The following is a 55,438-nucleotide window of genomic DNA, read 5'->3' as shown; positions in this document are numbered from 1 at the left end:
AATCCGTTTTAACGATGTTAATCAAAAAGGAGTGAGCAAAATGGACAATCAGCTAATTGCCAAAATTACTGAATTGGTATTGGAAAAACTTACGCAGGCCACTCAATCTGATCAAACACATCAAACATTGACAAATGAAGAGTTGCAGGAATGGCAATCATTTCAGTTGATGCAGAATCATGGTCAGAAGCAGCAACCAAAAACCGATGTGTATGAGGCGCTTTCTGCACATGAATTACACCATTGGCAAAGTTTGCACGAGCAACAGCTATTTACTACAACTGATACGAACGACTTAATCGCGCTAAAAAAATTTACATGACCGGGGGGCGTCATATGGTGAAAGACCAAGATTTGCTTTCCATACAGGAAGCTAGGGATGGGGTAGCAGCTGCTGCTCTTGCACAAAAAAAGTACACTAGCTTTACGCAAGAGCAAGTAGACCTTATTATCGAAGCCATTGCCCATGAAGCTTATAAACAAGCAGAAAACCTTGCGATACGAGCTGTTACGGAAACAAAGATGGGAATCATTGAACACAAAAAAATGAAAAATGAATTAGCTTCTCAAGGCGTCTTTGAATCTATTCGACAAGAAAAAACAGTTGGTATTATTCAAGATGATAGGGTGACAAAGCAGGTAGAAATAGTTTATCCATTCGGTGTCATTGCAGCAGTTACACCTGTAACAAATCCAACTGCAACAGCCATTTATAAAACATTAATTGCATTAAAGGCCCAAAACGCCATTGTTTTTAGTCCACATCCATCCGCAGTGAACTGTACCATTGAGGCATTGAAAATATGTCAACAGGCAGCTATTCGTGCAGGTGCCCCTGATGGCTTAATTCAATGGATTACCCATCCAACCTTAAAAGGTACAGAGGAATTAATGCGCCATCGTGATGTACAGCTTATTTTAGCAACTGGTGGTTCGGGACTTGTCAAAGCAGCCTATAGCTCAGGCAAACCCGCCTATGGTGTTGGCCCTGGAAATGTCCCTGTTTATATAGATCGTACAGCAGATGTTAAAGAGGCGATGAAACGAATTATTGATAGTAAATCATTCGATAATAGCACCATCTGTGCCACGGAGCAAGCCATTGTCGTGCATCAGGAGGTAAAAGCTCAGGTGATGGCAGCATTAGCAGAGAATGGGGCGATCCTGCTAAGTGGACAGGATAAAGAAAAATTGGCCAAGGTAATATCGCCAATTGCTCGTACTTTAAATAGTCAGATTGTCGGGAAGCCAGCAACTTTGATCGCCAACATGGCTAGCATTAATGTACCTTCCCATACACGGGTACTTGTAGCGGAGGAACATGCAATTGGTAAGGAATATCCGTTTTCAATAGAAAAGCTTTCTCCCATCTTAGGTCTCTATACGGCATATTCACGGGAGGAAGCGGCAAAGATTTGTCGCCAATTGCTTGATGTGGGAGGGAGAGGGCATAGCTTAGCAATTCATGCCCAGGACGAAGATTTTGTTAAAGCGTTTGCTGCTCAAATGCCGGTATCCCGAATTTTAGTAAATACTTTAGCATCTGTTGGAGCAGCGGGCGGTACGACAAGTTTAACTCCTTCCTTTACATTAGGATGCGGGGCATACGGAGGGAATATTACGAGCGATAATATTTCTGCTCGTCATTTATTAAATAAAAAAAGAGTCGCATATGGCGTGAAGGAACTAACCATTCCTCAGCCACAACACCCTCAAAACATACAGGCTACATCGATTCAAGCAAAAGCAGACGTGCCGCTCGATAGGATAACCATTGAAAAGATCATAGAGGAAGTACTAACAAAGTTAAATAACTAGAGGAGGAAATTAAAATGAGTGTAGAGATAAATGGAGCTTTAGGCATGATCGAAACAAGAGGTCTAATAGGGTCAATTGAAGCTGCAGATGCCATGGTGAAAGCAGCTAACGTCAATATCGTAGGGAAAGTGCATGTCGGGGGAGGTATTGTGACAGTGCTTGTGACAGGGGATGTCGGTGCAGTAAAGGCAGCTACGGATGCAGGATCTGAAGCGGCACGCCGTGTAGGTGAACTGCTTTCAGTACATGTCATCCCACGCCCTCATTCAGAATTATACGCAATCTTACCTAAGTGAATAGGGGAGGGTGATGATGTCAAATCAAGTTCATGACCTTGATGTAACGAATGCAAATATCCCAATTGCGATTTCTGCTCGCCATTGCCATATAAATGAGGAGGATTTCTATCATTTATTTGGTAGAAAGGCTGTTTTACAAAAATGGAAGGCCCTTTCCCTACCTGGTCAGTTTGCCTCACAGCAAGTTTTGACGATAAAAGGACCTAGAGGCCATATTGATAATGTTCGGGTTTTAGGACCTTTTCGTACTGAAACACAAGTTGAAATCAGTCAAACTGATGCCATAAAGCTTGGTGTGGCACCACCGATTCGGATGTCGGGTGACTTAGCAGACTCTGAATCCATCACATTGATTGGGACCAATGGTATTCGCCATAAAAAGCAAGGATTGATTATAGCACAAGCACATATTCATATGGCGGTGTCTGATGCAGCTGCCTTTCATGTCAAAGACAAGGACATCGTGACAGTCGAGATATCCGGAAAGGTACGGCAGCTACACCTAATGAACGTTGTGGTCCGTGTCTCACCAGATTTCATCCTTGAAATGCATGTAGATACAGATGAAGCAAATGCCGCTGCCATTCATACTCATTCAATTGGCAAGCTCATTAAAATGGAGTGAGACGTATGGATGTAAAAGAATTACAGATGATGATCGAAGAGGTAGTCAGCTCTCTGATGAATACGCAGCATAAGAGGTTATTGGTTGTCCATCCACATACAACTGTTTCTAAAAAACAGCTGAAAGTCTTAAGCGGCTATTTTCAGATTGAAGAGTGGTATATGAATGAGACTACTAGCTCCTCCCAACTATTTTATGATGCAACCGTTTTTCTGGAAGTGGATCAGGCATTTATGGTTAGTAGTGCACAAGGTTTGCCCAATTCTTCGACATCCTTGTATCTGTCAGAGTTACTGATCAACAATCAAACAGCTATATTAGTTCCTGATGAAAAGCTGTCTGCCGTTATATCAGCAAAAGAACCGAATGCATATATGGGGATGCTGCTGCAACATATTGAACGATTAAAGACGTTTGGTTGTGAAATACAGTTATTTACACAGCTTATTCCCTTTTTAAAGCTACAAGAGGAATCTCCTCGTTCGGATATAGTGGCCAACTATTTAACGGCTGATATGCTTCAATCGTTTAAGGGGCAACAGCTTAAACTGCCTGCCCATACAAAACTTACACCACTTGCACAGGAAATCATTCAGGAAAAAGGAATTACGATACAAAGACAATAGCAGGAGTGTTGTTACATGACGAAATCGATTGGGATAGTGGAAACTAGAGGGCTTGCGATTTCGATCCTCATCGCAGATGCCATGCTAAAAGCTGCGGATATTCGAATACTTCGGCAAGAAACCATTGATTTGGCCCTTGTAACAATTGCTATAGAAGGGGATACAACAGCCATTCAAGAAGCAATAGCTATTGGTACACAAATAGCCATAGCAGCAGATCAATGGTTTGCTTCTACGACGATTTTACGACCAGATAGTACCGTGAATGGCTTAGTGATAGAAATAGCAAAAAAACCAAGTGCTTAAAACAAAAGGAAAGGTGGAGGTACTAGTTGAAGGTCGATTTAACGGGTAAAGTTGTCGTAGTAACTGGCGGTAGTAAAGGAATTGGGAAAGGTATTGCCACTGTGTTTGCTCAACAGGGTGCTCATGTGGTAATTGCTGCAAGAGGGGGCGAAGCTGCCACAAATGTAGCAAATGAATTACAAGCTCAAGGTTTGTCAGCTTCAGCAGCCACGGTGGATGTTGAAAACTATGAATCTGTTGAAAATATGGCTGAAGAGGTTGCTCGCACGTATGGCTCCATAGATATTTTATGCTCCAATGCTGGTATTTTCCCCTCTGTGAAAATAGAGGAGATGACGCCAGTACAATGGGATCAAGTGTTAAATGTGAATGCCAGAGGAACAATGTTTGCTGTAAAAGCGTGCATGCCGTATTTAAAGAAAGCAACCTATGGTAGGGTCATTATTACGTCGTCCATTACTGGTCCAGTGACTGGCTATGCGGGATGGACTCATTATGCGGCAAGTAAGGCGGCGCAATTAGGGTTTATGAGGACCGCAGCTCTTGAATTAGCCCCCTATAATATTACAGTTAATGCTGTGCTACCAGGAAATATTGCAACAGAAGGCTTAGGTGGACTAGGTGAAACATATTTACAGAAGATGGCGAAGGCGATTCCATTTGGTAGTCTCGGTCGTGTAGAAGATATTGCCTATGCTGCATTGTTCCTAAGTAGTAAGGAAGCCGCTTTTATTACGGGTCAATCCATTATTATTGATGGTGGTCAAACATTACCAGAGGATGCAGAAGCATTTTAAGAGGAGGCGTGACAAAGTATGAATTTAGGAGCATTAGGGATGATTGAAACAAAAGGATTAGTTGGCTCTATTGAAGCAGCGGATGCGATGGTGAAGGCCGCTAATGTCAATATTGTTGGTAAAGTCCATGTAGGTGGCGGAATTGTCACGGTGCTTGTTCGCGGAGATGTAGGGGCGGTAAAAGCAGCAACAGATGCTGGGGCAGCAGCAGCACAACGTGTTGGGGAGCTTTTATCCGTTCATGTTATTCCAAGACCACATGCAGAGCTAGAAGCCATCTTAAATGGACAATAATGAGTGAGGTGGTGCTTAATGAATGAACAGGCGATCATGCAAATTGTGGATGATGTTATAGCCGAATTACTACCCAAAAAACAGGCAGCACTGAGGCACAATGAAATCCCTATCGGCATCTCTGCTAGACATATTCATTTGAAACAGGAGCATGTTGAGCATCTCTTTGGCAAGGGGGCAACGCTAACCGTTCAAAAATGGTTAACTCAACCAGGGCAGTTTGCAGCAAATGAAACGTTACAGATGGTGGGACCAAAAGGTAGCGTGACAAATGTACGTGTATTAGGACCAGCTCGCATGCTAACACAAGTTGAAATCAGTCATACTGATGCCGTTGCATTAGGGATTCAACCACCTCTACGAGAATCTGGCGAGATTCAGGGCTCAGCAAGTTGTACGTTGGTGGGACCCAAAGGTAGTTTAGTGTTACAGGAAGGGGTCATTATCGCACAGGCACATATTCATATGTCACCCACTGATGCACAGCATTTTGGAATTCAAAACGGACAATATGTCTCCGTAAGGGTACGGAGCCCACGACCTATTACCTTTGAGCAAGTAAAAATCCGCGTAGCAGATCACTATCAATTAGAGATGCATATAGATACAGATGAAGCAAATGCTGGCTTAATTCAACAAGGTGTAACGGGTACATTAATAACAGATAAGATAGAGGAAAAGTCATTGGATAAACGCCCTAGTACAGCAATTGAAATAAATAAGAAAATTATTACAGAAAACGATTTAAGTCTGTATCAAGGGAGGACCGTGGTAATCCCCAAAAATGCTAGATTAACTGCACTTGCGACAGAGACCGTGACCAAATTAGGAATAGAACTTCAGTTTCATGAAAAAGGATGAGATGCATGCGGATAGGAACAGTAGTCGGAAATATATGGGCGACACGGAAAGAGGAAGGGCTACAAGGACTAAAATTACTTATTATCCAACCGAAAAATGTGGACGGTCAATTTAGTAATGAGCAAATTGTTGCAGCAGATCGTATAGGTGCAGGCGTAGGCGATGAAGTCATTTTAACAATGGGTAGTGCAGCCGTACGAAGTTTTTCCACGACAACGATTTGTCCGATTGATGCGATTGTTGTCGGAATTATTGATGGCACAGACGAAGTGAGGGGTGAGCATAGTGAAGGAAGCGATAGGCATGATTGAAACGTATGGCATGATTGGCTCTATTGAGGCGGCTGACGCGATGTTAAAAGCTTCGAATGTACAATTAGTGAAACATGAACTCGTGGACGGAGGTATTGTAACTGTTATTGTAGAGGGTGATGTAGGAGCAGTACAAGCTGCTGTTGAGGCTGGCAAAGAGGCGGCAGCGCGAACGAGTAAGCTGTTAAGTGCACATGTAATCCCTAGAGCCGCAAATGAAGTTTTTACCTCAATGATTGGTGAAAAACAGCTGACAAAAACAATTGCTGGCGGAGTCAAAAAAACGAGCACCCGACAGAAGTCTAAAGAACCAGGACAACAGCCTAAAGAGGATGTTCAAGCAGACATGTAGTTGCCATGTCATTACTATTGAATTGATGACGTTAGGAGTGTGAAGCAAATGAGCTTTAGGCGACCCAGAATTGCCATCATTGGCGCTGGTCATACAGGTGCAACCATCGCATTGATGGTCGCACAAAAAGAGATGGGTGATATTGTACTTGTCGATGTACCAGAATTAGAAGATACAGCGAAAGGAAAGGCTCTAGATATTCTCCAAGCTGGACCGATAGAAAAATCCAATGTACAGGTGACAGCTACTTCACGCTATGAGGAAATTGCCCATGCTGATATTGTGGTCATCACGGCGGGCATTGCAAGAAAACCTGGGATGACAAGAGAGGATTTAATTCATACAAATGCCTCTATCATCCGAACAGTCAGTGAACAAATCAAATATTATGCACCAGCTAGTTACATTATTGTATTGAGTAATCCTGTCGATGCTATGACCTATGTGTGTCTCGAAACAACAGGTTTTCCAAAAAATCGTGTCATGGGACAATCGGGTATTTTAGATACAGCACGCTTTAATACCTTTATCGCGCAGGCTCTTCAGCTAGCTGTAGAGGATATTTCAAGTTTTGTATTGGGCGGTCATGGAGATGAGATGGTACCACTTGTTCGCTATACGTATGTTGGTGGTATCCCAGTAGAAAAATTGCTTCCGCAGACACAGATTGAACAATTAGTGGAGCGAACGCGAAAGGGTGGAGGCGTAATTATAGAACTTCTGGGTAATGGTAGTGCTTACTATGCTCCGGCAGCCGCCATTGTCCGAATGATGGAGGCAATTGTGAAGGATCAGCGCAAAGTGATGCCAATTATTACCTATTTGCAAGGTGAATATCAAGTCAACAATGCCTGCATTGGTGTACCTGTCGTATTGGGCGGCAATGGTATTGAAAGTGTGATTGAATTGAATCTAAATGAAGAGGAACAAAAGGCATTTAACCATTCCGTTCACCAAGTTTATCGAACATTGTCCTATATTAAATAAAATAAGGCATGACACCATCTAATTGTGGCGTGTATTAGATGGTTACCTACATAGTTACACCTCAACATTTTATCTTGTTGAGGTGCTTTTTTATCAAAACTTTCTTTTAATGGAAGTTATTTTTCTGTACAATAAATAAGTTAATATGGAAGCAAAAGGAGAATTCTATGAAACGAGCATTGATCATTATCGATATACAAGAGGCTTTCTTTTTAGAAGGACAACCACATCTTTGGAATAATGAAGTCCTTATCAAACATATCAATACACTTATTACATGGGCACGTCATAACGCTGTACCTATAATTTTTATACAGCACACGGATGCCGATAAAGACGATGATTTCGCCTTCGGTCAGCCAGGGTGGGAGCTGTATCATGGACTTTCTAGACAAGCAGAGGATAAAGTGATTCAAAAAACAACGTGGGATGCTTTTTATCAAACTGAGCTCGGCATCTATTTACAGCAACAGTCCATTGAGCAATTGATTTTTGCTGGTGCTCAAACAGAGTTCTGTCTTGATACAACGATCCGCAGTGCATTTAGTCATGGCTATCATCGTAATCTTTTAATAGCGGATGCCCATAGCACTTTAGACGGTTCGGTATTAACAGCGCCACAAATCATCCAGCATCATGAATCCATTTGGCATCATCGCTTTGTAGAAATTCAACCGATTATCGAGTTCCAAAATGCTGATTGATGACAAGGAGTTTCATAGAAAAGAGTTGTCCTATACTATCCGCAGTGCTCGATTTAAAGGATACACAAGCCTTATCTGAGCTACGCTGGCAATTAGACGGTGAAACAGAAAATTTTGACCGAGAACAAGGTGAGGTGTTTATCGATCAGGCTGGCTTTGAGCGGCTCATTAAAGAGGATACAGAAAGTCCCAAAAATCTATGCTTAGTAGCGATCGTTGGTGACCGAATTGTAGGGTTCTCCAGATGTCAGGGCTCTAGTCTAAAGAGACTTGCTCATAAAGTAACATTTGGGGTAGGAGTCAGTAAGGTATTTTGGGGCTATGGCATTGGAAAAGCCCTGCTTCAAGTATCCATTGATTGGGCAGATGCCAATGGAATAAAGAAGATGGCACCTGAGGTGTTAGAAACAAATAACAAAGCCATTCAGCTCTATCAACAAGTAGGCTTTTCAGTGGAAGGTATTTTGAACAATGAGAAGTGTCTTACTGATGATCAGTACTATCACACGATCATGATGGGAAGATGGCAACTGTAACGAAGAAGGAAACATGTATGACGAATTTTATGTATATTTTTTGTTTAATTGTCTGGGGACTGAATTTTATTGCAGTCAAAATTCAAGGAACGCCAGTCAGTTTAGAATTATCTTTAACGTATCGTTTAGTGATAACAGCTCTGTTATTTTTAATGCTTGCTTGGTTCATGAAACCACAGGGTAAGCCACAACAGCAAGATATCCCTTATATCATCGTTTTTGGTGTTTGTAATTTTGCATTTAGTTATTTAGCACTTTACTATGCTACAATGTGGAGCTCAGCTGCAATCGTAACGTTAATATTTTCATTAAAAGTCATCTTAACGCCCATTGCCCTACGGATTTTTCTGAAAGAACCATTACATCGACGTGTTTTAATTGGTGGTATTTTAGGGGTCATGGGTGTTGGGGTTTTAATCTATCCAACTCTACATAGTTTTTCAGGCTTGGCAGATTTAAAAGGTGTCCTGATTGCTTTATTAGGTACGGTACTGACAGCTATTGGGGATGCTAGCTCTGCAAGAAATGCAAAGCAGCATATAAACCCTATTTACGCCAATGCCATTGGTTTCGCTGTTGGAAGTGCCGTGATGTGTGGCATTGTCTGGATGCAGGGGCAAACCATCATGATACCAACATCCATCACCTATTTATCGGCTCTACTGTATTTAACCATCGTCGCATCCTTTCTGGCCTGGTTATTTTATTTAAAACTGGTGGAAAGAATTGGTGGGGCAAAGAGTGGCTATATGGTTGCTTTATTTCCCGTGATTGGCGGTATTGCCTCTGTGGTCATTGGGGAATCAACGGTTAGTATGTATTTAGTGATAGGCTGTCTCTCTAGCTGTATCGGTGCTGCGATTGCCTTAGGTTTTAAATTAAAACCAATCTTACGATGAACGAAAACCCATCATCTTTCATAAACTAGATAAGAACGTGTGAAAAGGGTGAGGGACAATATGTCATTCGTTCAATCGAGTGCATTAGCAAGAAACAGAGAAAAAGATGAGGACCATTGGGACATTGATCGTTGGGAAAATGACGGTGGAAGAAGTCTAGAGGCATAAGGGAGGCAAAAATTTGTCTCCCTTCAAAAATAATGAAACCTTTTTTTATGTTGGTCGTATGATAAGTAGACAAGTTTTATTTAAAAAAGGGAGAAATGATTTTTTGAACTATTGAACAAAACGATTACTATTCATTATTTACTTGATTGTTATTGCGGACGCGTATTACACAACGCTCTATATTGAACCAAAAAATCCGCCGCAATACCAAACGATTAAAGCATCAGCCATTACAGTGGACCAACTGCGGTAGCAAGCCTTATAAAAGGAAGCGGACAACCCGTCGCTTGAAGCCCCGTTCCATTCCGCATTTTTTGCTGAAGGTGTTCAATGAAATGGTGAAGCCAGCAAGTGAAGTAGACATTTCATCACATATGCGTCTCTTTTTACGCTATCAACAGCTACGTTGCTGACGCCCTGTACATTTACAGGGTGTTTTTTTATTTAGGAGGATCAAGAAAATGAGCATGGTAACCTATATAGGACTCAATTTTCCAGTTGAAATAAATGACGACTATACAGAAGAAGACGTTAACATTACTTATGTTTTCTCTGAAAGTGAAGATCGCCAAATAGTAAAGAATCAACATTTTACAACACTATTTGTCTATGAACTGGAAACAAAAGGAGATCACATTTGGGACATGCATAATGATAAGAAAATCCTTTCCCCTCATAACTTTTCAAAAGGCGATTATTGCGAAATCTATATTTGCTGGAACGGGGAAGAAGCGGAGGATAGTAAGAAAAAATTAGATCTTAAGTTAGCGCAACTTCCTGTGGAACAGGTTGAAATATATGAGAAGTGTTTGATCACATTGAAAAACTAAGGCCTAATGAAAGTAAAAGATTGATGCGATAAGCCTCAATCTTTTTTATGATTGTTAGGTAGCTGATGTCTAATGGAGTTTTACATTCATTTCAGAGGTTATTTTTATTCTTGGAGATTCTAATATTGTTATCAAAAATGGTTTTTATGGTAAAATATATAAAATATTTTTGGATATAGGGGTCATATAATGAAACAAATTAAAATAGTTTTAACAGGACTAATGCTTAGTGGCTTATTAATGGGGTGTACGGAAGAAGAAAAGAAAGTTGAGCAAGTAAAAGCAAAAGAAGCTGAAAATGAAATTGTAACAATTGAGACTAAAACTGAAGTCAACTCCTCAAAGGTTTGGAAGGACGTTTCAAAACCCGATGGATTTAACGATTATGGAATCGAACCAACATTGAAGGCATGGATTGCCTATCATGCCGAAGATATTACTAAAACAACCGATGTGAACGAATATTATTCAAGGGCAAATCGTCTTACTAAGGAATTGTCATATTTTCGAGTACAAGGGGAAGATCTTGAAAAGGATTTTGAAAATTTAAATGTACTTCAAACTTTCATGGGCCATCTTGATTATGTGATATCGGTAGAAGAAGAGCAAGGAATTGACACGGTTGAAGCATATGAAGAATTAAAAGTCAGTTTCAAGTATTTCACTGAATTACTTCAAGACCTCAATAGTATTATAAATGACAATAGCCAAGGTGAAACATTCGGGCTCACACACCAATTAGACGGAAATAGGGTTGACGAACTCGAAAAGTTCCTTTATTCAGAGGCAGTAGAAATTGGAAAGTAAATATTACGAATAAGAATAAACAGTAATCATTGTTTAAAGGAAAGTTAGGCATATTAAAGCTTCTACTATCTGAGTTCACTGGACTCAGATATTTTAATTTTGGAGATTCTAGCCTTGTTATGAATGGCGGTGTCTAAGCAGTAATTCCTCACTATGCGCATTCAAACGGTAATATAAAACAATTAATTAAATTTACCGTAATCTTCCTGTCTATCCTTTATAGGATGGATATTTTTTTCGGTCGTATTTAGCAAATATTATAAAACCATCTAGTACCTATTTTTCTAGTTTAGCTACTTTCATAATAGGAGGGGTTATATAGACAATTGGCTTAAATGCTAGGTAGATGAATACAGATTGATAGAAAAATTTATGATTAAAAGGCGCTAGTCCTTCAATTTCCCAGTCAAGTCGCTTCCTTGAGAATATATTATTACTAGAAAATAAAAAGGAGGTGAATAGATTGGAACAGCATAATCATGCTCATCAACAAAAACAAACAGAAAAATTTTGTGGTTGTGTAGGTCCGATAAAATGTCAAGAACTTGCAAATATTATTGGTGGGGTAGTTATAACTGCAACACCAGTTTGTGTTGTTCAGCGCCTTCGTGACATTAAAGCTACTATTCTTGGACGAACTACTCGATCTCCACTTGCCCTTCCATTCGCTCTTTCGTTTGAAGGAATTGGCGCTAACACACTAAACCTTGGTGAATCGGTGGTGCTTCAAGAGGAAATTAATCCATTTTTAACAGAACTTCGTAAGAGAGGACTTACTGTTACGGCGGTGCACAACCATTGGCTATTCGATAATCCTAGATTAATGTATATGCATTGGGAGAATGTCGGGAATCCAACCCAATTTGCAAAAAATAGTTTCGATGCAGCAGTTGCAGCAGGCTTGTTCAAAAAAGGTAAGTAAAGATAATCATATAACGTGATTTAAATAGGAGCCATCTATTGTTGCAATCGTCTCAGATGGCTAATTCAAAGATGAATCATCATGAAAATGCACAGAACGAGGCACAACGAACAAACTGTGGCTTTTTATTCTCTTTCATGATTACTTCTATCCCATTTGTCCCATGATAGGGATAGATGGGGGGTGTTGGTTAATGGATTATGAATATACGGTGAAATTTTACTTTGGCGAAAGTCGAGAAGAGGAATATAAAATCAAGACGAATATTGGACAAGAATCATTTGCCGAAGAAATTACTAATGGGTTCAATGAGAAGTCATGGTATTCATTTACTGAAACGGAACATTATCAGACGATATTACTCAATACGAAAGATGTTTATAAGGTATCGGTAGTGCAAAAAACTGTGGAATTTGATTAAAATGGATATGTAAAGTTTCATCTAATTTAGTGAACCCCAAAGGTTAGAATTTCGATCTAACATTTGGGGTTCTGTGTATTTAAGCAACTTTTATCCAAGAGGGGTAGACTGCAATAAGTGCACAAGAAATTTTTGAAGAAGAAAAATACTTGGAACACTATAAATAAGGAATGATAATTGAAGTTTGTATGTTAAATGGAAAAAGACCACTCCATGAGGTGCAGGACCTGATGGGTGGTCTATATTTTTAGAGGGATTTAATTCTACTGATTGTTTTTATTTCACATTTGGATAAATCATTGTTGCTGGGTCTACATATTCATCGAATTGTTCTTCTGTTAGTAGACCACTGGCGATGGCTGCTTCTTTTAAGGTTGTGCCTTCTTTGTGAGCTTTTTTCGCTATTTTTGCTGCGTTTTCGTAACCGATATATGGATTTAATGCCGTTACAAGCATTAAAGAATTTCTTAAATTATGATCGAGCACTTCTTTATTCGGTTCAATCCCTACAGCACAATGGTCGTTAAATGATTGCATTGTATCAGCTAATAGGCGAGTTGATTGTAAGAAGTTGTAAATGATTACTGGTTTAAAGACGTTAAGCTCAAAGTTACCTTGGGAAGCGGCGAACGCAATGGTTGCATCATTTCCAACTACTTGAGTGACAACCATTGTCATAGCTTCACTTTGTGTAGGGTTTACTTTACCAGGCATAATCGATGAGCCTGGCTCGTTTTCTGGGATGGTGATTTCGCCAATACCAGAACGAGGGCCACTAGCAAGCCAGCGAACGTCATTGGCAATTTTCATTAAATCGGCCGCTAATGCTTTTAGTGCACCGTGTGCGACAACGGCTTCATCATGACTTGTTAAAGCGTGGAATTTATTCGCTGCTGAAGTGAATTGTTTACCTGTTAGTTCACTTATTTCCGCAGCAACACGATCACCAAATTCAGGGTGAGCGTTAATACCAGTACCTACCGCTGTTCCACCAATCGCAAGTTCCTTCATATAATCAATATTTTGGATAATCATCCGCTCCGATTTTGCCAGCATAGCTGCCCAGCCGCTAATTTCTTGACCTAATGTTAGAGGTGTTGCATCCTGTAAATGTGTACGTCCAATTTTTATAATATCTTTAAATTGAGCTGCTTTATCTTCTAGTGTTGACTTTAATAGTCGTAGACGTGGTAATAAATAATCTTCCACTTTTAACACAGCTGCAATATGCAATGCCGTTGGGAAGGTATCATTCGAGCTTTGTGATTTATTGACATCATCATTCGGATGAATGCGATCAGTCTCACTAGCATCCTGTAATAGTTGGTTCGCGCGGTGAGCAATTACTTCGTTAACGTTCATGTTTGATTGTGTACCACTACCTGTTTGCCATACAACGAGTGGGAATTGATCGTCCCATTGCCCATTTAAAATTTCATCAGCTGCCTGTACAATCACATTCGTCTTAAGATCAGAAAGCTTGCCTAGTTTGTTGTTGGCAATTGCTGCACTTTTTTTTAAGATAGCCATGGCCTGCACAAGCTCAATTGGCATTTGCTCCGTACCAATTTGGAAATTCTCTTTACTGCGCTGTGTTTGCGCACCCCAAATTTTATCAGCAGGTACTTTAATTTCACCCATAGTGTCTTTTTCAATACGGTAATCCATGTCAAAACAGCTCCTTTATTATGTAAATTTCTCCATTTATATAGATAAAAACGGATACTCTTAGTCTGATGTAAGAATATCCGTTTGATACATGCTTATTCAAAAAAGAGGGGGATTCTGAATAAAGCAATTTGGAGAAAGAAATAATCTAGTGATAATGATAATTGTTATCAATTAAAAAGTCAATATTTTTGCTTAAGGAATTTTAAAGGTGAGAATCATTCGCAATCGTATTATTGATATTCCCGATTGTAAAGGAAATAAACCTATTGTGAAGTATTATCTCTTTTTCTTTCCAAGTTCTTTAACAGGTTGCTTTTTAGGAATTTTTTCGAAAATAATCTTCACATGAAAATTGTTATCATCAACCTGAAGCACCTCAACTACCTTTGCCTTGCGCCCTTTAATCCGAATATCCTCTTCCGCAGCAGGGAGTTTGACGAGCAACTGACTTAAAACGGACGTCTTGTTTTCATAAAAATGAGTCACAAACATCACGATTCTCCTTCTAACATTTGATTGTTACTCACTTTATGAACGACGGAGTGGATATAGAACTTTTGTTAAGGAGGTTAAATGAGATCACCGCTGGAATAGCGGGCCAGGTTAATCATAAGCTGAGGGAATCCGTTTGCAATGGAGGCCACGGAGATCAAAAAGTGAGGGAACTCGCTCGAACAGGGAGTCGAAGTGATCATAAAGTGGGAGAACCCTCGCACAGGGAGTCAAAGTGATCATAAAGTGAGAGAACCCGCTCGAAAAGGAGGTCAAGGTGATCCTAAAGTGAAGGTAACCGCTCGAACAGGAGGCCAAGGTGATCACAAAGTGAAGGTAACCGCTCGAACAGAAGGCCAAGGTGATCACAAAGTGAAGGAATCCGCTCGAACAGGAGGTCAAGGTGCTCATAAAGTGAGGGAACCCGCTTGAACAGGAGGTCAAGGTGCTCATAAAGTGAGAGAACCCGCTCGAACAGGAGGCCAAGGTGATCCTAAAGTGAAGGTAACCGCTCGAACAGAAGGCCAAGGTGATCACAAAGTGAAGGTAACCGCTCGCACAGGGAGTCAAAGTGATCATAAAGTGAGAGAACCCGCTCGCACAGGAGGTCAAAGTGATCCTAAAGTGAAGGTAACCGCTCGAACAGGGAGTCAAAGTGATCCTAAAGTGAAGGTAACCGCTCGAACAGGGAGTCAAAGTGATCCTAAAGTGAAGGTAACCGCTCGAACAGGAGATCAAGGTGCTCATAAAGTGAGGAAACCCGCTCTAACAGAAGGTTGAAGTGATCCTAAAGTGAAGGTACCCGCTCGAACAGAAGGCCAAGGTGATCACAAAGAGAAGGAATCCGCTCGAAAAGGAGGTCAAGGTGATCATAAAGTGAGGGAACCCGCTCGAAAAGGAGGTCAAGGGTGATCATAAAGTGAGGGAACCCGCTCGAAAAGGAGGTCAAGGTGATCCTAAAGTGAAGGTAACCGCTCGAAAAGGAGGTCAAGGTGATCCTAAAGTGAAGGTACCCGCTCGAACAGAAGGCCAAGGTGATCACAAAGTGAAGGTAACCGCTCGCACAGGGAGTCAAAGTGATCATAAAGAGAGGGAACCCGCTCGAACAGGAGTTTGAAGTGATCCTAAAGTGAAGGTACCCGCTCGAACAGGGAGTCAAAGTGATCCTAAAGTGAGGGAACCAGCTCGAACAGAGCGCCAAGGTGATCCTAAAGTGAAGGTACCCGCTCGAACAGGGAGTCCAAGTGATCATAAAGTGGGAGAACCCGCTCGAACAGGAGGTCAAAGTGATCCTAAAGTGGGAGAACCCGCTCGAACAGGAGGTCAAAGTGATCCTAAAGTGAAGGTAACCGCTCGAACAGGAGGCCAAGGTGATCCTAAAGTGAAGGACCCGCTCGAACAGAAGGTTGAAGTGATCGTAAAGTGAAGGTAACCGCTCGAACAGGAGGCCAAGGTGATCATAGCATGAGAGTCCTTACTCAAATGCACTCATGGGACAATTTTAGAAAACTCCATTTAATATAAAAATTTATAGATAAAACAAAAGACAACTACTTATGAGGTAAACAAGATGTCAAATACATTTGACACCTTGTTTGTCTTATTTTATGATCAAGATGTAAAAGATCTTTTACACCCCCGAACTGGAGTGATTGTTAAATTGGAAAATAAAATAAAGATATATAGAGAAGAAAAAAGTCTTTCACAGGGCAAACTAGCGGATCTTTGTAACGTGACAAGGCAGACAATCAATGCCATTGAAAATAATAAATATGACCCGAGTTTAGAGTTAGCTTTTACATTGTCATATATATTAGATGCTTCTATTGAGGAATTGTTTATATTTTCATACGAAAGGAATGAGAAAAAGTGACGACTATTAAAAAGGTAAGTTTAATTGGTTCTTTAGTTATTATTACTTCGGTTGGGGGATACGGGGGTTATCAATGGATCAACGAAAAAATCATTAATCCCACAACCATTATTTTTGTATTTTTAGGAATTGGTCTCTTATTCCAATCTATTACTTGGGGAGATATGAATGGAAAAGAAGAAAGGAAAAAAGATGAGTTAGAAAAACATATCACACTAGTTAGTTCAAAAATAAGTTATTACCTTCTACTGTTATTAATGATTATTGTTTTAGTGATTTCAGAAAGAGTAACTGCAATGAATGACATAAAAAATATCCCATTAGTCGTTGTAATAGGTCTTGCTTGGATAACGATGCCAATTACTGAGTATGTTGTTTCAAAAAAATATAGTTAACCGAGTTAAATATTTTGGACATCATGATTTCGAAACTAGGAAATATGCGATTGCCGCATTTACTTGTATGTTGGGGACTTGGGAAACGGGTTACTGTCAAGTTTTTCAGCCAGTAAAAGAGTGGGAGGAAAATAAAAAATGGAGTGCGAATCCCTTCGATCAAAAGCGTTATTATCGCTTTAAAGATTATCTTTATGCCCTATTAGAACATCACGAACAGATAGAAAAAGAATTTCCTTATATGTTTGAAGATATTGTTTTATTTTTAACAACCATTGAGCTCAATAAGGGGATCAGCTATGAGGAATGGTTTCCTGAACATAATCCGACTATTTTTAAGCGCTTACGAGAGGTAATTTTGATTCCCAAACAGCTCCTTCTAGGTAAACGTAGCCATCGAAAATATTTATTAATAGAAATAGGTATTGAACCTTTTTTTGAATCAGATCATTAACGCCTTTATAAATTGCCGGGTAATCAAGCCAAAGAAGGTTAGCCGTAAATTAATTTATATGAAAATCAAAAATATGACATGTTTTTACGTTTTGTAATTGCAACTTTCGACATATTTTTTATTTATTTCTCGGGAAATATCTCTTACGGAATGGTGAAAATAGAGCACCTTTGTTACCGCAACTTCTAAGGGGCATCTATAGGAAAAATAGTGACTTTATGATTTGTTTAACTATTCTTACTTCTTTTTTATCTAAGAGGCAGCGTGATGACGTTTCAGCTTTGATATTGTTCGTTATAATAAGAGAAAGGAGGAAATAAGATGTATTTAAAATCATGTAAGGTGTTACAGGATACCATTCCGAATAAACAGATGTATCCTTTTAACATTCCAAGCTTGCAGGATTTACAAGAGCTGGAGTTTCCGACAAATGTGACGTTCTTTGTTGGGGAAAATGGGTCGGGGAAATCAACATTATTGGAGGCTATTGCGGATCGCTGTGATTTTAATACGGCGGGTGGTGGTCGTCAAAATTTATATGAAGTACATAAGGCAGAATCCTCACTGGGGGACTATATTCGTTTGTCGTGGTTGCCGAAGATTTCGAATGGTTTTTTTCTTCGATCGGAAACATTTTATCAATTTGCCAGTCATATTGATTTGTTAGAATACCATCCGAATAAATATGCCGCTTTTGGGGGCAAATCCCTACACCACCAATCCCATGGTGAATCTTTTCTGGCATTATTTATGAATCGGTTTAAGGGGAAAGCGATCTATTTATTGGATGAGCCTGAGGCAGCCTTATCTCCAACAAGACAATTAAGCCTGCTGAAAATTATGAAGGACTTAGAGCATGAGGCACAATTTATTATCGCTACGCACTCACCAATTTTACTGGGCTATCCGAATGCGACGATTTATAGTTTTGATGATGAGGCAATTGAACCGATACGCTATGAAGATACCATTCATTACATTGTTACCAAACGTTTTTTAGATGCACCACAAACCATTTTAAGTGAGTTATTTGATGAGGAGAGGGAATCATGAATCAACGAAAAGGCTTAGTCATGCGAGAAATTCGATTAGACGAAATGGCACAGTCCATTGATTTACTGAATTATGTCTTTCAAATGTCTATGTCCATTCACAAGGATCGCCGTTTTGTAAATGCTAAGAGTAAGCAGTTTAATGAGGGGCATGCCATCGGATGGTTTGATGGGTCCCACTTGGTTTCGCAAATTTTAAGTTTGCCTTTTGAGGTTAATGTACATGGCAAGATTTACGAAATGGGTGGCATCACAGCAGTTGGGACATACCCAGAATACTCAGGTCATGGCTTAATGGAGAGCTTAATTATTGAAAGTTTACAAAGAATGCGTAATGAAGGTCAATGCATATCCTATTTATTTCCATATTCTATCCCGTATTACCGTAAAAAGGGGTGGGAAATTATGAGTGATATTGTGGAATTTCAGGTGAAGGATACGCAGCTTCCTCATTATGCTGGGCTTAACGGGAAAATTCGTCGTGTGGATCCGAAGCATGAGGATGTTGTGGATATCTATGCACGCTATGCCCAGAAAACGCATGGGGTGATGGTGCGCAATAGTATTGCCTGGAATGAGAAATTTCAGGAGGATTTCTGGGAGGAGAAATTCATTGACAGTGATGTCAATCTTCAGGCAGCTGTCTATTATGATGAAGACGATGTAGCACAAGGCTACATGTTTTATCGTATTATGGAAGAAAACTATTACATTGATGAAATCGTTTATTTGCAGGAAGAGGCTCGTAAAGGCTTATGGAATTTCGTCTCGGCTCATAGTTCGATGGTTTATAATGTCTACGGGAAAACAACGGGAAATGAAGCGGTTGCCTTTTTATTAGAGGACAGTGAAATTATTCAAAAGGTCTCTCCTTATTTCATGGCGAGAATTGTCGATGTCAATGAGTTTTTGTTGCGTTATCCATTTGTCGGTCATGATTTTGAGCTTCAGCTTGCGGTCACTGATCGCATTGTGGCTTGGAATAATGGAACATACATCATTAAAATGGCAGATGGTAAGGTTTCTGTCCAAAAAGTGAGTGAGACTTTGAATGATAGTGCTGTTCATTTAACAGTGCAAACATTGGCTACTATGCTGTTAGGCTATAAACGTCCACGTTATTTAGAGAAAATCGAACGTTTACAAGGACGTCCCGAGGAAATTGACCTACTAGAGGCCGTATTACCTGTTGGTATTCCGACATTTATTGATTATTTTTAAGCCGTATCATGTGTAGAGGAGGAGCCATAACGTGGATTGTTATGGCTGCCAGGCCTCTTTCAACAGTTCAACACCAAGCTTGATTTCTTCCATCGTTAACTTACTAAAACCTAATTGCAGCATCGGTGTCTCCTTTGCTTGTTGATGAAAAAACGGACTGGTTGGGTATACTTTAACACAGCAGGATTCTGCTTGTTCGATGAGCTGTTGCTCCGAAAGTGCAGACTTTATTTTCACCAAAACATAGAGCCCTGATTGCTCGCCTATTATCGTGACTTGCTCACCCAATTGTTGTTGTAGCTCCTGAACAAGGCGCTGCATTTTTTGTTTGTAGGTCAGGCGCATCCTTTTAATATGGCGTGTCCATTCCCCTTGTGCCATAAAATGTGCCATTGTGCGTTGATGGAGGGACGAAGCATTTTGTTCAAAATAAGCAAAGCGTTCTTTAAATGGCTGAACAAGCATATTCGGTAGCACCATATAGCTTAATCGAACTCCTGGCAGAAACGATTTGGAGAAAGTGCCTAAATAAATTACCCGAGAAGGGTCGATCGATGCCAGTGCAGGAAATGGCTGTTGCGCATAACGAAATTCACCATCATAATCGTCCTCTAGAATAAAGCCATCGACTTGTTGGGCCCACTGTATTAGAGTCTGTCGCTGTTGAATATTCATAGAAACACCGTACGGGAAATGATGTGACGGGGTGACATAGAGTAGACGGGATGGACTGTCAGCTAATAGGTTGAGCTGTGCACCAGACTCTGTTACCGGCAATGCCTCTATATGAAAATTATGTAATTGGAAAGCCTCTCGTGCCCCGTTGTAGCCTGGGTCCTCCAGAAGGATACTTGGGAAATGGTCTTTTAATAAAAAGCCAAGATGCAGGAGCATTTGCTGCGTGCTACTGCCAATAATGATATTTTCAATCGTTGTCGAAACGCCCCTTGCTTGTAGGAGGTATTGAACAAGCTGCTCCTTTAACAATGAATCTCCAAACAATTCCCCATATTGATAGCATGATGAATCCAATAATACTTGATTGGCTATTTGACGCCATGTTTTCAAAGGAAAATGTTGCTGATCAACAGCTCCTGCTCGAAAATCTACAACGATGGAGGGGAGATGGTATTTGGTCTGCGAAATAATCGGGTCTATCTGCTCCTGTAAGAAAACCTGCTCCAACGCATTCACAAAATAGCCCTTCCGCCCCTCGCCGCGAATATAGCCTTCTGCCACAAGCTGTTCATATGCAGTTAGCGTGGTATTACGACTAACGTGTAAAGTTTCTGCTAGTTTACGAATGGATGGTAGAGAGTCGTTTGTTTTCAGTGCCCCTTGTGTAATAAGTGCTTTAATTTGCTGATAAACCTGTTTATACTTTGCCTCATTCTCTGTTAATAAAAAGATAAAGTCGTCCAATTGTGCACCGCCTTGACATGTTGAAATTTTAGAAACTGTTTCTTTTGAAATGTCAGATTTTTTATTACTATCATACAAGAACGTCAATGAAAAAGAAATGGGGAATAGAAGCATGAAAATTAGTATCGTAACAAAATCAACAATAGGGGAAGTTGTACCATTATTTAATGCCTATCGAGAATTTTATGGCCAGCCATCTGATATAACTAAGGCCGAGCAATTTATTCAAGAACGTGTGGAAAATGGGGAGTCCATTATTTTTCTCGCGTACCAGGAGCAGGAGCCAGTAGGGTTTGCGCAATTATTCCCTATTTTTTCATCTGTAGCTATGAAAAGAGCATTTATACTAAATGATTTATTTGTGGCGCAACATGCCAGGAAGCAAGGCGTCGCTCAAGCTTTAATGGAACAATGCTACGCCTATTGCCAACAGGAAGCTGCCCGTTACATGATGCTCGAAACAGCGAAAGATAATGTCAATGCCCAGCAGCTCTATGAAAAACTAGGTATGACGATTGATGAAAGTGTTTATTATTACAGTATTTACTGGTGATATAGGGGTTGTTCAATTAGAGTGGGGTATTCCTTATAAATGTTGGGGAAGTATTCAAAAAATGTGAGGCCTCCGCTCCAAAGTGAGAGAGAAGTGATCAAAGAATCGGGGAGTCCGCTCATAAATGAGTCGGAAGTGATCATAAAAGCGAGGAACCCGCTCATAAGTGAGTCGGAAGTGATCATAAAAGCGGGGAGTCCGCTCATAAATGAGTCGGAAGTGATCAAAGAATCGGGGAGTCCGTTCATAAATGAGTCGGAAGTGATCAAAGAAGCGAGGAACCCGCTCGTAAATGAGTCGGAAGTGATCAAAGAAGCGAGGAGTCCGCTCATAAATGAATCGGAAGTGATCAAAGAAGCGAGGAGTCCGCTCATAAATGAATCGGAAGTGATCAAAGAAGCGAGGAGTCCGCTCATAAGTGAGTCGGAAGTGATCATAAAAGCGGGGAGTCCGCTCATAAATGAATCGAAAGTGATCAAAGAAGCGAGGAACCCGCTCGTAAATGAGTCAGAAGTGACCATAGAAGTGAGGCACCCGCTCCGAAGAGAGAGAAGTGATCATAAAAGTAAGGCCGCCGCTCACAAACCTAGCAAAGCGACCCATCCAACACAATTCAAAGGGAATCCCTCCACAATAAAGTTACTTCGGCATCCCAAAAAAGGACCCGCTATAAAAGCGGGTTCTTTTGTTTAGGCTTGGCTCATCCATCCTGCGAAAAGGCCGGAGGAGAAAAAGCGGGTAATATGTGTGAATCCGGCTTCTTGTAGTAGTTGCTCGATTTCTTGAGCGGAAATGAAGGAAATATTCATGATGATTTTGCCCATACTTTCTACCCTTTCTTTTTTGTAACCTGCCTCTAAAAAGAAGCTTTGCCATATTTTGATGCGATCTTGTAGTTCTTCACTTTCACGTTCACCGTAGGCACAGGCGAGGACAAAGGGTTTTCCTGGTATTAAATGGGCGTGTATGTTTTTTAGTAGGTTCAGTTTTTCCTGTCGATCTTCTATAAAATGAAGGACGAGGATACAACTGGCCGCATCGAATTTCGGCGTATTGGATGGCAGGTTGTCAATGGTTCCTTGTAATAATTGGACACGGTCTTCTAGTCCGAGTTGTGCGGCTTTATGTTGCGCGATTTGAAGCATTTCCTCAGCTGGATCAACCCCTGTAAATGTCCAATGAGGGTTTGTAGGTCCCCAAGCTGAAAGCTCATTGCCACCGCCAGCTCCTATGACAAGCAGGGATGCTTCTTGTTCACCTAGCTGAGCACGGAAGTAGGCTTGTGTCACGGCAAATAATGTGTCATAGGCAGGTACCGAAATACGAGTGCTCTGCTCATAGGTTTGTGCCTTCTCCAATAAATGTGTCGATAATTTATTCATCGTTATGGCCTCCAATGTTTATTGTATATATTATAGATCTTTATTATCCGTAATTGAGTATAACTGAAAATGAGCAAAAGAACAAAAGGGAAGGCTTCTTTAATGAATAACTTTATGAGTAATATTAGATTGAAAATAATGGAATTTTATCCTATCCTTGTAGTAGACAGGGGGAGAAATCATATGATTTTCGAAAACTTGATTAGTGCAATTCTACAAGTGATGTTGTTTTCCATTATTCCATTTATTTGGTGGTTTTGCACAGCGAAAAAGAAACAGTCCTTTCTTACGTGGCTAGGATTGCGAAAGCCTATTATTGAGAATAAGAGAAGGTACGCCATGTTCTTTGTCCTATCCATTGTTGTGTTACTAGTGCCTAACTCTGCGCTCGTCTATTTTTATATTGATAGCTCTTTGCTAGCGCCCAATCAATTTGCTGGACTTGGATTTGCAGCGGTCATACCAGCACTTTTATACGCCGTAATTCAAACTGCTCTGTCAGAGGAGCTATTGTTCCGTGGCTTTTTATTAAAAAGGCTAGCTAATTCGTTTGGTTTTCATGCTGGGAATATAGTTCAAAGCATCGTTTTTGGTAGTGTTCATGGGGCTATGCTTTGGTCGGTGCTTCCTGTCCATATTATTCTGCTAGTAGTAGGATGTACAGGACTCGCGGGCTATGTGATGGGGTGGATGAATGAACGGCTAGCTGGAGGCTCCATCGTAGCTAGCTGGACGATTCATGCTATTGGGAATCTATTAGCGGCAGGCTTCTTTATGTTCCTATTTTGACTTATTTGCATTTCTTGGCTGTCACTTGCATAATAGGCAGAGAAGAAAATGTCGTGAAGGGACGTGCAAATATGACAGAGTGGCCGAAGGGTGTTGCAAAACCAGCAATTCGTGCCTTACAAGCAGCAGGCTATACAGAATGGCAGCAGCTAGATAAAGTCGACCTTTCAACGTTAGTTCATTTACATGGGATGGGGCCGAAAGCATTAGCTGCGATTGAGGCGGCACTAAAGGAAAGTAGGGGATCGCGTGAATAAGCTAACGTTATTTTTGTTGGCAATGGTGGTCTATTATGTAGTCGTTGTATTCCTTATTAGCAAGCTGTTTATTATTCCTATCATGAAAGTGATGGCTCTTATCTTTTTTGTGGGGGCTGGCTTTATTTTTTCTCGGAAAATGCGCAAGAAATTACAGTAGGAGGTCTTATGAAAATAGCTAAACTAACATTGTTTTATCTAGTGATTATTGTTTTAGCGATCACTTTGTCATTAGCTGGTGTGCGCTTATCTATCTCACTCGGGCTATTTGCTGTGATTGCAATGGCAATGATTTACCGTCATATACATATTTTATATCGAACAAATAATATGGAGCAGGTGGATAAATGGGTGAAAAATCATAGAAAGGAACCTATCTTTGCTGCGCTCTATGCATCTGCTTATGGGACGAAACAGGAACAGCTTGATGCCATCGATGTCATCATCCATCATTATAAGCAACCAGCTATTAAATATAATTATCTATTTATTAAGGCGATCATGGAGGACAATTTGGGTGCCGCAAAAGTAGCAGCAGCGAAAATAGAGAAGGAGCCTTTAACAAGCTATGCCCAATGCTATATTGCTGCTCTTGAAGGGCGAACAGCCGATATGAGAAGTGATCAATTAACACAGCCTTGGATGCAACCTGCTGTGGAAGCGGTCTATGCCTACACAATAAATGATCGTGCAAAGTTTCGCCAATTGGCCGATGCTAGTATTGATCAGGCCCGTGGCATACAGAAATATGGCTTATTACATAATTTTAAACATATGGAAGAAGAATGGGTGAATGAAGGCATAATCCCAAGGGCTACTTGATGACGGTATCGGGTAGCCTGTTTTTGTGTCAGGAACCACCATGAATAATAAATAATTCGATGAGGTGAAAATGTTTGTCTAAAATGGATCATATGATGCAGATTTTATGGATGTTGAATTCAGGCAGGAAAATAACCGCGAAAGAAATAGCTGAAAAATTAGAGATGAATATCAGATCCGTTTACCGCTATATTAATTCACTTTCTGCCAGTGGTGTGCCGATTATAGCTGAAACAGGTCATCATGGGGGATATACCCTGTTGAATAATTTTATTAAAAGCCCTCTTATTTTTGATGTTGATGAGAAAGCGGCATTACTTCATGCTGCTATCTTTGCAAAAGAAGCTGGCTACTTTTTAGAGGAAGCGTTAAATAGTGCAACAACAAAACTTACGATGCATTCAAATCAAGAGCAGGAAAAAATGATTCAGCAACATTTACAAGGTTTCGAGATAATTGGTCCCGTTGAATCTTCATTGGAGCCGCTATTAAAAAAATTAGAAGACAGTATAGTGAACGAAACATCGATTAAAATGGAATACCATACAAATAATGAAAAACAACCTAAACATAGGATGATTAATCCATATGGTTTGGTTTATTGGAATCAAAACTGGTATGTTGTTGCATTTTGTCATGTAAGAAATGAAATTCGTAATTTTAAAGTTGGCCGAATTACTAGTCTGCATCAAACAGTCATACCCTTTCAACGACCACAATCGTTCTCGGCCAGTGATTTTTTTATGAAAAGTCTTCTTCCACAAGCAGAAGACAAACGGAACCATGTGTCTTTCATCATTTGTGGAAAGACAAGTGCGGTGGATGCTATCTGTCAGCATTGGTTTTTAAGGTATCACCTCGAAGAAAGCGATATTTTTATTAGATGAAGAAGCGTTACATACATATGTACCTAATTTACTATTCCCCTATGGAAAATCGATCCAAGTAATAGAACCGATAAGTCTAAAGCAAAAAATGATTGACGTTCTAAAGGAGCTGATAGATTTTTATGAAAACGAAAACTTTACTGACGGAGAATGTCAGTAAAGTTTTTTTATACTTAGCATAGTTTCATTCAATAGAAGGAGTGTTTAGTATGCAAACAAGAAAAGTATATCTTTATGTTTTTGATACGATGGCAGATTGGGAGATCGGGTATTTGATGGCGGAATTAAATTCAGGTAGGTATTTTAAAAAGGGGTTAGAGCCTTTAGAGGTGATGACGATAGGAATTGATAGAAGTCCTGTTACGACAATGGGAGGCATCACGATACTCCCGACTATTACTATTGCTGAATGTCACTTGAATCGCATGGATCTCTTGATTCTTCCTGGAGGTAATACATGGCTAGAGTCTATTCATGATCCTATGTTGCACATGGTTTCAAAGGCGTTGAATGAGGAAGTTTTTGTAGCTGCAATTTGTGGTGCAACGATTGGTCTCGCAAAGGCTGGTTTGCTTGATACAAGACAACATACGAGTAACGATCTCGAATACTTGAAGATGCTTTGTCCACAATATATCGGGGATGAACATTTTAACCAGGAGCCAGCCGTAACGGAAAGGAACTTAGTAACGGCATCGGGAATTGCTCCGTTGGAATTTGCCTACCATGTTTTGAGGCAACTTGATGTTTTTACAACGGAAACCTTACACGCTTGGTATAAGCTTTATGAAACGCGGGAGAAATCATACTTTTATGAACTAATGACATCCATTGAATAACGACTAGTTGAAGAGGAGCATGTTATTTTTGAAAACATGCTCTCTATTTATCTAGCAAAAAGCCTCGTAAGATCCCTGCAATAAAGATCCCGCTTAATAACAATAAAAATAGATAAGCATGCCACTGCTGTAAAATTCGTTCGTGTCCCAATGCCACCATAAGGTCATTGAAAAGGGAATAGGTAAAATACAATAAAATACTATTTTTTATGAGACAAAAAGTGATGATACCATTCTGCCGTTGTTGATGTGACAGCTGCGCTTTCTTTTTCCGCATAACGGGATAAGCAGCTTTCATTTCTAAATAATGTAAAAGTAAAAACAGCATCAGTGCGATAAAGGGTAAATAAAAAATAGCAATTTTTGGTCCGAACTGGGCTTGCTCACTTGTAAAGCTTTGTAATACAGGGATTGTTGCAGGAAGCTTATGATATTGGATCAATGTAGCCGTAATCCCCGCTATAAAAATAGTAGTCACCATGATTGTCAGCTGGTGACAAAAGCGTGGTGTTGGTGTTTTTTGTTGTGTGTGCATCCGTGCCCCCCCATTTCCAACGTCATTCAAAATAACAATCTGTTATACTGTATCATAGAATGATTGCTTATGGGTTAGAGAAAGAAGGATACTATGGAATACTTGTTGTTTTTACTAATTGGCATCATCGGGAATATCATTGGAACATTAGTTGGTGGCGGCGGTTTAATTACATTACCAACGATGATGCTCATGGGAGTTCCCGTTCATTCAGCAATTGGCGCTAATAAAGTGTCCAATATGGTGAGTGCCTTTTCAAGTTTTTATTCAATTTACAAACGAAAAGAATTGGCTTGGATAGAAATGCGTTCGGTCTTACTTGTATCCCTAGTAGGAGGTACACTTGGCGGACTTTTTGCTTCGTTAATGAGTAGTCAAACTTTAACGCTCATCGCCATTATTTTATTAGGCTTTGCTCTGATTATGTCCTTTATGGGTGGTGCTGATTTTGGTGAAAAAGAGCGCTTTACAATGAATCGAAAAAATGGTCCAATTCTTCTTGGAGTTGGTTTTTATGATGGGATGTTTGGCCCAGGGAGTAGCACATTGGCACTTTATACATATGCACATGAGAAGATTTCCTATATCAAAGCGGTAGGTCTTTCACGGGTGGGCGTTTTTGCCATGTGTTCTGGAGCAGCGATTACGTATATTGCTACAGGAAAAATAGAGTGGCCGTTAACACTTATTTTAATGGTCGGCTCTACAATTGGTGCACAAATTGGGCTTGTCCTTGCAAGAAAAGTTAAAGCCAATCAAGTGAAGCTTTTATTGCGTATCGTTACGATTGTGCTGATCGTCCAGCTTGTCTATGATTTTATCCACCAGCTATAGGAGGCGATAGTCATGTTTGAAATTACACCGTACCCAACCTTTTCATGGTCGTTATCGCGTCATAAAACGCTCACAAGCTGTGCACGCAAGTATGGCTATGAATATTATTTTTCCCATAATGGATGGCTTAGCTATCAAGTTGAGCCCTCTCATCAATATGTTTATCGTTTAAAAAAGCTACAGTCCATGCCTATTTTATTTGGGCAAATTGTCCACCGATTTATTGAGCAGGCCATTAATGATTATCTACAAACAGGCAGAGCTCCCACGGTAGAGGAGCTGATCCAATCCGCACGAGGGCAGCTCAATGCGGCCTTTATTGATTCTACACGCCATCTAGAGTGGTGGCGGCAAAAGCCCAATAAATATTATATGATGCAGGAAATTTACTATCATGGCACACTTCCTCCTGAACTAATACAGGACTATAAAGAACGTTTACAAATTGTCTTTGACCATTTTTTGAGGAGTGAAACATTCCAGCAAATTACGGCACAAAAAGGTTCTCTCCGAATCGGTGAACCAGAGCAATTCCGCTCCATGAAAATCAACGACATCCAAGTATTCGTCGTAATGGACTTTCATTATTATGATGAGTTGAGGGATAAATGGGTTATTGTTGACTGGAAGACGGGTGGGGAATCTGATGATGATCGTCAGCAATTAGCGCTCTATGCCTACTATGTTCAGCAAAAATACCGTGTATCACTTGAACAAATCGAGGTCTATAACGAATATTTATTATCAGGAAAACGAAAGAAATATAGTTTTACAGACATCGATATGGAGAATATTTTGTATACCTTCCAGCGCAGTGTTTTAGAAATGAAAAAGTATCAGGCCGATATTTTCTCCAATGAGCCCGTAGACATCGAGGATTTTGAACAAACACAAGATAAATGGCATTGTCGAGGCTGTAATTTTAGAGAGTTATGTGCGGAGAAATGAAGCAAGTGACTAAAATAGTATTGGAATACTTCAAACTGCAAGAAAACGTGTAGAAGCTCCAAAATGAAAGGAAACGCTCAGATAAAGTGTGAAACCCGCTCCTAATAGGGGGCGAGGTGATCCAAACAGCAGGTGTGGCGCTCCAAAAAGGGTGGAAAGCGCTCCATGAAGTGTGAAACCCGCTCCAACTAGAGCTTGAAGTGATCCAAACAGCAGTTGACCTGCTCCAATTAGGGTGCAAAGTGATCCAAACAGCAGTTGACCCGCTCCAATTAGGGTGCAAGGTGATCCAAACAGCAGGTGTGGCGCTCCAAAATGAATGAAAAGCGCTCCATGAAGTGTGAAACCCGCTCCAAATAGAGCGCGAGATGATCCAAACAGCAGGAGACCCGCTCCAAAAAGGGTGGAAAGCGCTCCATCAAGAGTGGAACCCGCTCAACTAGGGCTTGAAATGATCCAAAAAGCAGTTGACCCGCTCCAATTAGGGTGCAAGGTGATCCAAAAAGCAGGTGTGGCGCTCCAAAAAGGGTGGAAAGCGCTCCATCAAGTGTGAAACCCGCTCCAACTAGAGCGCGAGGTGATCCAAAAAGCAGCTGACCCGCTCCAAAAAGGCAGAAAGGCGCTCCAAAAAGTGAGGAACCCGCTCCACTAGGGCTTGAAATGATCCAAACAGCAGTTGACCCGCTCCAACTAGAGCAAGGTGATCCAAACAGCAGCTGACCCGCTCCAAATTCGATAGAAGGCGCTCCAAAAAGTGAGGAACCCGCTCCAAATAAAAATATAGATATCATTTCGAGATTTTCATTTCCGTACAATAATCTTTTAGTTATCAAAAAAGTTGATGCAAGGTCTTAATAAGCATAAGCAATAGTCAGATAAAAAGAAAAAGACCACTCATGATGGGTGGTCAAAATAGATAAAACGCGAATTAATCTTAGATTATAATGAAGTTGATTTGCCCTTTTTCTCGTTAATAATAAGGTCTTCATGTGGGTGAGCAGTGTCAGATTGTCCTTCACGCTCATTACGTTTTTTACTAGTACCTGGGTCTGCATCTCTTGAAAATGTTTGTTTTGTTGGCTCGTCTGTTGCAAATTCTGTATTTTTTTTATCTCTTTTCATTTCGACACCTCCTACAGATAGTATTTAACTTATCCAATAAAATATCCCTGTTAATTTCAACTAAACACGTTAATTTCATTTTCGACCACTCGATGATCGATGGTTTTTTTACATAAAGTATGGACCGCCAATAGCTTACTAAAGCCAGTATGATAAAAAATACTAGTAAAGCAAGGTCTTAAAAATGGTGAAAGTCAGATTAATACTACAATAAAAAGTAATCTTGGATGTGTATTGAATAAAAGAAAAAACCAGAATGGAAAATTCCATTCTGGTTAAAGTCTCACTTTTTAGGTTCACTACATATTATAAGGTTTGTATTTATTATAAATTATCTATTGCATACTGCGCTTCTTCAGGAGTGAATTTTTCTCCATATTCAGAAATCAACTGCTCGTAAATTGCCGAATTTGACATACTCATCATTTTTGCGTATGTTTGGGCTTTTTTCAATGCGTTTTCTTTCCAATCAAAAACAATGTTATCAATAGCATATTGAGCGGCTTCTGCTGGGAATTTCTCCCCGTATTCCGATGTTAATTGGTCATAAATACCTGCCTTTGACATTTGCATATTTTTCGCATATTGTTCTGCTTTCTTTAAGGCAGATTTATATTCTCGTGGGACACTTTCCTCTTTAGCCTTAGCTTCTGCTTTAGCTTTGGCTTCTGCATCTGCTTTAGCCTTTGCCTCCGCATTCTCTTTAGCTTTCTGTTCAGCTACTACTTTTTCTTCAGCTTCTTTGGCTTCTCGTGTAGCTTTTTCTTCAGGTGTTTCTTCCTTAGGTTTTGCTGTAGTTTCAATTGTTTCATTACCCTTATCTTTGGAAGTTTCAGTTGAATCAGTTGTTGAGACAAACCCAATAAATGAAGCAATCATGACGGCTACTGAAATACCAGCAAATTTGATTTGTTTTTTACCTTTTATACTATCTTTTTTGGCAAATTTAACAATTGATAAAATCACGAAAATAAAAATTGCCACAAAACTCATTATCGAGATTATCAAAAATAAATCATCCATCTTTATCATCCTCCCCCTATTTTACATTTTATGTAATTTGATGGTAAAAGTACATACAAATTTAGTAAAAATTCCACTTATCGAAAAAAATTTCTGGACAGTGTTATCTTTCAACCTTATTACTATAAAGCTACGCTCAACATATTAGGCATGATTTATTATTAAGGATATATATGGTAAAATAGGTATGTATGTGTATAAAAGGGAGCGAGAAAATGGTCTATATGAAATCACCTAGCCATCTGGTCATAGGTGGAAATTGTGCAGAATCAACAAACAAATTCTCTGTCTTCTTGGTCGAGGAGATAGAGAATGATTAAAAATAAAATAGCGTTCATTAGCGGGATTGTTATATTAGGTATATGTATGTGTCTGTTTTTCCCATATCCTAACAGCGAAATGATCTATGCTCAATCTTCATTTATGTCATTTCCAATCCAAACGAAAGATGGATTTAGGATGCTTGGTATCATCGGTTCGGTTTTGTTTATAGTTGCTATCATTTTAATTGGTAGGAGCATAACCAAATATTTTTTTCGAACAATTGGTTTGGTCGTGATCCTCTATGCATGTTTACCTTATTTACTCATTACGGCCTATCAAGAAACCTTTGCTAGTGGCATAATGGCCATATCCTACAATGGAGATGGTACCTGTGATTTTGAAATGTTGGGTAAAGACTTAATGATGGGTGAATGTGAGCTTGCATTACATAATCGAAGCAATGAAGCTGTATCATTTGATTTAGAGTTTTTAGAATCTAGTTACTTGGAAGATGACATGCGTATGACGACACTTATGAATATAGCGGGTCCCTATCATCTAACAATCGAGGCAAATAGGATAAAGTCAATTCACCTGAAAGAAATACTTGATGTAACAGATGTTTCAAACCATATGGAGGGTGGAGCTTCGTATGAAGTTCACTTTAAATTATGGAACGGGGAAACTGAACGAAATTTATAGATGATCGTAAATAATGTACTAATAAGTAAGTAACCAAAAGCGGGTGATGAACAATGTCACTCGCTTTATGTTTGACTAAACTTATACAACAACAAATTTCATAGTATAAATTCAGCTTGTTCCACATATATATGATAAGCAGCAAATTGCGAACGTTCAGTACCTTTTAAGTTCATAGAGGGGGGATGTCTATGAGTAAACAAATGTCGATGTTTGAGCTTTTGGAAACACCCGTGAAAAAGTCTGTAGAGGGTGAAATAAAAAATGTTGAAAAGAAAAATGTAGTAGCACCTCGTAAGGTGGGATATATTGTACCGCAATCATATGCAACCGTTGTGCATTAAAGTTAAATTTGCTTTTATGCTAAACTTGTATTAAATTATAAGGAATGTGAATTTTAAGAGAGTAGGCAAAAAGTGATGGAAATGGTGTACAGAACAATGGCAATTGAAGTAAAGACATTTTTACAATTAGATGATTTTTTGTCAAAGGGACCAGTCTGTGGTTTTTTAAGTAAATGCCATATTAAACATAGTAACCGGAAGCTTTTTGCCTGTCTATTATCATAGATGAAAAAAGTAAAAAAATGGATGATCGATAGAAATTCCTAGACGCCGGTTTTTATGGCGTCTTTTTTTGTTGGGATTAACGTTTAGAAAGGGTGAGTTGATTGCTGAAAAAACTAAGGCAATTTAGGAATGTTTCAGTGTTCCAAACGCTTCTAATTTAGCAAAATAATTAGAAGCGAGGAATTTAAAAATGAATAAACAACAAATTTTTACACTGTCATTTCTTTTTCTATTTATAAGTAATTTTTTGATTTTTATAGGATTTGAAATGTTACTGCCAATTTTACCGGCCTATTTAGTAAGTTTAAACGCCAACCCGATGCAAGTAGGGTTGGTAACGACTGTGTTTACAATAGGCGCAATTATTATCAGACCTTTTATCGGTTACTATTTAATCGATCATCAGCGAAAAAATCTAGCGATAGGTGCATGTATATCGTTATTAATCATTACGATGTTGTATCCTTTTCTTAATAATATTTGGCTTTTCCTTCTGTTACGGCTAGTCCATGGAACGGCTTGGGGGGTTTCCACTACAACTAATAGTACAATGGCTGTCGATAGTATTCCTAAAGCTAAATTAGGAGAAGGTATGGGGTATTTCTCCATTTCAACAACAGTCGGAGCAATTGTTGCACCGAGTCTTGGGATTCTTATCTACCATTCTTTTTCCTTCCATACACTCATTTGGTCTTCTGCCTTACTTTGTGTATTAGCTGTCATCGTACTTCCATTTGTTCAATCAGCGACACCTATTCAACATGAAAAGCAGCCATTTCGTTTTATGGAAGCGATTTTTGAAAAAGATGTATGGTTTCAAGCATTACTAACTATAGTGACGACACTTGGATTTGGCGCGATCATTACCTTTTTAGTGCTGTACGGAGAACAAAAAGGATTAAATCATATCTTTTTATTCTTTCTCATCAATGCAATTGTTTCCACTTTACTACGCCCATTTACAGGAAAATGGTTTGATCGGAACGGACCATGGTCGATCATCATTGTGTCAGCAACGCTAGGATTTTTATCATTGATTGTGCTGTCTTATACAACAAATAATGGAAGTCTTATGATCGCGGCAATTTTATTTGGTGCAGGTTATGGAACCGTTATGCCGTGTTTACAAACATGGACTGTTCAAAAAGTAAGTGAAGCAAAAAGCGGAGCAGCCAATGCTACTTTTCTTTCAAGCTTCGATGTTGGAGTTGGCATGAGTGCCTTTGTACTAGGGATTCTAGCAGAATGGATGAGTTTAGAAACGATTTTCCGTCTTGTTAGCTTAAGCTTCCTTTTAGTCGTCTTATTAGTATATAGAGATTATAAAAGAAACAAGAACATGTAATCATAAGGACCAGCCACATCGAAAAGAGTGTCTGGTCCTTTTATTACATAAACGACATATGAGGCAGGAAATTGAGTGTAGAACACAGAACACTAGCTATGTAACATTTTTAATTAAATGACAAGGCGAGGTAGGTGGTAGCTATGCTAATTGCAAAGGGTGTCAAAATGCTAGAGCTGAACTATCAAGGGTTCATCATTCATCCGATGTTGGTGTGGGATCAGAATATGGCTGTATTATTGGATGCAGGCTTTCCAGGGCAAATGGATGCGTTACGTGAGGCAATGGCACAGGTGGGCGTGTCTTTGGATCAACTGAAAGCGGTTATTTTAACACATCAGGATGTGGATCATATCGGTTGTCTTCCTGATATTTTGCAGGAGTGTGGACAGCATATACATGTTTATGCTCATGCCCTTGATAAGCCTTATATTCAAGGGGAGTTGCCACTATTGAAAGATGGTCAACTAGTGAATCCCCCAAAAGGTAGGGTCGATGTAGAGTTGAGTGATGGGGAAGAATTACCGTTTTGCGGTGGAATTCGCGTTATTCATACACCAGGACATACGCCTGGTCATATTAGCCTCTATTTAACACAAAGTAAAACATTAGTTGCAGGGGATTCAATGTATAGTGTAGATGGCCACCTTGAGGGTATACACGAGCCAACTGTGTTACATTTAGAGGAAGCGCGTCTTTCTTTACAGAAATATGTAGATCTAGATATTGAAACGGTTGTTTGCTATCACGGTGGAGCTAGTAGGGGAGATATTGACCATCAGCTGAAAAAGATCCTGATATAGTATAAAGACCAGCCTTAAATTTTCAAAAGGCTGGTCATTTTTGATTATTCTGTAATGGTCTCTTGGAATGTTTTACGGCCTGGGCTAACTTTATTGATATGAATATCGATTTTACTAATGGAATCTTTGTTTAATGGAATTTTGCCATTCTTCTCTAGTTTTTTCCATGCTTTCACGTTATCACGGTATAAATATTCCGATAAACGAAAGACATCTGCATCCATTTTTAGGCCTTCCTCAAAGGTACCCATAATTTCTTTTTTGACTTCCTCTGAAACCTTTTTTCTTACCTGATCTGGATCTAGCTTGCCTTTAAAGCCATTTAAGACTGTATCAAATTTTAAAACGACTTCAAACCGTACTTGGCTATTAGTGACGATTGGTTTAACTTTGACATCTAATTTTTTTATATCGACAGTTAGGTAATCATCTTTTTCGTTATTTGCTAATTCAAAGGTAATTTCGCCTTGTTTTGTTGCATCATTCATCCATTCGATCCCTCGAGCAGATGTCCCTTTTAAATAGCCTTTGAAGCTGTCCTTTGAGAGAATACCCACACCTGCAAAATAGGTTTCTTTTTCTTGCCCATCTATTGTTTCCCAGCTTTCATTAATGGTAATGTAAGGAACCTTCATTTCATGGTTTGGCTCATTTAAACCGATGACTAGCTGCCTTAAATTGACAGGCTCTACAAATGACTCTTGCTTCGCTGTATTTTTAGGGTTACTTAGTTTAGCAGAGGTTGGTGATTTCTCTAATAATGGAGAAACTAATAACACATCCTCAATCGAGTCATCTGTACAGTAGACCCAAATATGATATCGGGTTTCTCGAAAACGCAAAAATGTGTCGATAACAGAAATGGCATGCTCATCACGCATAGCATTATCTGAGAAAAGAAGAAAGGTCATATGCCCCCAAAACACTTCTTGGTCCATCGAACGATATAATTTATAAATAGCCTCTTCAATAGTTTTGCCCGTAGCTTTCCCTATCTCGGTAGGCGCTGCTTGAGGATTTGCTGTTTCTGTTTTAGCTACAGTGGCAAAGTTAATAATTTGTAAGTATACAGTATATTCATTGTCCTTATAATCTACTCCAACACCTTGCACATAGTACATTCGTTGTGGCTCTGTGACATCCCAACAGCCTGATAACAGGAGTGTAATAGTAAACATAAACATAGCCACTACTATATTTTTTTGACTCATATGTCTCCCTACTTTTTAAAGGTCGTGTACATTAGTTTGGACAAAAAATGAGTATATTATAAGTAAGATAGTATGTAGGAGAATGGAATAGAAAAGTGCTGCCTACAGTCAAAAAGAAGCTGTGGCAGCACTTACTCAGTTAATGAAAGTATTTCTCAACGCGTTGAACAACTTCGTTTGCTGAAAGCCCATCCGCGTCGATGACTGGACCAGCCATGACTGGATCACTAATTCCCATCACGTCCCGATCCTGACCTGTAATGATACAGGCATCACATTTTTTGGCATCCTCTTCATTGCGAAGCTGGATCACTTCATAGCCTTTTGCTTTTAAAGCATCCTCGATATTAGATAATGATTGTTCCACACCAATAATTCTAGACATTTTTCGTCCACCTCCTATAAATAATGTGCCATTTCAGGTTGCTCATTATTCATATTATTTTTTAAAGGAAGATGGATAATTTCCTGCTTTCTTCACAACATGAGTTTAGCGCTCTGTTCTTAATAGTGGCTGTGTACTACATCTAAAAGAACCTCCGAAGCTTCGTGAAATTTTAAAATCAACATATTCGACTGTGATCCCTTTTTGTTCTAATTGTTCACCAATCCATGTAAATTCTTTATCTGTAATATAAACCTGTTCATTAACAGGTAAACCATTGGTAGCAAGTCGTGCCGCATCTTCTAAGGAAACGTGAATTTTATCCCAATCCTTTAGCTGTTCAGGAATACCATCTAAAAAGGCTTCCTCACAAACAATTATAAGTCCGTTTCTTACCAAGCTAAGAGCACAGTCTAAATGAAGAATAGTTGGATGAAGCGGAACTTCAACTACCGTATAATCGAAGTTACTCGCTAAATTACGTAGCCATTGAACGCCATTTTGATTGGAAGCTAGTCCTGAATTTCCAACGAAAATTATTTTATCTAAAACTAAGACATCGCCTCCCTCTAAAAAGGGACCCGCTTCTGACGCTTGTCCTTCTGCCATATCTGGCTTTGGAATAGAGACATAGTAACATTGATTTTCATTTGCCTCCTGTGCTAAAAGATGACGCACAGGCAAAATTTCATTGCGTCTATGGGGAAATCGAAGTGAGCCTTCAATTAACAATGGACCAATGGTGAAAAACGGATCTCGGACAAAGAAATTGCTATAGCCATCCTCTTTTCCTAATTCCTTCTCATAGTCTGTTAAAAGTCTTGGAGAATGGACTTCAACCCCATACTTTTCTAAAACTTTCTTTAAATTAAGACGTTCCAATTCCCATTGCTGCTGTCTTTCTGGAAAAACATCTTTATAATTTTTACCCTTCGTATCGACACCAGCATAGAGTGCTAACGTTTCTTCAGTTAAAAATTCATCATCTGTTAACTCGTCTTTTGAGGGAAAAGCAAATTCTGATTGAGCCATTACCACTCTCTTTAAAGGAGCAAACTCACTTTTTACAAAAATATTCGTCATCGTACTTCCTCCTGTTGTATGATGGAGAAAAAGAGTGAACTATATTCTCCGTTGTGTCCTTATCCTAAGCTATATAGTAACTACATAGTCAAGAATGGTAGTAAGGTGGTGAAAAGATGGGCATTGCAGAAGTGTTGACCATCGTTTTGGTTGTATTAAAATGGACAGATGTCATAGCATGGTCATGGTGGCTAGTCTTATTACCTGCCATTATCTCAATTAGTTTGTATGTACTATTATTGGTGGTGAAGCTCGTCGCTGTGTTGATTGGTGTAGTAGCAGTGAAAAAACGACAAAAGAGGGCAGGTCTTTAACCTATTGGGATGCTTAATCGGGAACTAAAAAGTGGTAAGCTCCGTCCAATTGGAACGAATCTTACCACTTCGTAATTATTTGCTAAGTTCATAGGTTTTTATAGCGGTTGGAACAAAGCTTTCACATTTATCTAATAGTGCTGCCGCGTCCTCGTCAACAATAAGTGCCTCTCGATATTGCGCTTTTAAAAATTGTTCCTGTTGCATATGGTCAAAAAATGAAATTAATAAATCGAAATAGCCCTCGATATTGAAAATAGCACAAGGCTTTTGATGCAAGCCGATTTGATTCCAAGTAAACACTTCAAAAAATTCCTCTAATGTTCCAGGGCCTCCAGGTAGGGCGATAAAACCATCCGCTAGTTCCATCATTTTACTCTTTCGTTCATGCATCGTATTGACAACGATTAACTCGGATAGCTGCTGATGAGCAATCTCACGTTCCTCTAATAATGTCGGAATCACCCCAATGACCTTTCCACCTTCTTGTAGAACCGTATTTGCTACTGTAGCCATAATTCCGACACTAGCACCTCCATATACGAGAGTAATGTGGCGCTTTGCTAATTCTTTACCTAGGCGGATAGCCCCTTCACGATAGGCATCAGAAGCGCCGATACTGGACCCACAAAATACTGCGATACTTTTCATAGTTGATTCCTCCATATCTAATCATTCGATTATCTTGGTTCAGCACGGTTTTTCGAGCGAAAGCGAAGCATCCTTGATCTGCTCAATGAAAAAACTACTGAAATAAGATAGGTCTCAGGCGGATGTCACAGATTTAGTAGAGGAGCTTTGAGCAAGCTTGAAAAATCTGGACAATCATTACGCCGAGCCGCAATTAATAGTATAATTTATTTTGAAGTGGAAAGGAATGGAGGAAAAGAACATGCAATTAAATGAGTTTCAACGTTGGGTGAAGGATTATTATGAAGAACGGGGTTGGTCAGAGCTCAATATTTTTACACGTATTGGGTTTTTGGCAGAAGAAACAGGCGAAGTTGCAAGAGCTATTCGAGCATTAGAAATTGGTAGAGACCGACCAGATGAAAAAATAGCATCCTATGAGGAAAATAAACAAGAGCTAAAGGAAGAGCTTGGCGATGTGATAGGGAATATTATTGTCATTGCAAATCAATATGATATTCCCCTAGAGGACATATTTGCTGCTCATCAAGACAAGCTGTTAAAACGCTATCAGGATTAGGAGGAGAGCAATGGAGTATCAAGTGGAAATTCTACGTGAAGAGCATGATGAATTTACAAAATTTTTAGCAGAAAAGATTCGAACATTTAACAATGAGCATTCCTCTTATCACCGAGAAAGTAGGCAGAAGGGTGCAGTTCAGCCTTTACACCTGATTGTCACTGATGACCAGCAACAATGGATTGGTGGGATAACAGCTGAGGTCTACTGGGGTTGGCTGGAAATACATAAATTTTGGTTTTGTGAAGAATATCGAGGGAAAGGTTTGGGCAAAAAGCTACTGGCACAGGCTGAGGGAATTGCTAAGGATATGGGAGCAACGAAAGCACTGTTGACAACCTTTGAATTCCAAGCGCGAACATTTTATGAGACACAAGGCTATCGTGTTGTAGGAGAAATTAAAGATTATCCGCCAGGTAGCAGCTATTATACGATGGTAAAGCTACTGACATAAGAAAGGGCTGTCTATTTCAATAGGCAGCCTATTTAATTGATGTCACCCAAGTAAATTGTTGTTTTTTGTCCACGGATAAATTGTTGTAATGGTTCGATGAATGCTTTTGGATAAAGTCTCTTCGTATGTAGCATTTCGATGGGTAGCCATTCTGTTCCAATTTGATGGCTATCGGGATTCGTTGGCTGACAGGAGACCCCATTTAACTGGCATAAAAAATAGTATTCTACTTGGTGTGCATCAGCATCAAAGGCAGCATGTTCATGGTTTTTTCCGATATATTCTCGGATAAATAGAAGCTCTCCAATCTGAACAGAGGAGCCAATTTCTTCAAGACATTCTCTTTGAAGTGCTTCATGAAAGGTCTCTCCATGCTCTTGTCCGCCTCCCGGGAAAAGATAAAAAAAGCCCTCCGGATCTTGATTTTTTGTTAGTAAGATTTCCCCATTCACAATAATGATGGCTTTAACCGAATTTCTTATCATAGGATTCTCCTTTTAATGTTATTTTTACATGGATCATGACTAAAACGCTTCATGAATGTCTACCTTAGTAAAAAGGGGAGATAAAGCGTGTATTCAATGTCCAATTTTAAAATTCTTGTAGACAAACAGGCTGAAATCGATACAATTCATCAGAAATGCGATGACTTAATTCAATCAACTGTTAGACCGAAGCTTGATGCAGAGGTAGAACAGTTTTTAAGTCTCGTTGAACAGCATTTAACGCAGCAAGGCTTTACGATTAAAAAAACGTCAACAGGCTTAATTGCTAATTTTCAAGAAGCTGTTATTAATGTGGATAAACATTCAAAGCATTTGGAAGAGTGCTTTTTTATCAATTTAAATAGCTATGCAGAGGATCAAGTATCCATTGTTTTGGACATTTCACCAATAATGCTACCTAAAATATCCAATCAGCTCGATGGCTATACCGATATTATTGAGCAAATGACCGATAAACTAAAGCAAGCAAAAAGCCTTGAGAAAGCCTGTAATCAACCAACATTTCTCTATAAAACGCAAAGCAATAAAGTTTTCCATTCCGCACAACAAGTAGTGGATTATTATTTTCAGTAATGCGATCGAAGGAGAAGCCACCTTAAAATAATTTAAGGTGGCTCATTTGTGTTATCGTCATTGGATGCGCGCTATCATCCATTATGGATTGAAGTTGCTATTGAATATATTTTCTCCCACAAAGCCACATCGTCAGGGATAGACCCAAGAAGTAAAGTGGCATTGTCAGTAAAGAACCGTTGTGTAGTAAACTCATGCCCGATGTAATGGCACTGACTAATAGGTAATAGCCAAGACTAAAAATAGCGCCGGCTGTACCGATAACATCCTGAAAGTCTACTAATGCAAGACTTAGACAATTAGGAAGTGCAATGCCAGCACCGAGTAGCATTAGAAAAACGGTTAGCATTATGCCTATCGCCAGTATTGTTACGTGCATTGGTACACTACAGATAATTGTTAAAAGAAGTGCACCTATTAGCATCACCAAACAACCAACGTGAATGATCCATTGTGGTGGATGATTTTTGACAAGTCGCTTTGAGATCATGGCTCCAATGATCGAAGCCAGTGCAACGATGATGCCCAGAAACCCATATAGGCCAGGCGTTATCTTGAAATGCTCGATGAAGATAAAAGGTGCTTCAGCATAGTAGCTAAATAGCACACCATTGATGCCTCCGATGAGTAATCCATAAACAAGAACGGTTGGTGAAGCGCAAAGGCGTTTGACGACAGGCCAAATCGCTATTCTTTGTCTTGCTGCAGGATTTGTTGTTTCAGGTAGCCTGCAATAAGCATAGATGAACAACAACATACTCATCACAACAAGAACAAAAAACACAGCCCGAAAGCCTAATGCTTGATCCACCCATCCACCAATCAGTGGCCCTACCGCAGGGGTAAAGGCTATGACGGCTGAAATTTGTGCAAACATGGCGTGTCGTTGACTACCCGTTACACTTTCACGCAAAATGGTCTGCGTAATAATAGAGCCAGTAGCAGCCCCGAACGCTTGAATAAATCGACTTCCTATTAGAAAGGGAAGTGTCTCTGCATAAAAACAAAGTAAGCTCCCAATTCCATAAAAAAGGAGACCGCCTAACATGGCAGGGCGGCGACCAATGATATCAGAAATCCATCCCCAGCCAAAAACTCCTAATGCAAAGCCAATAAAATAGATGCTTAAGGTGAATTGGATAGCGCTATTGGAGACACCAAGTGCAGCTGCAATATCCGGTAGAGATGGTGTATAAATAGTTTCACTAATTTGTGGAAAAGCCACAAGAACAATCATTAACAATAAAGATGGTACTGCCTGTTTTTTCAACATATTGCCCTCCTACAAGCAAATTCTACTTTGTGCTATTACAAGTAGATTGCGTAGCTAGGGAAACGGCGGGACCATTATCAGTATACGTTCATAGGATGTCATGTTGAAATCACCTTTATATGCTTGAAGTAGGAGTGCATAGTCTGGTCCCTATTATAAGCCATTTTACAATATTTAAATAGGAATAATTGCTAAACCTAAAAGAAATTGCTTGTACATGGAAGGGGAATTATGTAAAATAGAACAAACGTTCTTTAAATGTAGAGGAGGAACAAAATTGACATTACAAAGTGAAGATGTATTTCAGCTCACAGAATTGACGGCTAAGGATATTCAAGGATTAATCGAGCTATCGGCTTCTGTTGGGTGGGACTATGATGCTCACGAAATTAAGACAATCATGGCAGCTGGTCGAATAGTCGGTCATAAAAATAAGGAAGGAAAAATTGTTTCATGTGCAGCTATAACGAACTATGATACAAATGTAGCTTCCATTGGCATGGTAATTGTGCATGAGCAATGCAGAGGTTTTGGCTTAGGTAGAGTTGTTACACAAGCTTGTATCGATCATGTTTCAAAGGAAACAACCATTATCCTTGTAGCAACAAAAGAGGGAGAGCCTTTATATGAAAAAATGGGCTTTAGGACGGTTGAGCATGTACATAAATATTTAGCAGACAACTTTGTAGAGACGACAAGGGACGTTGATTCTTTTGTCATGATTAAAGAATTTCAAGAAGCGGAATTTGAACAGCTGGTCAAGCTTGATGCAGGAGCATTTGGGGATCGTAGAGAACTCTTTTTGCGGGAAAGAATTCGGCAGTCCCAGCGCTGTGTTGTTGTGAAAAATGAGCACAACCAATTGATTGGGTACGGTCTAACGATTCAAGGACCCATTTATCTTTTATTAGGACCCATCGTAGCGCCAAATAAGGAAATAGCGCAGAATATTATTAAAGAATTGGCTAAGGGGCATAACGGGAAATTACGTATCGACTGTCCGTCTATCCAAGAGGAGCTTTGGCCATTTTTACAACAAAGTGGTTTTACATTGGCTGCAACACCACCTGTCATGATCCGCAATGCCAAAAAAATGCCTACTCGCAATCAAACATTATTTGCTCTTGCAGCACAAGCATTCGGTTAATAAAAAGTGCGAGCCTAATTGCAGGCTGCGCTTTTTTTTGTTGTCAATAAAGGATTTTAAAGGAATGGTAGAGAATGGTATGGAGGGTAGAGGAGGGGGAGGACATGATGTTTCCAATTTTAGAAACAGACAGACTTAGATTAAGAGAACTCAAAGAGGACGATGTAGGTGCGATTTTTCGTTGCTTTTCAAATCAGGAGGTCACACGCTATTATGGGCAGGAGCCATTTGTCGATAAGCAACAGGCTGATGAATTAATCAAGCATTTTGCCAAAAACTTTGAAGAAAAACGTGGGATTCGTTGGGGCATTGAACATAAGGATTCAAATGAAATTATTGGGACAATTGGGTTTCATTTATGGTCGGCGGCGCATCAACGAGCAGAAATAGGCTATGAAATTCATCCTGATTACTGGCGACAAGGCTATACAAAAGAAGCTGTGCAAAAAGTAATTACCTATGGCTTTGAGACGATGAATTTGAATCGCATCGGAGCTGTTGTCTTTTTAGCAAATGAAGCATCCAATCAGCTACTCAGGAAACTAGGGTTTCAGGAAGAAGGTATATTGAGGGATTATATATATCAAAACGGACAAGCTTATGATACGTTTATCTATTCTTTGTTAAAAAAAGATGAATAGTTTACCTTTGATAAAGTGAAAGAATACTTTTTTACTGAATTGTGGATAATAAATAATGAATTAGGGTGAGTTTTGAGGTTGAGATTTTCGGTTATAGTGCTTATATGAACAATAATTCATTCGTTCTTGAAAATGTAACAGAAGAGGAGCTAGGTGTTATGGAGCAATACAGCACAGCTTATTTTCAGAAGCTAGATTTACTAGCAAGCTTATACGCAGGGCAGGCCGCTTTAAAAGAGACAATACCAACCGAGAAGATCAACCAAATGGAGCGCTATCAACAAATTGAAGCGGCGATTGCGAAGCTAAATAACGAAATAAGACTAATTGAACGGACTATTTTAAAGTCCTCCTATTCCACAGAAAATTGTTAATAGCAGCTCAACCCATGTATGTTCAATACATGGGTTTTTATTTTGAGAAGAAGACTTCTTTTTATGCGCTATCCAGTAATCTGAGCCTGCTAACCGTCACATTAAGCATTCTATCCGCAACATTCGCCGAGCTATCCGCCACATTGAGCGCTCTATCCGCTACTTTCAGGATTCTATCCACTAATTCGCTTACCTTCTCCGGTTCCTTAGCGCAATCTATCGTTCTGCCCAAGCTATCGATTAAATTGGACGCACTATCCGCCAGATTCCCCAAGCTATCCGTCACATTGAGTGTTCTATCCGCTAGTTTCGCCGATCTATCCGCCAAATTGAGTGTTCTATCCGTCACTTTCAGGATTCTATCCACTAATTCGCTTACCTTCTCCGGTTCCTTAGCGCAATCTATCGTTCTGCCCAAGCTATCGATTAAATTGGACGCTCTATCCGCCAGATTCCCCAAGCTAACCGTCACATTAAGCATTCTATCCGCCACATTTGCCAAGCTATCCGTCACTTTCAGGATTCTATCCACTAATTCGCTTACCTTCTCCGGTTCCTTAGCGCAATCTATCGTTCTGCCCGAGCTATCGATTAAATTGAGCGCTCTATCCGCCACTTTAAGCGTTTTATCCACCACATTCGCCGATCTATCCGCCACATTGAGTGTTCTATCCGTCACTTTCAGGATTCTATCCACTAATTCGCTTACCTTCTCCGGTTCCTTAGCGGAATCTATCGTTCTGCCCGAGCTATCGATTAAATTGGACGCTCTATCCGCCACATTCCCCAAGCTATCCGTCACTTTTAGGATTCTATCCACTAATTCGCTTACCTTCTCCGGTTCCTTAGCGCAATCTATCGTTCTGCGCGAGCTATCGATTAAATTGAGCGCTCTATCCGCCACCACATTCGCCGATCTATCCATCACATTGAGTGTTCTATCCGTCACTTTCAGGATTCTATCCACTACTTTGCCCGTTCTATCCGCCACATTTCCTGAGCTATCCATCACTTGCCATCCTCGGTACACAAAAAGACCCTTATAGTCTCACTATAAGGGCGTCTATCTTTTATTGAACAAGGGCTAGCAGAAATTGATCGCGATCTGTTTCCTCTTGCATTTTACTATCGACCAGCATTGCACCTGATTGGACGTTGGTGATGGCGTTGTCTACAAGAAATTGCATATTCACTTTGGCTACTTCATTGTTAACGGGGCAATTTCCCTCGAACTCTACCACGTCTTGGCCCTTTTGGGTTTCGAAATAAACCCAATATGGATTGTCGCAGGCAGAGGCAAAGGCGCTCTCTAATGTTTTTGTACTATTTTCATAGGAATAGTTTTTTACGTATGTAATATATTCATTGTCAGTAATATCCTTTTGTGGACCATAAAAGTACCAGAATACTCCTAAAATACCAATAGGCACAATCCACAATATATTTCTTTTGCTTAATTTCCCCATGCGTTGCATCCCCCTTTATGAGAATATTTTAACATCTTCCTTTGTATTTTTGCTAGCTTACGATAATATTTTCTAATGGGGGTAACAATTTTGTTGATTTCACATGTTTTGAATTCATAGAGTGGTTATGTTAACGTTAGCTAGTAGTTTTGTTTCGAGATAGTCATTTTGGATGAGTGAAGGAGGTTTTTTATGCATAAAAGAAGACGCGGTCTGCTCCTAGTTCTCGTGCTCATGTTAATAGGTCTGTTCCTTTTTTTCGGCATGAAATTAAGGCCAGGCACACAAACAACGACAAGAAATTCTGAGTCCAGCGCAGTCCAAGAGGATGTGTCTGAGAATGTGGGGGACATCGTGCAGGATATAGCCCGTTTAGCGCAAGAGGGAAGAGTGCCAGAAGTCCCCTTTGCTGCGGGAGAAGCCGATCAACAGACGGTTCATGCGCAATGGGGAAAACCTCTGCAAGTAACGGAGTCAGCGAATGGACAATACGAAGAGTATCAGGATGTGACCATCGGCTATCAAGGTTCAAAGGCCTTTGATATTCGTTCATTCAAAGAAGATATGAAGAAAATTCATCTTACAGATATTAAAAACAAGTTAGGGGAACCGGATGAGGTTCGCTACTATCAGGACCCAACGACCAATCAAATTATTTTTGTCTATCAAGTGAATGACAAGTATCAGTTAAAATGGATCTTACCAAAACCGACTGACAGCGATGCTAATCCTGTCGTGCATCATATTTCGGTCTATACAGAACTAACTGAACAAGTAACAGATACAGTAGAACAAATGACATTGGATGAAAAAATCGGGCAAATGATGTTTGCAGGCGTTTCAGGTACGACGCTCCAGCAGGAGACGACAAGTCTCATTCACGACTACAAAGTGGGCGGTTTGATACTGTATGGCAATAATCTTGACACACCACAGCAAACTGTCACACTCATGAATGCCTTAATGGCTGCAAATGTAAATAATCAGCTACCACTTTTTCTAGGAACAGATCAAGAGGGTGGAAAGGTTGTCCGTTTACCTGGACCTTTAAAAAATTTCCCAACGAACCAAAGAATTGGTGACATCAATCAATCATCATTGTCATTTGCGGTGGGTCAATTACTAGGGGAACAACTAAAGGCGTTCGGCTTTAACCTTGATTTTGCCCCTGTACTGGACGTCAATAGCAATCCGAACAACCCCATTATCGGTGATCGCTCGTTTTCCAATGATCCTGATATCGTCAGCAAATTAGGCATAGAAACCATGAAAGGGCTAGAATCCAAGCAGGTCATTCCTGTTGTCAAGCATTTTCCCGGTCATGGGGATACGGCGGTAGATTCCCATTTAGAATTGCCTAAGGTCACAAAAAGTTTGGACGATTTGAATCAACTAGAACTTGTGCCATTTAAAGCAGCCATTGATAACGGTGCTGATGTCGTGATGGTTGCTCATATCTTATTACCTAAGATTGATCCACAGTATCCTTCATCGATGTCGAAGGACGTTATTACAGGTATGTTAAGAGAGCAGCTCGACTTTGACGGTGTAGTAATGACGGATGATATGACCATGAAAGCCATTACCAACCATTTTGATATCGGACGGGCAGCCGTAGATTCTGTGAAGGCGGGTAGTGATGTTATTTTAATTGCCCATGAGTATGCAAATGTGACAGCAGCGATCCAAGCTGTGAAGGCGGCCGTCAACAAGGGAGAGCTAACTGAGGAACGCATTGATGACAGCGTCCGAAGAATCATTGCGCTGAAGCAAAAGTATCAGCTTGCCAATCAACCTGTGAAAGCTGTTGATATTAACAGGCTCAATACAGACATTGAAAAAGTATTGAATATGTATATGAAATAAAGATAGGGAGGGACATACAGTTTGCCATGTATGTTCCTTTTTGTGAGTGCAGGATAGGGGTGAAAACATGGATAAGGATTTCAAATTAGCTAGTACATTATTAACTTTGCTGGATTCTGAACAAAGATGGTTTACCTTAGCGGAGGTTGAAAAAAGCCTCCATATTTCAGATAAAACCATCCGAAAGTTAGTAGAGGAAATCAATGGGCAATTGCCGACAGCGATGACGATTGAGGTTTCTAGAGGGAAGGGAATTTTTCTACAACGAGATGGGCGAAGTAGTACAACCGTTAGTGAAGTGGTTTCTAGCATGTACAGGCAAACCATCTTTTATCGACTAATGAATGTATTGTTTACAAATGGGGATCAGTGGTCAATGGAGGAGCTCGCGGAAGCTATGTTTATGAGCACCTCCTCTTTGAAAAAACTCATTATGCAGTTAAATAATCATGATCTGAAGCCATATAAAATACGCATTACATACTCGACACCAGCCATCAAGGGAAATGAATTAAATATCCGATATTTTTATTGGAAGCTATATGGTGATGCCTATGAATTTACAGGATGGCCATTTACGAATAGTGACTATGATGTGATCCATCAATTAATTACGAAAATAGAGCATGAACAAAACATCGTTTATTTTATCAATGCTAAAAGGAAATTATCTTTTTTAGTTGCGATTGTCCTTGAAAGAGTGAAAACAGGGAACTATGTAAAAGTGACAGAGAGTAATTATCATTGGGAACAGGCATTTTTCTATTTGCCAATAAAAGCCCTTGCGAAGACACTGGAAGATAGATATTCAATTGAATTACCAAAAAGTGAAATGTTTTTTCTGCAGTCTCTCTTTAGTATTAGCCAGTATCATTATTATGAAGAGTCAGACATGACGCCGAGGAAAGAAATCGAATTATATAAAAATAAAGAAGTCGATCAAATGGGCCAACAGTTGTTCACATTGTTGGCAAAGGCTTATCCCCATCTTGAGATGAATGAGCGGTTTATCTTAGAGGTCTATGAGTTCCTTGCCAAGCTGTTAATCGATAATGCCATTCCTGAATGGATGGCGATTTCAAAAAGTAATTTAACAAACTATGTTCAAATCGAGTGTCAACAGATTTATCAAACTATGCAGAACTGTATGCAAAAGTGGCAAAAAGCATACCCCTCAGTGCTTTATAATGACTTTCATTTAACCAAACTCACCTTACTTGTTCGTTCGGGACTTCGCTATAAAAGTAAAAGAGCATTTTTGGTTATCGGAGAGGAGTTTTCAATCCGCCATTACATTGCCAACTTGATCAAGAATGAAATTGGGGACCAATTAATCATTATCACTTCCATTATGAAGGGGCTAACCGACGAAATGGTACAGCTGCACGACATTGATTTTGTTATAAGTAATTTCCCTGTTGTCTTATCAACAGTGCCAGTTGTTATTATTTCAACAATCCCTTCCAAAAGAGATTTAGACAATATTCGGAAAGAATTGCTTCAGTAATTTGGTCAATTATTTCCCGTACACTCCGTAACATTCTGGTCTAGTTTGTCGAGATAAAAAAATCTTATACTCATAGTAGTTTTTGAACGGATTTCTATTTAGGGAAAATTTGTTTGGAAATGGCTATGAGTATTTTTTTATCGGTAAATGAAAACGGTTACCTAATTATATTTGAGATACATTGACAGGACTTGGAGGGTTAAAGATGAGTAGACATTTAGGTGCAAAAAAGGGAGAAATAGCTGAGCGAGTATTGCTGCCTGGAGATCCTTTACGCGCAAGATTTGTTGCGGAGCATTTTTTAGAGAAGGCTTATTGTTATAACGAAGTAAGAGGGATGTATGGTTATACAGGCATGTACAAAGGTGTGCCAATTTCTGTTCAGGGGACAGGAATGGGCAATCCATCGATGAGTATATACGGGACGGAATTGGTCAATGATTATGGCGTGAAAAAATTGATTCGAATCGGTACATGTGGGGCGATGCAAAAGGACATTAATATCCGTGATATTATTTTAGCCCAGGCAGTGTCCTCAGATAGTAATTTGACGGAAAAAATATTCTACGGAAATAATTATGCACCAACAGCCGATTTTTCCCTGTTAATGAAGGCCTATCAACAAGCGCAAGGTAAAAAAGGTAATGTCTTTGTGGGTAACATTTATAATTCTGATGAATTTTATCGTGAAACATTAGACAGGCTTCACAAGTTTATGGAATTCGGTGTATTAGGTGTAGAAATGGAAAGCACGGCCCTCTATACACTAGCTGCTAAATACGGGGTACAGGCATTATCGATTTTGACGGTAGGTAGTCAATTATTAACAAATGAATGCTTAACCCACGAAGAAAGTGAAAAATCCTTTTATGAAATGGTTGACGTTGCACTTAATACAATCATCGATGAATCGTAAGGAAAGCGGTAGATTTGTGGAAGTCCTTTAGCAATTATTCTAGAACTAGGATTAATATGGAAGGAAAAACATTCACATTACGTTATAAAGATTGTTAGTTACGGAGGGGACAAGATGCATTTTTTAATTTCTATAGTAGGTCTAATTCTAGTTCTATTCTTAGCATGGGTTGCAAGTAATAATAAGAAAAAGATTAAATATCGCCCCATCATGGTGATGATTGTAATCCAATTTGTGCTAGGCTTTCTTTTACTTAAAACGGGAATTGGTGAATTTTTAATTAAAGGTTTTGCGGATAGTTTTGCCAAATTACTGGAGTATGCGAATGAAGGCACTAATTTTGTATTCGGTGGGATGGCTAATGAAGGCGCTCATACATTTTTCCTTTTTGTTTTAATGCCGATTGTTTTTATGTCCGCTATCATCGGAATATTGCAACATTATAAAATTCTGCCGTTTATTATCAAGTATATTGGGTTAGTCCTAAGTAAAATTAATGGCATGGGAAAACTAGAATCCTATAATGCGGTGGCAGCTGCAATAGTAGGCCAAAATGAAGTATTTATTTCGGTGAAAAACCAAATTGGATTTTTACCGAAACATCGTCTGTATACTTTATGTGCTTCAGCTATGTCAACTGTTTCGATGTCCATTGTTGGCTCCTATATGACGATGCTAGAGCCCAAGTATGTCGTGGCAGCACTCTTATTAAATTTATTTGGTGGTTTCATCATTGCCTCCATCATTAACCCGTATGAAGTGCAAGCGGAGGAAGATATAATTGAAGTGCAGGAAGGCGAAAAGCAAACGTTTTTTGAAATGCTAGGCGAATATATTATGGATGGTTTTAAAGTAGCCATCATCGTTGGGGTCATGTTGGTAGGATTTGTTGGCTTAATTGCCTTGATTAATGGCCTATTTAACGGGATTTTCGGCATCTCATTCCAGGGCATTCTAGGCTATGTTTTCGCACCGGTTGCCTTTGTTATGGGTGTACCATGGCATGAGGCTGTTAATGCTGGTAGTATTATGGCGACAAAGCTGGTGGCCAATGAATTTGTTGCCATGCTTGACTTCGTTAAAATCCAAGATAGCTTAAGTGAGCGTACAGCAGCCATTGTCTCTGTTTTCCTTATATCCTTTGCTAACTTTGGTTCCATTGGTACGATTGTAGGTGCAGTAAAAGGGTTAAACGAAAAGCAAGGCAATGTAGTGGCTCGTTTTGGATTAAAATTGCTCTACGGTGCCTCCCTTGTAAGCGTTCTCTCGGCGATCATTATCGGCATTGTATTTTAAGGAGATTCATAATTATAGGCACCAATGAAAATTGGACAATTCATTGAATTGGAAATTCAGAAAATAAAGGATAAGATTCTACCAAGTGAACTGCATTCTATTTTGTAGACAGTTTAATAAAAAGGGATGTAGTTGTTCATACGCTGCGATCAGATGACTTCGGTAAGTTGCTGGGGTCATCTTTTTTAATGTCTAATGCTTTTTTGTGTGGTTGTAATGATTCATATAATCCATCACAAGTGTATGTAATTCTGCTAAACTTTCTGCTTTTTGTCTAAAGTTCGCGGACGACCTGTGTTTCCTTTTCCACCATAGGTTTGAAACGGCACGATTAGATACTAAAGCGACATTCGGATTCGCTTCAATTTGTCTGCGTTGATGAATAGGAACACTTTTTTTAAAGTGTCCACTATTGGGTGTTCTGTTCTGTAAATATGTATGTCTCTTTTATTTTTCGATATTCCTATATGAAGATTAAATAAAGATCCTAGCAATGTCGTTGATTCTAATTACTCACTCGCTTAATATGAATATGTAAATAGAACATTTAATAATTAAGCAGGGGATAAAAATGGTTGATCCGATATTAATTATAGAAGATGAGGATATTTTAAGAGAGATTCTTAAAGATTATTTCTTGAATGCAGGTTATTCAGTGTTAGAAGCTAAAGATGGTGAAGAGGCACTGCAGGTTTTTCAAGAAAATGAGCTGAGTTTAATTATTTTAGATATTATGCTACCAAAATTGGATGGATGGACGATATGCCGTCGCATACGGAAAACTTCAAATATCCCGATTATCATGTTGACTGCTCGTGCAGATGAAGATGACACATTACTAGGCTTTGAATTGGGAGCCGATGATTATGTGACGAAACCATACAATCCACTCGTTTTATTGGCACGTTCTAAAAGACTGTTACATCATCGGGAGCAAAAAAATGATGTAGCAGGTGACTATCTGGAATGTGGTGGCATCAAAATTCATATACCTTCTAGGACTGTACAAGTGAATAATAAAGAGATTTCTTTGACGCATACAGAATATGAAATGCTTTTATATTTAATGGAAAATAAAGGGATTGTTATAACGAGAGATCAGATTATAACCAAAATATGGGGCTATGAATATTTTGGAGATGACCGAACACTTAATAGTCACATGCGAAATTTGCGAAACAAATTAGGAGACCATTCTACTTGTATTAAAACGATCGTTCGAACAGGATATAAATTCGAGGATATACAATGAAGCGAGGAATTGTATATAAGTTGTTTTTACTAACCACTATGCTGTGTGTACTTATCTTGGCTACCATTTTTGTAGGGCAAACTATATTCTTCAAACAATTTTATATCAATAAAAAAGTAGGAGATTTAGAATCCAATTTAACTGTATTTGAAAAAGAGTATCAAAAAAATAGTCATGACATGACGAAAATTCAACAGTTAGTGAGGGATTTTACTGATGAAAATAATGCTTGGATTACAATATTGGATCAGTCCGGTCATTTAAAGCATGAGGATGATTTCTATATTGAAGTGCAATTGCATGAGGATTATCAAACTATGGTTGGATTGAAAACAATAAAAGTTCCTTTATATGTCATTGATGGAGAAAATCCGGTCCAGTTATCGGAATCATTGTTGAAGAATAGTCAAGTAAATTTAATCGGAATACTAAAAGAGTCGCAATTAACTCCAATTGAAATGATAATAGAAAATGAAACATATACAAACCCTAATCTATTGGAAAAATCTTTAACCTACAGGAATAACTTACTTTATAAAAAAATAGGGAGACCGAGGGAAAAGCTAAAGGAGTTATATGCCTCTAATGAAAATTCTGATATGGTTCATCTGGAGGGTAAAATTATTAGTTTTCAATTTCCACAAAGTAATAATTTATCCATAATTTATTCTAATTTACTATTTTTAGAGCAAATTAAAGATTTTCAAAATAAGATATTATTAAATGAACTGGATTTTCAGAATTTTACTACTCAACAAAGTAATTATGTACAAAACGACATTAAATACAAAATTTTAATAACAAAATCTGATGAAACAAACTCCTATATATTTTCAATGGCTTCACTTCAGCCAGTGGATGAAGCTGTTCAAATGATTGAGGAATATTATATTTACATTGTTGCTTTTGTTTTTATATTGATATTATTGGCATCTTTTTACTATTCAGTGAAAATAGCCAAGCCGTTATTGAGAATCAACCGTACTACAGAGAAAATAGCAAATTTAGATTTTTCTGAGACAATTGCTGTTCATTCACAGGATGAGATTGGAGATTTATCAAGGAATATCAATGTACTTTCGAACAGATTAAGTATGTATATTGACCAGCTACAGCAAGATATTGAAAAGGAAAAAAAGCTAGAGAATACGCGAAAAGAATTTATTTCTGGTGTATCACATGAGTTAAAAACACCCATAAGTATTATGAAAAGCTGCATAACAATATTGAGAGGAAATGTTGCAAATCATAAGAAAGAATATTACTTCGATGCATTGGAACAAGAAGTGGATAAGATGGATTTATTGATTATCGATATGCTTGAATTAGCAAAGTATGAATCGGGTACGTATAAAATGCAAATGGATGCTTTTTATATCCATTCGCTGTTAGAAGAAATTTGCCAAAAACTTATGCCTGAAATTGAGCAAAAACAATTACGAGTTGAGACCCACTTATTACAGATTGAAGTAGTTGCTAACCAACGCCGTATCGAGCAGGTTCTTATGAATTTTTTGACGAATGCTATTCGGTACTCGCCTGCGCAAGAAAGTATAATTGTGGCGATTGAGGCAGAAGGGAAACAGGTAAGAATTAGTGTTGAGAATAAGGGGGCTCAAATTGAAAAAGATCATTTAGAGAAAATTTGGGAGCGCTTTTACAGAATTGATGCTTCTAGAAAAAGATCTGAAGGTGGAACTGGCTTGGGACTGGCAATTTCAAAAAATATATTAATGCTCCATGGAGTTGAATACGGTGTTTGCAATACATCCGATGGAGTAGAATTTTATTTTTATTTACCAATAAAAGAGTGAGACAAGCTCATACAAACGGTTTTATAAACCTTTTGTATGAGCTTTTTTAATTGTAGCAAAGGCATTACATTGAAAATTAATTGTGTGAAATTTTCTACTTATGGTCACTTTTCCATCAGCTGGCCAAAAGCAACTTCAATTTAAATGAATTTTCATTTCGAATCCACCTCATCTTGATTTTATCTTTACATAGTTCAGCAATAATAGTTTATGTAATACAAAATAACTGAAAAGAGGGAATAAGATGAGTAAAAAAAATTTAATCATGGCTTTTGGTATTTCAGCATTTTTATTAGGTAGTGGGCATACTTACGCTAAACAAATTCAGAAAGATGCAGATGCATCAGTAAAATCCGCTCAAATAGTTAGCACACAAACCGACGAAACAATAAAACAAAAAAGTAACGAGCAACCAACGCAATTTAGTTTTACTGATGAGGCTTTCTTTACAACAAATAGTCAGCCTGATTTCTTTGCTAATGATTTTTTAAATAATTCAGACCTATTTTCTTTATTAGATATGACTCCAGGAGAATTGAAACAAAATTTGGATACTGGTAAATCGGTTGTAGAAATCGCAGCATCTAAGAATATATCTACACAAGATGTAATAGAAGTTATAGCAAAAGAACAATTAAAACGACAGTTTGAAGGAGAAGAAAAAGAAGCAACAGAGGAAATGATAGAAGATTTAAAAGTAAAAGTGTTACATGTAATTGAATACAAAAGTAATTGATCCATACAAGGAGGTAATAATTTTTTGTAGCATTTTAGAAAAAAGTTAAACTTTTATCTATTAGTAAGAATACAGATTATACAAATAGTTCTATGAACATTTGTATAATCTGTTCTTTTTTATAGACTCTGAATAAATTTAAGTTTTATCTGTCTTAATGTCCATGTGTTTAGCATTTTGAACACTTTTTATAGGCAGTATAGACAAATAGTTATTTGAGTTCTTATTTAAATCAATTCTACTTTGACCCCATTAATAATATGGAAAGTAACTGCTATAAATTTTACCTTCTGTTTACTTTATTTTTTCCTGTAATTGGTTTTCGTTACATATAATGATTAATAAGGGCGACAAAGAGTTTTCGTTGTTCCTGATAATCTTAAGCAAACCTAACAAGGAGGCAATTCTGTCATGAAAAGAAAACTATCTGGGGTGTTAGCGGCTTCATTAGCGCTAACGATATTCCTCCCAACTAACGCGATGGCGTTTTCTAGTAGCAGTCAGACTACCATTGTAGCTAGTCAAGAAGTAGTGGCTAGCCAAGAATTGAAAAAGATTGCAGCAGAGAAGGCTGCATTACTCATGAAATCCTATGAG

73 protein-coding genes and 2 pseudogenes (2 of these 75 running past the window's edge) are annotated in these 55,438 nt (G+C 39.0%); 60 read left to right on the top strand and 15 right to left on the bottom strand.

Going from position 1 to position 55,438, the window contains the following annotated elements:
- The 21 genes and pseudogenes from ABC382_RS06125 to ABC382_RS06025 form a co-directional block, all read left to right on the top strand.
- On the top strand, nt 1-35 hold the 3' end of the coding sequence (locus ABC382_RS06125; protein ID WP_312506346.1) for an HAD family hydrolase. Its footprint begins 709 nt before the window's first position; the window shows 35 of its 744 coding nt (coding positions 710-744); its start codon lies off the left edge, out of view; its stop codon occupies nt 33-35.
- Between the two features lie 5 nt (nt 36-40).
- Nucleotides 41-322: a hypothetical protein gene (locus tag ABC382_RS06120; protein WP_312506345.1), complete on the top strand. Its 282-nt coding sequence runs from the start codon at nt 41-43 to the stop codon at nt 320-322.
- Between the two features lie 14 nt (nt 323-336).
- Nucleotides 337-1,818: an aldehyde dehydrogenase family protein gene (locus tag ABC382_RS06115; RefSeq protein ID WP_322611740.1), complete on the top strand. Its 1,482-nt coding sequence runs from the start codon at nt 337-339 to the stop codon at nt 1,816-1,818.
- A gap of 14 nt (nt 1,819-1,832) precedes the next feature.
- Nucleotides 1,833-2,114, top strand: coding sequence for a BMC domain-containing protein (locus tag ABC382_RS06110; RefSeq protein ID WP_004229005.1), 282 nt, complete (start codon nt 1,833-1,835; stop codon nt 2,112-2,114).
- 13 nt (nt 2,115-2,127) lie between these two features.
- Nucleotides 2,128-2,742 carry a phosphate propanoyltransferase gene (gene pduL / locus ABC382_RS06105; RefSeq protein ID WP_312506342.1) on the top strand — a complete coding sequence of 205 codons (615 nt, stop codon included), beginning with the start codon at nt 2,128-2,130 and terminating at the stop codon, nt 2,740-2,742.
- Nucleotides 2,743-2,747: 5 nt separating this feature from the next.
- A complete protein-coding gene (locus tag ABC382_RS06100) occupies nt 2,748-3,368 on the top strand; it encodes a hypothetical protein (RefSeq protein ID WP_312506340.1) in 621 nt (206 codons plus the stop codon).
- A 15-nt stretch (nt 3,369-3,383) separates the two neighbouring features.
- Nucleotides 3,384-3,674: a BMC domain-containing protein gene (locus tag ABC382_RS06095; RefSeq protein WP_312506339.1), complete on the top strand. Its 291-nt coding sequence runs from the start codon at nt 3,384-3,386 to the stop codon at nt 3,672-3,674.
- 26 nt (nt 3,675-3,700) lie between these two features.
- Entirely contained in the window at nt 3,701-4,471 is a 771-nt protein-coding gene (gene fabG, locus ABC382_RS06090; protein WP_312506337.1) for a 3-oxoacyl-ACP reductase FabG, read from the top strand.
- A gap of 18 nt (nt 4,472-4,489) precedes the next feature.
- The gene (locus ABC382_RS06085; protein ID WP_312506336.1) at nt 4,490-4,765 is read left to right on the top strand and encodes a BMC domain-containing protein; all 276 of its coding nucleotides are present in this window, start codon (nt 4,490-4,492) and stop codon (nt 4,763-4,765) included.
- Between the two features lie 18 nt (nt 4,766-4,783).
- Nucleotides 4,784-5,626, top strand: a complete 843-nt coding sequence (gene pduL, locus ABC382_RS06080) for a phosphate propanoyltransferase (protein WP_313471422.1) — start codon at nt 4,784-4,786, stop codon at nt 5,624-5,626.
- 5 nt (nt 5,627-5,631) lie between these two features.
- A complete protein-coding gene (locus tag ABC382_RS06075) occupies nt 5,632-5,937 on the top strand; it encodes a EutN/CcmL family microcompartment protein (protein WP_322611739.1) in 306 nt (101 codons plus the stop codon).
- A complete protein-coding gene (locus tag ABC382_RS06070; RefSeq protein ID WP_312506330.1) occupies nt 5,912-6,289 on the top strand; it encodes a BMC domain-containing protein in 378 nt (125 codons plus the stop codon). Before ABC382_RS06075 ends, ABC382_RS06070 begins: the two co-directional genes overlap by 26 nt.
- Before the next feature lie 48 nt (nt 6,290-6,337).
- Nucleotides 6,338-7,276 (top strand): malate dehydrogenase, encoded by a 939-nt coding sequence (mdh, locus tag ABC382_RS06065; protein ID WP_412926660.1) that lies wholly within the window; start codon nt 6,338-6,340, stop codon nt 7,274-7,276.
- A 167-nt stretch (nt 7,277-7,443) separates the two neighbouring features.
- A complete protein-coding gene (locus ABC382_RS06060; protein ID WP_312506327.1) occupies nt 7,444-7,980 on the top strand; it encodes an isochorismatase family protein in 537 nt (178 codons plus the stop codon).
- Nucleotides 7,970-8,516, top strand: a pseudogene (locus ABC382_RS06055) (GNAT family N-acetyltransferase). The gene ABC382_RS06060 and the pseudogene ABC382_RS06055 overlap by 11 nt, the downstream one beginning before the upstream one ends.
- A 17-nt stretch (nt 8,517-8,533) precedes the next feature.
- Nucleotides 8,534-9,415 (top strand): DMT family transporter, encoded by an 882-nt coding sequence (locus ABC382_RS06050; RefSeq protein ID WP_322611737.1) that lies wholly within the window; start codon nt 8,534-8,536, stop codon nt 9,413-9,415.
- A 629-nt stretch (nt 9,416-10,044) separates the two neighbouring features.
- Nucleotides 10,045-10,413 (top strand): hypothetical protein, encoded by a 369-nt coding sequence (locus tag ABC382_RS06045; RefSeq protein ID WP_322611736.1) that lies wholly within the window; start codon nt 10,045-10,047, stop codon nt 10,411-10,413.
- Between the two features lie 189 nt (nt 10,414-10,602).
- Nucleotides 10,603-11,220, top strand: a complete 618-nt coding sequence (locus ABC382_RS06040) for a hypothetical protein (protein ID WP_322611735.1) — start codon at nt 10,603-10,605, stop codon at nt 11,218-11,220.
- 529 nt (nt 11,221-11,749) lie between these two features.
- Nucleotides 11,750-12,142: a DUF1259 domain-containing protein gene (locus tag ABC382_RS06035; RefSeq protein ID WP_274797301.1), complete on the top strand. Its 393-nt coding sequence runs from the start codon at nt 11,750-11,752 to the stop codon at nt 12,140-12,142.
- Between the two features lie 38 nt (nt 12,143-12,180).
- Complete coding sequence (locus tag ABC382_RS06030; RefSeq protein ID WP_322611734.1) at nt 12,181-12,309, top strand: hypothetical protein; 129 nt, start codon at nt 12,181-12,183, stop codon at nt 12,307-12,309.
- 26 nt (nt 12,310-12,335) lie between these two features.
- Nucleotides 12,336-12,563, top strand: a complete 228-nt coding sequence (locus ABC382_RS06025; RefSeq protein WP_322611733.1) for a hypothetical protein — start codon at nt 12,336-12,338, stop codon at nt 12,561-12,563.
- A 276-nt stretch (nt 12,564-12,839) separates the two neighbouring features.
- Here ABC382_RS06025 and fumC read toward each other — a convergent pair whose 3' ends face one another.
- Nucleotides 12,840-14,231 carry a class II fumarate hydratase gene (fumC, locus tag ABC382_RS06020; protein WP_322611732.1) on the bottom strand — a complete coding sequence of 464 codons (1,392 nt, stop codon included), beginning with the start codon at nt 14,229-14,231 and terminating at the stop codon, nt 12,840-12,842.
- Between the two features lie 279 nt (nt 14,232-14,510).
- A complete protein-coding gene (locus ABC382_RS06015) occupies nt 14,511-14,726 on the bottom strand; it encodes a hypothetical protein (RefSeq protein WP_274796765.1) in 216 nt (71 codons plus the stop codon).
- A gap of 195 nt (nt 14,727-14,921) precedes the next feature.
- On the opposite strand from ABC382_RS06015, the gene ABC382_RS06010 reads away from it, so the two are divergent.
- The 9 genes from ABC382_RS06010 to ABC382_RS05970 all read left to right on the top strand — a co-directional run bounded on the left by ABC382_RS06010 (nt 14,922) and on the right by ABC382_RS05970 (nt 19,721).
- Nucleotides 14,922-15,158 carry a hypothetical protein gene (locus ABC382_RS06010; protein WP_322611731.1) on the top strand — a complete coding sequence of 79 codons (237 nt, stop codon included), beginning with the start codon at nt 14,922-14,924 and terminating at the stop codon, nt 15,156-15,158.
- 24 nt (nt 15,159-15,182) lie between these two features.
- Nucleotides 15,183-15,506, top strand: a complete 324-nt coding sequence (locus ABC382_RS06005) for a hypothetical protein (RefSeq protein WP_412926659.1) — start codon at nt 15,183-15,185, stop codon at nt 15,504-15,506.
- Between the two features lie 139 nt (nt 15,507-15,645).
- Nucleotides 15,646-15,843: a hypothetical protein gene (locus ABC382_RS06000; RefSeq protein ID WP_322611729.1), complete on the top strand. Its 198-nt coding sequence runs from the start codon at nt 15,646-15,648 to the stop codon at nt 15,841-15,843.
- A 12-nt stretch (nt 15,844-15,855) separates the two neighbouring features.
- Nucleotides 15,856-16,152: a hypothetical protein gene (locus ABC382_RS05995; RefSeq protein WP_322611728.1), complete on the top strand. Its 297-nt coding sequence runs from the start codon at nt 15,856-15,858 to the stop codon at nt 16,150-16,152.
- Between the two features lie 234 nt (nt 16,153-16,386).
- Entirely contained in the window at nt 16,387-16,599 is a 213-nt protein-coding gene (locus tag ABC382_RS05990) for a helix-turn-helix transcriptional regulator (RefSeq protein WP_322606285.1), read from the top strand.
- Complete coding sequence (locus ABC382_RS05985; RefSeq protein WP_322606188.1) at nt 16,596-16,994, top strand: hypothetical protein; 399 nt, start codon at nt 16,596-16,598, stop codon at nt 16,992-16,994. The genes ABC382_RS05990 and ABC382_RS05985 overlap by 4 nt, the downstream gene beginning before the upstream one ends.
- Nucleotides 16,972-17,448, top strand: a complete 477-nt coding sequence (locus ABC382_RS05980) for a hypothetical protein (RefSeq protein WP_322611727.1) — start codon at nt 16,972-16,974, stop codon at nt 17,446-17,448. The genes ABC382_RS05985 and ABC382_RS05980 overlap by 23 nt, the downstream gene beginning before the upstream one ends.
- A gap of 321 nt (nt 17,449-17,769) precedes the next feature.
- The gene (locus tag ABC382_RS05975; RefSeq protein ID WP_274796768.1) at nt 17,770-18,501 is read left to right on the top strand and encodes an AAA family ATPase; all 732 of its coding nucleotides are present in this window, start codon (nt 17,770-17,772) and stop codon (nt 18,499-18,501) included.
- Nucleotides 18,498-19,721, top strand: coding sequence for a GNAT family N-acetyltransferase (locus tag ABC382_RS05970; protein ID WP_322611726.1), 1,224 nt, complete (start codon nt 18,498-18,500; stop codon nt 19,719-19,721). Before ABC382_RS05975 ends, ABC382_RS05970 begins: the two co-directional genes overlap by 4 nt.
- A 39-nt stretch (nt 19,722-19,760) precedes the next feature.
- Here ABC382_RS05970 and pdxR read toward each other — a convergent pair whose 3' ends face one another.
- A complete protein-coding gene (gene pdxR, locus ABC382_RS05965; protein ID WP_322611725.1) occupies nt 19,761-21,143 on the bottom strand; it encodes a MocR-like pyridoxine biosynthesis transcription factor PdxR in 1,383 nt (460 codons plus the stop codon).
- A gap of 112 nt (nt 21,144-21,255) precedes the next feature.
- On the opposite strand from pdxR, the gene ABC382_RS05960 reads away from it, so the two are divergent.
- Both ABC382_RS05960 and ABC382_RS05955 read left to right on the top strand, forming a co-directional pair.
- Nucleotides 21,256-21,696, top strand: coding sequence for a GNAT family N-acetyltransferase (locus ABC382_RS05960; protein ID WP_322611724.1), 441 nt, complete (start codon nt 21,256-21,258; stop codon nt 21,694-21,696).
- A gap of 39 nt (nt 21,697-21,735) precedes the next feature.
- Nucleotides 21,736-22,389 (top strand): hypothetical protein, encoded by a 654-nt coding sequence (locus ABC382_RS05955; RefSeq protein WP_322823678.1) that lies wholly within the window; start codon nt 21,736-21,738, stop codon nt 22,387-22,389.
- Here ABC382_RS05955 and ABC382_RS05950 read toward each other — a convergent pair.
- Nucleotides 22,386-23,078, bottom strand: a complete 693-nt coding sequence (locus tag ABC382_RS05950; RefSeq protein WP_322611722.1) for a class I SAM-dependent methyltransferase — start codon at nt 23,076-23,078, stop codon at nt 22,386-22,388. The genes ABC382_RS05955 and ABC382_RS05950 overlap by 4 nt on opposite strands.
- A gap of 183 nt (nt 23,079-23,261) precedes the next feature.
- Between ABC382_RS05950 and ABC382_RS05945 the strand changes: the two genes are divergently transcribed.
- The 6 genes and pseudogenes from ABC382_RS05945 (at nt 23,262) to ABC382_RS05920 (ending at nt 26,672) form a co-directional block, all read left to right on the top strand.
- Nucleotides 23,262-23,867 carry a CPBP family intramembrane glutamic endopeptidase gene (locus tag ABC382_RS05945; RefSeq protein WP_313470575.1) on the top strand — a complete coding sequence of 202 codons (606 nt, stop codon included), beginning with the start codon at nt 23,262-23,264 and terminating at the stop codon, nt 23,865-23,867.
- A gap of 71 nt (nt 23,868-23,938) precedes the next feature.
- On the top strand, nt 23,939-24,124 hold the full coding sequence (locus ABC382_RS05940) for a helix-hairpin-helix domain-containing protein (RefSeq protein WP_322611721.1): 186 nt from the start codon (nt 23,939-23,941) through the stop codon (nt 24,122-24,124).
- Entirely contained in the window at nt 24,117-24,284 is a 168-nt protein-coding gene (locus ABC382_RS05935) for a hypothetical protein (protein ID WP_274796777.1), read from the top strand. The genes ABC382_RS05940 and ABC382_RS05935 overlap by 8 nt, the downstream gene beginning before the upstream one ends.
- An 8-nt stretch (nt 24,285-24,292) precedes the next feature.
- The gene (locus tag ABC382_RS05930; RefSeq protein WP_322611720.1) at nt 24,293-24,946 is read left to right on the top strand and encodes a hypothetical protein; all 654 of its coding nucleotides are present in this window, start codon (nt 24,293-24,295) and stop codon (nt 24,944-24,946) included.
- Nucleotides 24,947-25,020: 74 nt separating this feature from the next.
- Nucleotides 25,021-25,993: pseudogene (locus ABC382_RS05925) on the top strand (helix-turn-helix transcriptional regulator).
- Nucleotides 25,994-26,042: 49 nt separating this feature from the next.
- Complete coding sequence (locus ABC382_RS05920; RefSeq protein ID WP_322611719.1) at nt 26,043-26,672, top strand: type 1 glutamine amidotransferase family protein; 630 nt, start codon at nt 26,043-26,045, stop codon at nt 26,670-26,672.
- Nucleotides 26,673-26,715: 43 nt separating this feature from the next.
- Here the strand turns inward: ABC382_RS05920 and ABC382_RS05915 are convergent, their stop codons facing one another.
- The gene (locus ABC382_RS05915; RefSeq protein ID WP_322611718.1) at nt 26,716-27,207 is read right to left on the bottom strand and encodes a DUF1648 domain-containing protein; all 492 of its coding nucleotides are present in this window, start codon (nt 27,205-27,207) and stop codon (nt 26,716-26,718) included.
- 93 nt (nt 27,208-27,300) lie between these two features.
- Between ABC382_RS05915 and ABC382_RS05910 the strand changes: the two genes are divergently transcribed.
- From ABC382_RS05910 to ABC382_RS05900, 3 genes are all read left to right on the top strand, one after another.
- Nucleotides 27,301-28,041, top strand: a complete 741-nt coding sequence (locus ABC382_RS05910; RefSeq protein WP_312506293.1) for a sulfite exporter TauE/SafE family protein — start codon at nt 27,301-27,303, stop codon at nt 28,039-28,041.
- A gap of 12 nt (nt 28,042-28,053) precedes the next feature.
- Entirely contained in the window at nt 28,054-28,989 is a 936-nt protein-coding gene (locus ABC382_RS05905; RefSeq protein WP_313470580.1) for a PD-(D/E)XK nuclease family protein, read from the top strand.
- A gap of 200 nt (nt 28,990-29,189) precedes the next feature.
- Nucleotides 29,190-29,312, top strand: coding sequence for a hypothetical protein (locus ABC382_RS05900; protein WP_322611717.1), 123 nt, complete (start codon nt 29,190-29,192; stop codon nt 29,310-29,312).
- Between the two features lie 616 nt (nt 29,313-29,928).
- On the opposite strand, the gene ABC382_RS05895 is transcribed toward ABC382_RS05900, so the two are convergent.
- Together ABC382_RS05895 and ABC382_RS05890 are read right to left on the bottom strand one after the other, a co-directional pair.
- Nucleotides 29,929-30,111: a hypothetical protein gene (locus tag ABC382_RS05895; RefSeq protein ID WP_274796786.1), complete on the bottom strand. Its 183-nt coding sequence runs from the start codon at nt 30,109-30,111 to the stop codon at nt 29,929-29,931.
- A gap of 324 nt (nt 30,112-30,435) precedes the next feature.
- A complete protein-coding gene (locus tag ABC382_RS05890) occupies nt 30,436-30,915 on the bottom strand; it encodes an Ltp family lipoprotein (protein ID WP_409264032.1) in 480 nt (159 codons plus the stop codon).
- 531 nt (nt 30,916-31,446) lie between these two features.
- On the opposite strand from ABC382_RS05890, the gene ABC382_RS05885 reads away from it, so the two are divergent.
- The 4 genes from ABC382_RS05885 to ABC382_RS05870 all read left to right on the top strand — a co-directional run bounded on the left by ABC382_RS05885 (nt 31,447) and on the right by ABC382_RS05870 (nt 34,817).
- Entirely contained in the window at nt 31,447-32,100 is a 654-nt protein-coding gene (locus tag ABC382_RS05885) for a hypothetical protein (RefSeq protein WP_322611715.1), read from the top strand.
- 191 nt (nt 32,101-32,291) lie between these two features.
- Nucleotides 32,292-32,444, top strand: coding sequence for a hypothetical protein (locus ABC382_RS05880; RefSeq protein WP_274796788.1), 153 nt, complete (start codon nt 32,292-32,294; stop codon nt 32,442-32,444).
- A 415-nt stretch (nt 32,445-32,859) separates the two neighbouring features.
- Nucleotides 32,860-34,014 (top strand): MFS transporter, encoded by a 1,155-nt coding sequence (locus ABC382_RS05875; RefSeq protein WP_322604882.1) that lies wholly within the window; start codon nt 32,860-32,862, stop codon nt 34,012-34,014.
- Nucleotides 34,015-34,157: 143 nt separating this feature from the next.
- The gene (locus ABC382_RS05870; protein ID WP_322611714.1) at nt 34,158-34,817 is read left to right on the top strand and encodes an MBL fold metallo-hydrolase; all 660 of its coding nucleotides are present in this window, start codon (nt 34,158-34,160) and stop codon (nt 34,815-34,817) included.
- 44 nt (nt 34,818-34,861) lie between these two features.
- Here the strand turns inward: ABC382_RS05870 and ABC382_RS05865 are convergent, their stop codons facing one another.
- The 3 genes from ABC382_RS05865 to ABC382_RS05855 all read right to left on the bottom strand — a co-directional run bounded on the left by ABC382_RS05865 (nt 34,862) and on the right by ABC382_RS05855 (nt 37,496).
- Nucleotides 34,862-36,028: a Ger(x)C family spore germination protein gene (locus tag ABC382_RS05865; RefSeq protein ID WP_322611713.1), complete on the bottom strand. Its 1,167-nt coding sequence runs from the start codon at nt 36,026-36,028 to the stop codon at nt 34,862-34,864.
- 139 nt (nt 36,029-36,167) lie between these two features.
- Entirely contained in the window at nt 36,168-36,413 is a 246-nt protein-coding gene (locus tag ABC382_RS05860; protein ID WP_274796792.1) for a YkuS family protein, read from the bottom strand.
- Nucleotides 36,414-36,518: 105 nt separating this feature from the next.
- Nucleotides 36,519-37,496, bottom strand: a complete 978-nt coding sequence (locus ABC382_RS05855; RefSeq protein WP_322611712.1) for a dimethylarginine dimethylaminohydrolase family protein — start codon at nt 37,494-37,496, stop codon at nt 36,519-36,521.
- A gap of 116 nt (nt 37,497-37,612) precedes the next feature.
- Here ABC382_RS05855 and ABC382_RS05850 point away from each other — a divergent pair, with 116 nt between their 5' ends.
- Entirely contained in the window at nt 37,613-37,810 is a 198-nt protein-coding gene (locus ABC382_RS05850) for a transmembrane Fragile-X-F protein (protein WP_274796795.1), read from the top strand.
- A gap of 75 nt (nt 37,811-37,885) precedes the next feature.
- On the opposite strand, the gene ABC382_RS05845 is transcribed toward ABC382_RS05850, so the two are convergent.
- On the bottom strand, nt 37,886-38,461 hold the full coding sequence (locus tag ABC382_RS05845) for an LOG family protein (RefSeq protein ID WP_322611711.1): 576 nt from the start codon (nt 38,459-38,461) through the stop codon (nt 37,886-37,888).
- A gap of 241 nt (nt 38,462-38,702) precedes the next feature.
- On the opposite strand from ABC382_RS05845, the gene ABC382_RS05840 reads away from it, so the two are divergent.
- Nucleotides 38,703-39,020, top strand: a complete 318-nt coding sequence (locus tag ABC382_RS05840) for a MazG-like family protein (RefSeq protein ID WP_274796797.1) — start codon at nt 38,703-38,705, stop codon at nt 39,018-39,020.
- A gap of 10 nt (nt 39,021-39,030) precedes the next feature.
- Nucleotides 39,031-39,474 (top strand): GNAT family N-acetyltransferase, encoded by a 444-nt coding sequence (locus ABC382_RS05835; protein ID WP_322611710.1) that lies wholly within the window; start codon nt 39,031-39,033, stop codon nt 39,472-39,474.
- A gap of 32 nt (nt 39,475-39,506) precedes the next feature.
- Here the strand turns inward: ABC382_RS05835 and ABC382_RS05830 are convergent, their stop codons facing one another.
- Nucleotides 39,507-39,959, bottom strand: a complete 453-nt coding sequence (locus ABC382_RS05830; RefSeq protein ID WP_274796799.1) for an NUDIX domain-containing protein — start codon at nt 39,957-39,959, stop codon at nt 39,507-39,509.
- Between the two features lie 96 nt (nt 39,960-40,055).
- Here ABC382_RS05830 and ABC382_RS05825 point away from each other — a divergent pair, with 96 nt between their 5' ends.
- On the top strand, nt 40,056-40,553 hold the full coding sequence (locus ABC382_RS05825) for a hypothetical protein (protein WP_322611780.1): 498 nt from the start codon (nt 40,056-40,058) through the stop codon (nt 40,551-40,553).
- Nucleotides 40,554-40,650: 97 nt separating this feature from the next.
- Here ABC382_RS05825 and ABC382_RS05820 read toward each other — a convergent pair whose 3' ends face one another.
- Nucleotides 40,651-41,823, bottom strand: coding sequence for a multidrug effflux MFS transporter (locus ABC382_RS05820; protein ID WP_322611779.1), 1,173 nt, complete (start codon nt 41,821-41,823; stop codon nt 40,651-40,653).
- Nucleotides 41,824-42,103: 280 nt separating this feature from the next.
- Here ABC382_RS05820 and ABC382_RS05815 point away from each other — a divergent pair, with 280 nt between their 5' ends.
- From ABC382_RS05815 to ABC382_RS05805, 3 genes are all read left to right on the top strand, one after another.
- Entirely contained in the window at nt 42,104-42,973 is an 870-nt protein-coding gene (locus ABC382_RS05815; protein WP_312506278.1) for a GNAT family N-acetyltransferase, read from the top strand.
- Nucleotides 42,974-43,080: 107 nt separating this feature from the next.
- Nucleotides 43,081-43,614, top strand: coding sequence for a GNAT family N-acetyltransferase (locus ABC382_RS05810; protein ID WP_322605196.1), 534 nt, complete (start codon nt 43,081-43,083; stop codon nt 43,612-43,614).
- A 65-nt stretch (nt 43,615-43,679) separates the two neighbouring features.
- The gene (locus tag ABC382_RS05805) at nt 43,680-43,988 is read left to right on the top strand and encodes a hypothetical protein (protein ID WP_274796801.1); all 309 of its coding nucleotides are present in this window, start codon (nt 43,680-43,682) and stop codon (nt 43,986-43,988) included.
- Between the two features lie 61 nt (nt 43,989-44,049).
- Here ABC382_RS05805 and ABC382_RS05800 read toward each other — a convergent pair whose 3' ends face one another.
- Together ABC382_RS05800 and ABC382_RS05795 are read right to left on the bottom strand one after the other, a co-directional pair.
- Complete coding sequence (locus ABC382_RS05800; RefSeq protein WP_412926658.1) at nt 44,050-44,997, bottom strand: cullin alpha solenoid domain-containing protein; 948 nt, start codon at nt 44,995-44,997, stop codon at nt 44,050-44,052.
- Between the two features lie 61 nt (nt 44,998-45,058).
- A complete protein-coding gene (locus ABC382_RS05795) occupies nt 45,059-45,454 on the bottom strand; it encodes a glucosamine 6-phosphate synthetase (protein ID WP_274796802.1) in 396 nt (131 codons plus the stop codon).
- 192 nt (nt 45,455-45,646) lie between these two features.
- Between ABC382_RS05795 and nagZ the strand changes: the two genes are divergently transcribed.
- From nagZ to ABC382_RS05755, 8 genes are all read left to right on the top strand, one after another.
- Nucleotides 45,647-47,320, top strand: coding sequence for a beta-N-acetylhexosaminidase (gene nagZ, locus ABC382_RS05790; protein ID WP_322611708.1), 1,674 nt, complete (start codon nt 45,647-45,649; stop codon nt 47,318-47,320).
- A gap of 67 nt (nt 47,321-47,387) precedes the next feature.
- Nucleotides 47,388-48,827 (top strand): AcpB/EbpR/MafR family transcriptional regulator, encoded by a 1,440-nt coding sequence (locus ABC382_RS05785; RefSeq protein ID WP_322611707.1) that lies wholly within the window; start codon nt 47,388-47,390, stop codon nt 48,825-48,827.
- A 205-nt stretch (nt 48,828-49,032) separates the two neighbouring features.
- Complete coding sequence (gene deoD, locus ABC382_RS05780; RefSeq protein ID WP_322611706.1) at nt 49,033-49,743, top strand: purine-nucleoside phosphorylase; 711 nt, start codon at nt 49,033-49,035, stop codon at nt 49,741-49,743.
- A gap of 114 nt (nt 49,744-49,857) precedes the next feature.
- Nucleotides 49,858-51,039, top strand: a complete 1,182-nt coding sequence (locus ABC382_RS05775; RefSeq protein WP_322611705.1) for a NupC/NupG family nucleoside CNT transporter — start codon at nt 49,858-49,860, stop codon at nt 51,037-51,039.
- A 571-nt stretch (nt 51,040-51,610) separates the two neighbouring features.
- Complete coding sequence (locus tag ABC382_RS05770) at nt 51,611-52,291, top strand: response regulator transcription factor (protein ID WP_322611704.1); 681 nt, start codon at nt 51,611-51,613, stop codon at nt 52,289-52,291.
- Nucleotides 52,288-54,105 carry a sensor histidine kinase gene (locus ABC382_RS05765; RefSeq protein ID WP_322611703.1) on the top strand — a complete coding sequence of 606 codons (1,818 nt, stop codon included), beginning with the start codon at nt 52,288-52,290 and terminating at the stop codon, nt 54,103-54,105. Before ABC382_RS05770 ends, ABC382_RS05765 begins: the two co-directional genes overlap by 4 nt.
- Nucleotides 54,106-54,349: 244 nt before the next feature.
- The gene (locus tag ABC382_RS05760) at nt 54,350-54,841 is read left to right on the top strand and encodes a hypothetical protein (protein ID WP_322611702.1); all 492 of its coding nucleotides are present in this window, start codon (nt 54,350-54,352) and stop codon (nt 54,839-54,841) included.
- Between the two features lie 411 nt (nt 54,842-55,252).
- Nucleotides 55,253-55,438: the 5' portion of a serine hydrolase domain-containing protein gene (locus tag ABC382_RS05755; protein WP_322611701.1), read on the top strand. Its footprint extends 1,902 nt past the window's final position; 186 of the gene's 2,088 nt are visible here — the first part of the coding sequence; the start codon lies at nt 55,253-55,255; the stop codon falls past the right edge of the window.

Source organism: Lysinibacillus phoenicis (assembly GCF_047238325.1).
Classification (GTDB): domain Bacteria; phylum Bacillota; class Bacilli; order Bacillales_A; family Planococcaceae; genus Lysinibacillus; species Lysinibacillus irui.
Note: the sequence above shows the minus strand (reverse complement) of the source record. Positions and strands in the feature narration are given on the sequence as shown.

Excerpts from the sequence above, each read along its gene's own strand:
- ABC382_RS05975 (WP_274796768.1), top strand. The coding sequence starts at position 17,770 with ATGTATTTAAAATCATGTAAGGTGTTACAGGATACCATTCCGAATAAA.
- ABC382_RS05955 (WP_322823678.1), top strand. The coding sequence starts at position 21,736 with ATGTTGGGGAAGTATTCAAAAAATGTGAGGCCTCCGCTCCAAAGTGAG.
- ABC382_RS05905 (WP_313470580.1), top strand. The coding sequence starts at position 28,054 with ATGTTTGAAATTACACCGTACCCAACCTTTTCATGGTCGTTATCGCGT.
- ABC382_RS05945 (WP_313470575.1), top strand. The coding sequence starts at position 23,262 with ATGATTTTCGAAAACTTGATTAGTGCAATTCTACAAGTGATGTTGTTT.
- ABC382_RS05960 (WP_322611724.1), top strand. The coding sequence starts at position 21,256 with ATGAAAATTAGTATCGTAACAAAATCAACAATAGGGGAAGTTGTACCA.
- ABC382_RS05970 (WP_322611726.1), top strand. The coding sequence starts at position 18,498 with ATGAATCAACGAAAAGGCTTAGTCATGCGAGAAATTCGATTAGACGAA.
- ABC382_RS05775 (WP_322611705.1), top strand. The coding sequence starts at position 49,858 with ATGCATTTTTTAATTTCTATAGTAGGTCTAATTCTAGTTCTATTCTTA.
- ABC382_RS05830 (WP_274796799.1), bottom strand. The coding sequence starts at position 39,959 with ATGATAAGAAATTCGGTTAAAGCCATCATTATTGTGAATGGGGAAATC.
- ABC382_RS05795 (WP_274796802.1), bottom strand. The coding sequence starts at position 45,454 with ATGGGGAAATTAAGCAAAAGAAATATATTGTGGATTGTGCCTATTGGT.
- ABC382_RS06095 (WP_312506339.1), top strand. The coding sequence starts at position 3,384 with ATGACGAAATCGATTGGGATAGTGGAAACTAGAGGGCTTGCGATTTCG.
- deoD (WP_322611706.1), top strand. The coding sequence starts at position 49,033 with ATGAGTAGACATTTAGGTGCAAAAAAGGGAGAAATAGCTGAGCGAGTA.
- ABC382_RS05810 (WP_322605196.1), top strand. The coding sequence starts at position 43,081 with ATGTTTCCAATTTTAGAAACAGACAGACTTAGATTAAGAGAACTCAAA.
- mdh (WP_412926660.1), top strand. The coding sequence starts at position 6,338 with ATGAGCTTTAGGCGACCCAGAATTGCCATCATTGGCGCTGGTCATACA.
- ABC382_RS05800 (WP_412926658.1), bottom strand. The coding sequence starts at position 44,997 with ATGGATAGCTCAGGAAATGTGGCGGATAGAACGGGCAAAGTAGTGGAT.
- ABC382_RS05885 (WP_322611715.1), top strand. The coding sequence starts at position 31,447 with ATGATTAAAAATAAAATAGCGTTCATTAGCGGGATTGTTATATTAGGT.
- ABC382_RS05825 (WP_322611780.1), top strand. The coding sequence starts at position 40,056 with ATGTCCAATTTTAAAATTCTTGTAGACAAACAGGCTGAAATCGATACA.
- ABC382_RS05910 (WP_312506293.1), top strand. The coding sequence starts at position 27,301 with ATGGAATACTTGTTGTTTTTACTAATTGGCATCATCGGGAATATCATT.
- ABC382_RS05865 (WP_322611713.1), bottom strand. The coding sequence starts at position 36,028 with ATGAGTCAAAAAAATATAGTAGTGGCTATGTTTATGTTTACTATTACA.
- fumC (WP_322611732.1), bottom strand. The coding sequence starts at position 14,231 with ATGGATTACCGTATTGAAAAAGACACTATGGGTGAAATTAAAGTACCT.
- ABC382_RS06040 (WP_322611735.1), top strand. The coding sequence starts at position 10,603 with ATGAAACAAATTAAAATAGTTTTAACAGGACTAATGCTTAGTGGCTTA.
- ABC382_RS05930 (WP_322611720.1), top strand. The coding sequence starts at position 24,293 with ATGAAAATAGCTAAACTAACATTGTTTTATCTAGTGATTATTGTTTTA.
- ABC382_RS05860 (WP_274796792.1), bottom strand. The coding sequence starts at position 36,413 with ATGTCTAGAATTATTGGTGTGGAACAATCATTATCTAATATCGAGGAT.
- ABC382_RS06075 (WP_322611739.1), top strand. The coding sequence starts at position 5,632 with ATGCGGATAGGAACAGTAGTCGGAAATATATGGGCGACACGGAAAGAG.
- ABC382_RS05915 (WP_322611718.1), bottom strand. The coding sequence starts at position 27,207 with ATGCACACACAACAAAAAACACCAACACCACGCTTTTGTCACCAGCTG.
- ABC382_RS05760 (WP_322611702.1), top strand. The coding sequence starts at position 54,350 with ATGAGTAAAAAAAATTTAATCATGGCTTTTGGTATTTCAGCATTTTTA.
- ABC382_RS05840 (WP_274796797.1), top strand. The coding sequence starts at position 38,703 with ATGCAATTAAATGAGTTTCAACGTTGGGTGAAGGATTATTATGAAGAA.
- ABC382_RS05850 (WP_274796795.1), top strand. The coding sequence starts at position 37,613 with ATGGGCATTGCAGAAGTGTTGACCATCGTTTTGGTTGTATTAAAATGG.
- pduL (WP_312506342.1), top strand. The coding sequence starts at position 2,128 with ATGATGTCAAATCAAGTTCATGACCTTGATGTAACGAATGCAAATATC.
- ABC382_RS05870 (WP_322611714.1), top strand. The coding sequence starts at position 34,158 with ATGCTAATTGCAAAGGGTGTCAAAATGCTAGAGCTGAACTATCAAGGG.
- ABC382_RS05875 (WP_322604882.1), top strand. The coding sequence starts at position 32,860 with ATGAATAAACAACAAATTTTTACACTGTCATTTCTTTTTCTATTTATA.
- ABC382_RS06120 (WP_312506345.1), top strand. The coding sequence starts at position 41 with ATGGACAATCAGCTAATTGCCAAAATTACTGAATTGGTATTGGAAAAA.
- ABC382_RS06050 (WP_322611737.1), top strand. The coding sequence starts at position 8,534 with ATGACGAATTTTATGTATATTTTTTGTTTAATTGTCTGGGGACTGAAT.
- ABC382_RS05835 (WP_322611710.1), top strand. The coding sequence starts at position 39,031 with ATGGAGTATCAAGTGGAAATTCTACGTGAAGAGCATGATGAATTTACA.
- ABC382_RS05855 (WP_322611712.1), bottom strand. The coding sequence starts at position 37,496 with ATGACGAATATTTTTGTAAAAAGTGAGTTTGCTCCTTTAAAGAGAGTG.
- ABC382_RS06115 (WP_322611740.1), top strand. The coding sequence starts at position 337 with ATGGTGAAAGACCAAGATTTGCTTTCCATACAGGAAGCTAGGGATGGG.
- ABC382_RS06025 (WP_322611733.1), top strand. The coding sequence starts at position 12,336 with ATGGATTATGAATATACGGTGAAATTTTACTTTGGCGAAAGTCGAGAA.
- ABC382_RS06100 (WP_312506340.1), top strand. The coding sequence starts at position 2,748 with ATGGATGTAAAAGAATTACAGATGATGATCGAAGAGGTAGTCAGCTCT.
- ABC382_RS06015 (WP_274796765.1), bottom strand. The coding sequence starts at position 14,726 with ATGTTTGTGACTCATTTTTATGAAAACAAGACGTCCGTTTTAAGTCAG.
- ABC382_RS05765 (WP_322611703.1), top strand. The coding sequence starts at position 52,288 with ATGAAGCGAGGAATTGTATATAAGTTGTTTTTACTAACCACTATGCTG.
- ABC382_RS05880 (WP_274796788.1), top strand. The coding sequence starts at position 32,292 with ATGAGTAAACAAATGTCGATGTTTGAGCTTTTGGAAACACCCGTGAAA.
- ABC382_RS06085 (WP_312506336.1), top strand. The coding sequence starts at position 4,490 with ATGAATTTAGGAGCATTAGGGATGATTGAAACAAAAGGATTAGTTGGC.
- ABC382_RS05785 (WP_322611707.1), top strand. The coding sequence starts at position 47,388 with ATGGATAAGGATTTCAAATTAGCTAGTACATTATTAACTTTGCTGGAT.
- ABC382_RS05895 (WP_274796786.1), bottom strand. The coding sequence starts at position 30,111 with ATGAAAAGAGATAAAAAAAATACAGAATTTGCAACAGACGAGCCAACA.
- ABC382_RS05770 (WP_322611704.1), top strand. The coding sequence starts at position 51,611 with ATGGTTGATCCGATATTAATTATAGAAGATGAGGATATTTTAAGAGAG.
- ABC382_RS05845 (WP_322611711.1), bottom strand. The coding sequence starts at position 38,461 with ATGAAAAGTATCGCAGTATTTTGTGGGTCCAGTATCGGCGCTTCTGAT.
- ABC382_RS06045 (WP_322611736.1), top strand. The coding sequence starts at position 10,045 with ATGAGCATGGTAACCTATATAGGACTCAATTTTCCAGTTGAAATAAAT.
- ABC382_RS06060 (WP_312506327.1), top strand. The coding sequence starts at position 7,444 with ATGAAACGAGCATTGATCATTATCGATATACAAGAGGCTTTCTTTTTA.
- ABC382_RS06110 (WP_004229005.1), top strand. The coding sequence starts at position 1,833 with ATGAGTGTAGAGATAAATGGAGCTTTAGGCATGATCGAAACAAGAGGT.
- ABC382_RS05940 (WP_322611721.1), top strand. The coding sequence starts at position 23,939 with ATGACAGAGTGGCCGAAGGGTGTTGCAAAACCAGCAATTCGTGCCTTA.
- pduL (WP_313471422.1), top strand. The coding sequence starts at position 4,784 with ATGAATGAACAGGCGATCATGCAAATTGTGGATGATGTTATAGCCGAA.
- nagZ (WP_322611708.1), top strand. The coding sequence starts at position 45,647 with ATGCATAAAAGAAGACGCGGTCTGCTCCTAGTTCTCGTGCTCATGTTA.
- ABC382_RS05950 (WP_322611722.1), bottom strand. The coding sequence starts at position 23,078 with ATGAATAAATTATCGACACATTTATTGGAGAAGGCACAAACCTATGAG.
- ABC382_RS05920 (WP_322611719.1), top strand. The coding sequence starts at position 26,043 with ATGCAAACAAGAAAAGTATATCTTTATGTTTTTGATACGATGGCAGAT.